Here is a 55,921-nt window from a genome sequence, read left to right as displayed (position 1 = left end):
ACTCCTTCAAGGCGAGGAACGCCTCGTTCTCCCAGGCCAGCAGCACGTCGCCGACGCCGCGCTCGACGAAGGTCACCGTGGCGCCGCGCGCTCCGGTATCGAGCACCGGCACCTGCTGATAGAGTTTGCCGATGAAGTCCTTGGCCTTGTCGGCGGAGCCGTATTTCTTTTGGGCAAAGCCCCAGGCGGCGAGATAATTCCAGCGCGCGCCGCCCGAGGTCTTCGGGTTCGGCGTGATCACGGCGACGCCGGACTTGAGCAGATCGTCCCAGTCCTTGATGCCCTTCGGATTGCCCTTGCGCACCAGGAACACGATGGTTGAGGTATAGGGCGATGAATTCTGCGGCAGCCGCTTCTGCCAGTCGGCTGCGGTGAGACCCTTGCCGGCGATGGCGTCGATGTCATAGGCGAGCGCGAGCGTCACCACATCAGCTTGCAATCCGTCGATGACCGCGCGCGCCTGCGAACCGCTGCCGCCATGCGACTGCTTGATCTCGACGCTCTTGCCGGCCTCCTTCCGATAGGCATTTGCGAACGCCTTGTTGAACTCAGCATAGAGCTCGCGCGTCGGATCGTACGACACGTTCAACAGGTTGATGTCAGCGGCGAGAGCCGAGCTCGGCAACACGCTTGCAAACAAGACACTTGCAAAGAGCACTCCTGCCGCGAGCGGAACGATACGACGCATCATGTCCATCTCCATTCACTTCGACGACTCCAGTGTCAGCGAAGGCGTGCAGGCATAAATCGGGGCGAAACACGTTCAAGTCAACGGAACCGGATTTCCTTGTTCGCAGCGTGGCAGATCAGCTGTGCTACGAAGTCTTCTTCGTGTGAATGCCGCATTCCGTCTTGGCTCGGCCGCGCCAACGGCCGGCGCGTGCATCCTCGCCTTCGGCCGATCTGCTCGTGCAAGGCATACACCCAACCGACAGGAAGCCGGACTCCACCAGTGGATGACGCGGCAATTTGGCGCGGACGAAAATCGCCTCGAGTTCCTCGCGTGAGACATTGGCGAAGGGGTTGAACTTCAACCGCGCGCCGTCGTCCTCGACCACCGGAATGTCGGCGCGCGAGCTGCCCTGAAAACGCTTGCGGCCGTTGAGCCAGGCATTGAACGGCTTCAACGCGCGCGTCAGCGGCTCGATCTTGCGGATACGGCAGCAGGCGTCGGGATCGGAGAACCAGAGGTCGCGTTCGGGATCGTCGCGCGACAGCGTCTCCTCTGCCGGCTTGATCGAGCGGACGTCCTTCAGGCCCAGCGTCGCGATCAGCGTATCGCGATAGGCCAGCGTCTCCTCGAACAGCCAGCCGGTGTCGAGGAAAATCACGGGGATCGCCGGATCGACGTCGGCCATCACCTTCAGCAGCGTCGCCGATTCCGTGCCGAACGACGACACCAGCGCGAGCTTCTCGCGCCCGACCGTCTTCAGTGCCGCGGCGATAATTTCGGCGGGCGAGGCAACGCGCAAGGCATGATCGAGCTTCTCCGCCGAGGGCAGCGCAGAGACGGATCTTGACGACACCTGGGGCGCGATTGCGTTCACGTGCCGACCCCTTCGGAGTGACGCAGCTGCATGCGCCGGTGCAGAGCCGTGATCCGGCCATCGCCGGTCGGCTGATAGAACACCGAATAGCGCTTCGCTGTCTGCATAAAGGCTTCCGCGTCGGCCTGCTTCTTGACCTCGAATGAATCGAAGCCGGCGCGCAACATGAACACGAACTGGTCACGCAGGATCTGACCCGTCGCACGCAATTCGCCGCGGTAATTGTAACGCTCGCGCAGCAGCCGCGCCTGGCTATAGGCGCGTCCGTCGCGGAAGGTCGGAAACACCAGTGCCACGGCGGCGACCTTGCCGAGATAGGGCACGAACTCGTCGATGTCGCGGTTGTTCGGCCAGATCACGCCGACCTTGCCGGCACGCTTGAGCAACGCTTCGGCCTCGCCGACGAAGCGCTCGGCCGGCACCAGGATGTCGCCGCTCGCCGGCAGCGGCGTGTCCACGGCCAGCTTGACGAAGCTGTCCTCGGCGATTTTTCCGCCGTTAACGAGTGGCATAGACGCGCTCCTTGAAGGGTTCGACGCCGAGGCGCTTCACCGTATCCATGAACAGCTCTTCGGGCCGCTCGCGCAGCGCCAGATAGGCTTCCACGATGTCCTCGACGACGTCCGCGACCTCATCGAACTTGACGCCGGGGCCGATCAGATTGCCAAGCGCGGCGTTCTCGTCGGCACGTCCGCCGATGGTGATCTGATACACCTCCTCGCCGTTCTTCTCGACGCCGAGAATGCCGATATGACCGACATGGTGATGGCCGCAGGCGTTGATGCAGCCGGAGATGTTGATGTGCAGCCGGCCGATCAGATTGGCGAGCTCGTGATTGGCGAAGCGCCGCGTCAATTCCTGCGCGATCGGGATCGAGCGTGCGTTCGCCAGCGAGCAATAGTCGAGCCCCGGGCAGGCGATGATGTCGGTGATCAGATTGACGTTTGGTGTCGCGAGGCCAAGCTTGTCGAGAGCCTTCCAAAGCGCTGGCAGATCGCGTTTGGCGACATGCGGCAGCGCCAGATTCTGCTCGTGGCCGACTCGGATCTCACCGAATGAATATTTGTCGGCGAGATCGGCCAGCGCATCCATCTGCTCGGCGGTGGCATCGCCCGGAGGGGCGCCGATCGGCTTCAGCGAGATCGTGACGATGGAGTAGCCCTGCACCTTGTGCGGGGCCACCGAGTTCTTGCGCCAGGCCTCGAAATCAGGATCGGCTGCGGCCTGGCGCAGCTCGTCCGGACTGTGCGGCAGCTTCTCGTAGGAAGGATAGGTGAAGCGCGAGCGGATGTCCTCGATCACCTCGTCGTCGATCTGAAGCGAGGAGTTTTGGATATGCTGCCATTCGTCCTCGACCTCGCGCGAGAACTTCTCGATGCCGAGCTCGTGCACGAGGATCTTGATCCGCGCCTTGTAGATGTTGTCGCGGCGGCCGTACTGGTTGTAGACGCGTAAGATCGCCTCGATATAGCTCAGGATATCGCGGCCGTGGACGAAATGCTTGATGGTCTTGGCGATGAACGGCGTACGGCCAAGGCCGCCGCCGACCAGCACTTCGAAGCCGGTTTCGCCCTTCTCGTTCTTGATCAGCCTGAGGCCAATATCGTGAATCTTGATCGCGGCGCGGTCATGATCCGACGCGGTGATCGCGATCTTGAACTTGCGCGGCAGGAACGAGAATTCCGGATGCAGCGTGGTGTGCTGGCGGATCAGCTCCGACCAGATGCGTGGGTCCTCGATCTCGCCGGGCGCGACGCCGGCCCACTGGTCCGAAGTGACGTTGCGCATGTTGTTGCCGGATGTCTGCATCGCATGAATGCCGACCTCGGCGAGATCGGCCAGCGCATCCGGCAGCTCCGCGAGCTTGATCCAGTTGAACTGGATGTTCTGCCGTGTGGTGAAATGGCCGTAGCCGCGGTCGTATTTGCGCGCGACATGGGCAAGCTGCCGCAACTGGTTCGACGCCAGCGTGCCGTAAGGGATCGCGACGCGGAACATGTAGGCGTGCAGTTGCAGATAGACGCCATTCTGGAGCCGCAGGATCTTGAACTCGTCCTCGGTGAGCTCGCCGGAAAGGCGACGCTTCACCTGGTCGCGGAACTCCAGGACGCGCTCGTTGACGAGCGTGCGGTCAATTTCGTCGTAAGCATACATCAGAGAGTGCCTTAAACCTGGACCGGCTGTCCGATGGTGACGCCGGTTCGGCGAATCTGTTCGCGCAGATTGCCGGGTTCGATCTTGCCGTCCGCGCCGACCTGTACCGGCGCGATATAAGGACCAATCGCGCCGACGTCATCAGCGACGGACTCCGCAAGCAACGCTTTCGCCTCATCGGAGTTGCGCACGATCGCGGCTTCCGCAAGGTCCGCGGACCAGCCCTTGGCGCCGGTGCGGTAGACCACGATGCCGTCCCAGGTGCGGTTGGCGGTCACGACCGAGGGGCCGGCGATTTTGATCTTTTTCTGTTCGAGTGGAGAGGTCATTCGGCTGCATCCAGGAGGTCAGAGATGATTTGCGTTGGGGTTTGCTGGGGTGTTTGGCGGTGAAGCGAACCGGCATGCCGGACCACGTCGCCGATGATGAGAATAGCGGGACCGCCATGGGTCCGCCGCACGAGCTCGGGCAAATCGCGCAGCATGCCGATGGCGCCTTGCGCATCGGGACGCGTGACGCGGGCGAACACGCCGACCGGCGTTTCCGGCGAGCGGCCGGCCGCGAGCAAGCCGGCCCGCACGGCGGGTGCGGCGGTCATGCCCATGTAGACGACGACGGTCATCCTGGTGTCGGTCAAGGTCGACCAGTCCACCGTGTCGGCGTCGCGCGCCTTGTGCGCGGTGAGGAAAGTGATGCGGGTCGCTTCATGACGAAAGGTGAGCGGCACCTCGAAATCGGCGGCCCCGCCGAGCCCTGCGGTGATGCCGGGAATGATGGAATAGGCGACACCGGCGGCGCGCAAGGCTTCGATCTCTTCGCCGCCGCGGCCGAACACGAAGGGATCGCCGCCCTTCAGCCGCACCACACGCTGGCCGGATTGCGCGGCCGCGATCATGCGTTTGTTGATGGCGTCCTGGCCGATACCGGGCTTGCCGACGCGGCGGCCGACGGCGACGCGCGTGGTGTCGCGGCGGATGCGGTCGAGAATTTCTGGCGAGACCAGCTCGTCATGGAAGACGATGTCGGCATCCTGCAACGCGCGCAGCGCCTTGATGGTGAGCAAATCTGGATCGCCGGGGCCGGCGCCGACCAGCGCGACCGAGCCTTCCGGCTTGTCGGCACGCGCGAACGCGGACGGATCGGAAATCGCCCTGATCGCGGCGTCCGCCTCGCCCTTGCGGCCTGCGAGCACGGAGGCACCGATCGGACCGTCGATGACGCGCTCCCAGAAGCGGCGGCGCAGCGGAAACTCGGCAATGCGCTCGTTGATGGATTTGCGGAAGCCGCCGATGAACTCGGCAAGATCGCCGATGCGCGCAGGCAGCAGCGCCTCGATCCTCTCGCGCACGCGCCGCGCGACCACGGGCGAGGTTCCGCCGGTGCCGACTGCAACGACGACGTCACCGCGATCGACGATCGCCGGGAAGATGAAGCTGGAATGCTCGAGATCGTCCATGACGTTGACGGGAAGGCCCAGCGCCTTGGCGCGGGCCGACATCGCAACCCCGATATCGCCCGCACCCGCGCAGACGATGGCGATGACGCCTGAGAGATCGGCGGTGAGCGGATCGCTATCGGCGAATTCGACACGGGCAGCATCGTCAGCGCCGAGGCCAGCGAGTTCCTGATTGCCATCGATCGCATGCACGCGGAGGCGCGCGCCGGCGGCCGCGAGCACGCGCAGCTTGGCGCGCAACAGCTCGCCCGCGCCGATGAGGACCACCGGACCGGCCTTGAGATCGAGAAACACCGGCAAGAACCGCATGCGATACTCGCTTCCCCCACATCCGGGGTTGACTGGAATTATTTTCTATATATGTGTCGTTTCGAGCGCGCAAAGAGAAAATTTTTTCTTCTCTCCCGCGCTGCAACTATAGAATTTTCGCCTCCAAACGCAAAGTGGCAGAGATGCATCTTCTCAAGGACGATTCGGCTGCTGATCGATCGAGCAGCCCGGCCCTCGCCGAGCGCACGCGCGCGCAAGAATTTTCTGCCGACCTTGCCCCCAGCATGGACCATCTCGACCAGCTCGAGGCACAGAGCATCTACATATTCCGCGAGGCCTTTGCCCGCCTGAAGAAGATCGCCCTGCTGTGGTCGCTCGGCAAGGACTCCAACGTCATGATCTGGCTGGCGCGCAAGGCCTTCTTCGGCCGCTTGCCGTTCCCGGCCCTCCATGTCGACACCGGCAAGAAATTTCCGGAGATGTATCGCTTCCGCGATCATTACGGGAAGGAGTGGGGCCTCGATTTGCGCGTCGAGCCTTGCCCGCCCATCGATGCCGTCGACCCAACGCTGCCGCCGGCCGCCCGTTCCGCCGCGCGCAAGACCGAGGGCCTCAAGATGGCGCTCGGCAAATACGGTTTTGACGGCCTGATCGCCGGCATCCGCCGCGACGAGGAGGCGACGCGTGCCAAGGAGCGCGTGTTCTCGCCGCGCGGCCTCGAAGGCAATTGGGACGTACGCGACCAGCCGCCGGAGTTCTGGGACCATTTCAACGCCTCGCCGCCGCAGGGCGCCCATTTGCGCATCCACCCGATCCTGCATTGGACCGAGGCCGACATCTGGGCCTACACCAAGCGCGAGAACATTCCGATCATCCCGCTGTATCTCGCCAAGGACGGCCAGCGCTATCGCTCGCTGGGTGATCAGGACATCACCAATCCGGTCGCTTCGACCGCATCGACCATCGACGAGATCCTGATCGAGCTCGAACAGACCAAGGTGCCGGAGCGTGCCGGCCGCGCGCTCGACCACGAGACCGAGGACGCCTTCGAGCGCCTGCGCGTCGCCGGCTATCTCTGACCTGCAAGGACGCCCGCGGTATGAACATGATCGTCACGCCCGCCTCGCCTGCCACGCCGAATAGCACCAATTCGATGCCAAATGGCACGACGCGGCCGCAAGTCCGCATCGTCATCGTCGGCCATGTCGACCACGGCAAGTCGACGCTGGTCGGCCGCCTTCTGCATGAGACCGGCAGCCTGCCCGACGGCAAGCTCGAAATGCTGAAAGCCGTCAGCGCCCGGCGCGGCATGCCGTTCGAATGGTCGTTCCTGCTCGATGCGCTCCAGACCGAGCGCGACCAGGGCATCACCATCGACACCACACAGATCCGTTTCCGCACCAATTCGCGCGACATCGTGCTGATCGATGCGCCCGGCCATGCCGAATTCCTGCGCAACATGATCACCGGCGCCTCGCAGGCCGACGGCGCGGTGCTGATCATCGACGCGCTCGAAGGCGTGCGCGACCAGACCCGGCGGCACGGCTATCTCCTGCATCTTCTCGGCGTGAAACAGGTCGCAATCGTCGTCAACAAGATGGACCGTGTTGATTTCTCGGCCGACCGTTTCAAGGCGATCAGCGACGAGATCTCGGCGCATTTGCAAGGCCTCGGCGTGAAGCCCACGGCAGTGATCCCGATTTCCGCCCGCGACGGCGACGGCGTCGCGGAGCGCACCGACCGCATCGGCTGGTACAGGGGCCCGACCGTGGTCGAGGCGCTTGATAGGCTCGAACCGGCGCGTCCGCTGGAAGCGCTGGCGCTGCGGTTGCCGGTGCAGGCGATCTACAAGTTCGACGACCGCCGCATCGTCGCAGGCCGCATCGAATCCGGCAGCCTCAACGCCGGCGACGAGATCGTGATCATGCCCGCCGGCAAGATCGCAAAGATCAAGTCGGTCGAGAGCTGGCCGGCAACACCGGTCGCTGGCCCGCAGGGCGCGGGCCGCTCGGTCGGCATCACGCTCGACCGCGAATTGTTCGTCGAGCGCGGCGACATCATCGCGCATGCCGGCTCCGCTCCACGCGAAACGCGCCGTCTGCGCGCGAGGATATTCTGGCTGCACGACAAGCCGCTCGCCAAGGGCGACCAGCTCCTGGTCCGCTGCGGCCCGAAGGAGAGCCGCGCCACCGTGGTCGCCATCGAGAAGGCGGTCGATCCCGGCGAATTGTCGAGCGTCGAGAACAAGGCGATCGGCCGCAACCATGTCGGCGAGATCGACATTTCTCTGTCCAATCCCATTGCGACCGATCCCTACACCGACAATCCGCGCACCGGACGTCTCGTGATCGAGGTGTCGGGGCGCATCGCCGGCGGTGGTCTCGTGCTGTCGGTCGATGCCGGCCAGCGCGCCGTGCCCGTGGACATCGTGCCGGTGGAATCGGCGCTGCGGCCCGACGAACGCTCCGCGCGCTACCAGCACAATGGCGCGGTGGTCTGGCTCACCGGCCTGCCGGCCTCCGGCAAGTCGACGCTGGCGAAGGCGCTGGAACGCCGGCTGTTCACCAATGACGGCTCGCCGATCCTGCTCGACGGCGACACGCTGCGCGCCGGGCTCAACAGCGATCTCGGATTCTCCGCCGCCGACCGCAGCGAGAACATCCGCCGCCTCGCCGAAGTCGCGACGCACCTCGCCCGCAACGGCCACATCGCGATCGTCGCCGCCGTGTCGCCGGCCCGCGAGGACCGTGCCGCGGCGCGCCGCATCGCCGATACAAATTTCCGCGAGATTCATGTCGCGACTCCTGCCGGCGTGTGCGAGGAGCGCGACCCCAAGGGCCATTACAAGAAGGCCCGCGCCGGCGCACTCGCGTCGTTCACCGGCATCGGCAACGACTACGAACGGCCCGAGGCCGCCGAGCTGGTAATCGACACCTCGACGCGGACGGTCGCCGAGGCGGCCGATGAGATCGAACAGATGCTGAAGACCACCGGCGTGCTGTTCGACGAGGTCGTGGATCTCGCCGCGAATATTTGAGCCTTTCGTATTTTCCCACTCATCGTCGTCCGGCTTGACCGCACGGCTATCGCATTTGGCAGCTGAGAGGTTGCCGGACGTGCTCGGCCTGCATGGTTCGAGACGCCCGCTTTGGCGGGCTCCTCACCACGAGGGTCTGATATCTCGCCGCGAACACGACCTCATCCTGAGGGCCCGCCGCAGGCGGGCGTCTCGAAGGATGGCCGCGGGTGAGTCTCCCTTGACATTTTGACAGACGTCGGGGGTCTTCTCATGGCCGCGATTTTGGGGCTAATAGAACCCGAAAGCCGCCCCTTGCGGGCGCATTTTGCTGCTGTCGGGTCAAAAGCAGCCAAAAACAGCCATTTCCAACAAGAAAGCCCATCATGAAACGCGTCGACGCCCACGGACTGAAGATCGCCCCCGTCCTGTTCGATTTCATCGCCAAGGAAGCGGCCCCGAAGACGGGAATCGCGCCGGATGCGTTCTGGGCCGGGCTTGCCGCCATCATCAAGGATCTGGGGCCGAAGAACCGCGCGCTGCTGGCGGTGCGCGACACGCTGCAAGCCAGGATCGACGACTGGCACCTTGCCAACAAGGGAAAGGCGTTCGATCTCAATGCCTATACCGCGTTCCTGAAGGAGATCGGCTATCTCGTCCCTGAGCCTGCGACGCAGAAGGTCGAGACCGCCAACGTGGACGAGGAGATCGGCACGATCTGCGGCCCGCAGCTCGTCGTGCCCCTCACCAATGCGCGCTACGCGCTGAACGCGGCGAACGCGCGCTGGGGCTCGCTGTACGACGCCTTCTACGGCACCGACGCGATCCCGCACGATCCTGCCGAGAGCGGCAAGGGTTACAACAAGGCGCGCGGCGACAAGGTGATCGCCAAGGCCAAGGCGTTCCTCGATGCCGCCGTGCCGCTCGCCACCGGCAGCCACACCGACGTCACCGCCTACAGCGTGGTCGCGGGCCAGCTCGCGGTGAAGCTGAAGAGCGGCAATGCCACGGCGCTCAAGAACGCTGCGCAATTTGCCGGCTTCCAGGGCGATGCAGCGGCGCCTTCCGCGGTTCTGCTCGCCAACAACGGCCTGCATGTCGAGGTGACGATCGATCGCAACAGCGCGATCGGCAAGGACGATCCGGCCGGCGTTGCCGACATGGTCATGGAGGCCGCGGTCTCGACCATCCTCGACATGGAGGACTCGGTCGCCGCGGTCGACGCCGAGGACAAGGTGCTGGTCTATCGCAACACGCTCGGCCTGATGAACGGCACGCTGTCGGCCGATTTCGAGAAGGGCGGCAAGACGCTGACGCGTTCGCTCAATTCCGACCGCAGCTACAAGACACCGGACGGCAAGGGCGAGGTCAAGCTCCACGGCCGCAGCCTGCTGCTGATGCGCAATTGCGGTCACCACATGTTCACCGACGCAGTGCTGGACGAGACGGGCGAGGAAATTCCGGAAGGCCTGCTCGACGCCGCCGTCTCGGGCCTGCTCGCCATTCACGACCTCAAGGGCAACTCCAAGGTCAAGAACAGCCGCACCGGCTCAGCCTATATCGTCAAGCCGAAGATGCATGGCCCCGACGAGGTGTCGCTGACCTGCGAGATTTTTGATCGCGTCGAGAAGTTGCTGTCGCTTCCTGAGAACACGCTCAAGGTCGGCATCATGGACGAGGAGCGTCGCACCACCGTCAACCTCAAGGCCTGCATCCAGCGCGCCTCCAAGCGCATCATGTTCATCAACACCGGCTTCCTCGACCGCACCGGCGACGAGATCCACACCTCGATGGAAGCCGGTCCGATGATCCGCAAGAACGAAATGAAGGCGCAGGCCTGGATCAAGGCCTATGAGGACTGGAACGTCGACATGGGCCTGACCTGTGGCCTGCCCGGCCATGCCCAGATCGGCAAGGGCATGTGGGCCGCGCCCGACAAGATGGCGGACATGCTGGCCCAGAAGCTCGCCCATCCGCAGGCCGGCGCCACCACCGCCTGGGTGCCGTCGCCGACGGCGGCGACGCTGCACGCGCTGCACTACCACCAGGTCAACGTGATCGCGCGCCAGCAGGAGCTCACCAAGGGCGGCCCACGCGCGAAGCTCTCGGACATCCTCACCATTCCGGTGTCGAAGTCGAACTGGGCGCCCGACGACGTCAAGCAGGAGATCGACAACAACTGCCAAGGCATCCTCGGCTATGTCGTGCGCTGGATCGACCAGGGCGTCGGCTGCTCCAAAGTGCCTGACATCCACGATGTCGGCCTGATGGAAGACCGCGCCACCTTGCGCATATCCAGCCAGCATCTCGCCAACTGGCTGCACCAGGGCGTCATTACCGAGGCGCAGGTGATGGAATCGCTGAAGCGCATGGCCGTCGTCGTCGACAAGCAGAACGTGGGCGACGCCATCTACAAGCCGATGGCGCCCGCCTTCGACGGCGTCGCCTTCAAGGCCGCCTGTGACCTCATCTTCAAAGGCCGCGAGCAGCCGAACGGCTACACCGAATACATCCTCACCGCGCGCCGCCGCGAGGCCAAAGCCCTTGGCTAACAAGGCCGCGGGTTGAACGCAATCATTCGGACACGAAAGCCCCGGCTCACGCCGGGGCTTTTTTGTATTCGTAGCCTGGAGGGAGCGCAGCGCAATCCGGGGCCGGCGTTGCTTGGGCTCCCGGATTACGCGGAGCGAAATCCGGGCTACACGCCAACCTGCCCACCTAAAACACCGTCAGATATTTCAGCAGCGATACGACGCCGATGATGATGACGACCACGCGCGCGATCTGCTTGGCGCGGCCATCCATCGGCAGCATGTTGATGAGGTAAAGCACGAGAATAACGACGAGAAAGGTGACGAGTACGCCGACCAGCATCGCGAGGCCCCCTTCAGGCAAATGACCGATGGTGTCCTAACGCCCGTCTCCCGCATCGGTTCCATTTCGGCAACCCCTTGCAACTTCTGGTATTTTCGTACTTCCACGACAGCCCGCCGGCCTAAAACTTTACCCCTTTTCGTTTCAGATGCAGACCGTTTGGCCGATGCGCCGCAAACGGCGTGCGATTGCGATCTGCGTGCCCTCCGTTTTCGATGTTGCCGGGCGTCTCGACGAACTTTGCGATGGGAATGGGGCTTCGATGCTTAATCGTCTGACGGTGCTGCTGAAGGCGGTGATCGCGATCATCTCGGTCTGCGTGGTAATTGCGCTCTCGCTCACTGCATACGCGTCTGGGATCGGCTGAAGACCGCCAACCGCATCTCGCAGATGGCGGACGCTTCTGCCGACCTGTTCAAGGCGATGCAAATCTGCGCACCGACCGCTCGACGACGTCACGGCTGCTGAACGCGACCGAGCCGATGGACTCCGAAATCGAGAAATCGAGAAATACCTGCTTGCCTTGCGCGATGCGCAGATGCCGGCGATGGTGCGCGCGCTCGAACTGTTGCCCAGCATCGACTTCCCGCAGTCCGGCGCGCTGGTGCCGGAGCTCGCGCGGCTCGACAAGCTGCTGACGGACGAGCAGAAGCAGTTCTGGGAGGACGTGGCGAAATCCAAGGATCAGCGCCGCGCAGGCCTGCCGAAGGAATACATGGAGACGACGCAGGGCGTGCTCGAGACGCTCGATAAGCTCTCGAACATCCTCGCCGCCACCGTCAACCACCAGGATGCCGTGATCGACCAGCTGCTGTCGATCAGGCAGAGCGCCGGGCTGCTGCGCAACACCATCCCCGGCCCCCGTAATGTTACGGCAGGAACACTGTCTAAGTTTTTACCCTTTTCGGGCCAGATGCGCTTCACGCGCCTGCCGGGGGCAGGCGCTTCTGCGTGCATCCCTTTGGTCGTTCGAAGTTCGTAGGGGGCTGCCGGTATCGGCCACGAACTTCGAAACGCGTACCGGAGTGTCCAATGCTCAATCGCCTGACCGTATCCACGCTGCTGAAGGCGGTGATCCTCTCCACCGCATTTGTCGTCGTCATCGGCTTCTCGATCAGCGCATGGAGCTCATGGGACCGGCTTCAGCAGGCCAACCGGATCGTCGCGGTTTCGGCAGCCTCGGCCGAGGTGTTCAAGGCGATGGCCAACATCCGGGCCGACCGCTCGACCAGCAACCGCCAGCTCACCTCCGATGTCGCGATGGACAAGGACATCGAGAAATACACCCGCGAAATTCGCGAGGCGCTGATGCCGGCGCTGGCACGCACGCTCGAGATCCTGCCCACGACCGACGTCGTGCAGCGCGAGGCTTTCCTCGCCGACCTCGGCACGCTGAACAAGACGCTGCTGGCGGCACAGGCCGAGTTCTGGATCGAGGTCGTCAAGCCCAAGGCCGAGCGCCGCGCGGGCCTCGCCAAGGACTATGTCGCGACCGAGGATGCGCTGATGGCGCAGCTCGAAAGGCTCTCGGGCGCGCTCGCCGCCAGCGTCAACCACCAGGACGCGACCATCGACCAGCTCCTGACCATCAAGCAGATGGCCTGGCTGCTCCGCAACACCGCCGGCGAGTCCTCACAGATCGTCGGCAACGCGCTCAACGCCGGCAAAATCGCGCCCGAAGTGCAGCTGGCCTACACGAAATTGGTTGGCGGCACCGACACCGCCTGGACCGCCATCGAGCTTGCCGCATCGGGCATGCAATTGCCGCCGGCGCTGGCGGCTGCGATCACCATAACCAAATCGACCTATTTCGACCCGCAATATGCCTCGACGCGCGACGGGGTCATTGCGACGATCGCCAAGGGCGAGAAGCCCTCGATGACCGCCAACCAATGGAGCCCCTATTCGGTCCCCCGCATGATGACCGCAGTGAGGCTCGCCGATGCGGCCCTGCAAGCCGCCAAGGACCACTCCGCCGCGCAGCGCGCGGCCGCGGTGCAGCTGCTGCTGATCAATACCGCGCTGCTCATCGCTGCGATCGTCCTGACCGGCGCCGCCATGCTGGCGGTCAGCCGCCGCGTGATCACGCCGCTGCATAGAATTCGCGATGCGATGCTCAAGGTCGCCGGCGGCGATCTCGGTGTCGACAGCGGCTATCTCGACCGCCAGGACGAGATCGGCGCGCTTGCCGGTGCGCTCGAAATCTTCAAGCAGCAGGCCATCGACAAGCTCAAGATCGAGGAGCAGGAGCGCGAGCACAATGCCGGCGCCGCCGCGCGCCAGCGCGCGATGGAGGCCTATGTCGGCGAGTTCGAAGGCGTGGTGCGCAAATCGGTGGGCGAGCTGAGTGAGGCGTCCGGCGAGATGCGCAAGACCTCGGGCGATCTCTCCACAGTGTCGCGCCAGACCAATGAACGCGTCGAGATCGCGGGCAAGGCTTCGAGCGACGCCTCCACCAGCGTCGAGAGCGTTGCGGCAGCCGCCGAGGAGCTATCTGCCTCGATCAACGACATCAGCCAGCAGGCCGCCCACGCCGCGGGCATCGCCAGCCGCGCCGTCAACCAGGCGCGCGAGACCGACGGCACCGTTCAGGGGCTGGCGCAATCCGCGGGACGCATCGGCGAGGTCGTCGGGCTGATCAACACCATCGCGGCGCAGACCAATTTGCTCGCGCTCAACGCCACGATCGAAGCTGCCCGCGCCGGCGAAGCCGGACGCGGTTTCGCGGTCGTCGCCTCCGAGGTGAAATCATTGGCGAGCCAGACCGCGCAGGCGACCGAAGATATTTCCGAGCAGATCGCCGATATCCAGCGGGTTGCGGGCGATGCCATCAACGCGATCCAGGCGATCGGCGGCATCATCGGCGAGGTCAACGAGGTTGCGAACACGATTGCCGCCGCCGTGCAGGAGCAGGGCGCCGCGACGCAGGAGATCACCCGCAGCACGCAGTACGCGGCGCAGGGCACCAAGAACGTCTCGGACAACATCATCGGCGTGAAGGCCGATGCCGACACCGCAGCAGGTGCGGCGGACGACGTCAAGCAAGCCGCGGAAACCCTGGAAACGCAGAGCCGCCAGCTCGGCCAGCAGGTCAGCGACTTCCTGGGAAAGATACGCGCGGCTTAGGACTTGCGGGTTGGATAGAAAGCTACTGCCACACTCTCGCTGTCGTCCTGCGAAAGGAGGGACCCATAACCACAGGGAGCAGTTGCGGCGCGAGCCGGTAAGTCCGAGTCGTCGCCAAACCGCTCCCTGTGGTTATGGGTCCCGGATCTGCGCGCGCTTTGGGCGCGCTTGTCCGGGACGACAATCTTTACGACAATCTTTATTGTCAGCTCGGCAACTCAGCCCCCCTACTCCTTCGCCACCACCGGCAGCTGACGAAACCTGGCGCGCACCGACTCCGGCAGCGGCGAAAAATTCATCGCGATGCCGTGGCGGTCGTTGGCGTTGCGATTGGCGACCACCAGCCCATCGCGGCCCGCAACGATGTCACCCTTGCGCAAGGTGGGATCGTCCTCGACCTTGATCTGGGCGAGTCCGACCGGATCCTTGCCGTTGCAGGTGCAGCCCGCGACGATCTCGTTGCGGTAGCGGAACGCATTGGGCAATTCGGAATAGGATTTTCCCTTGTCCGTCACGGCGTCGTCGATATTGCTGCCATAGACCAGCGAGGTTTCGGACGTCGGGCAGAAGCTCTTGCAGGATTGCGCCTTGCTCTCGGCGTCGTTTCCTTGCGCCGGGAAGTAGCGGCCATCGCAACCGCGCACGCAATAGGCGCTGCCATAGGAGGCCCGCTGGCGCGGCGTGTCGTAGCGCGGCATGTCATCGGTCGGGAACGGCATGCGGATCTCCGGCGCGGAGCGCGCGCGGAAGCCGCCGAAGAGCGCCGAGAAGAAGTCTTCCGCATGCGCCGACGGCGTCAACGCGAGGCCAAACGAGGCGACGGCAAAGCACGCCGCCGCGCCACCGGCCAGTTTGCCGATCGAACGTCTCTTCATATGACCTCGCTCAACTCTCAGTTCACTGCCGACGTCGTGACGTTCAGCGCCTGCCGCCCCGAAGGCAGCGTCGCCACCGGCGGGCGCTTGCGTACCGCGTCGCCACCCTTCGCCATCAGCGGAGCCTTCTTCGGCAGCACCACGACCTTGGCGCCGACATTGACGCGGCTGAACAGATCCTTGACGTCTTCGTTGGTCATGCGAATACAGCCGGAGGACACGAACTTGCCGATCGTGGCGGGATCGTTGGTGCCGTGGATACGGTATTCGCTCGAGCCGAGATACATCGCGCGCGCGCCGAGCGGATTGCCGGGACCGCCGGCGACGAAGCGCGGCAGGTAAGGCTGACGCGCGACCATCTCGGCCGGCGGATGCCAGTCCGGCCATTCGGCCTTGCGGCTGACGCTCTGCACGCCGGCCCAGGTGAAACCTTCGCGGCCGACGCCGACGCCGTAACGGATCGCGCGGCCATTGCCGAGCACGTAATAGAGATAGGTGTTGCCGGTATCGATGACGATGGTCCCGGCCGGCTCGCTCCTGTCGAAGCTGACGATCTGTCTGCGCAGCCGGTCGGGCAGCGCGGCATCCTCGTCGGCGGCCTGCGGCTCCGCATTGATATAACCGTGCGAATAGCTCGGGTCCTGCGGATATCCTTGCGGCTGCATCGGCGCATAACCGAGCGTTTGCGCGTTTGCGGCGCCGAAGGGCACCGCAAGGAGAGCTGTCGCGAAGGCAAAGGCGGCGATGCGCGGCGAGAAGCGGCGACGGATTGGAGAGAGCCTTGTCATGTGCTGCCCCGTTGGATGTGTGCATCAGGGTGATGCGGCTTCCAACAAACGCAGCCGGACCGATTCGGGTTCCGTCGTTCGCTGCGGCGGCGACGTCACAGTCAAGCGAGCAAAACTTCACGAAACCGCGATGGAACCGGTGCGTCCTCCCGGACGTTTTAAGGTTAACAATGGGCGCGCGGAGCATTCCGTGCGGGAGAGATATTGTGCGCGTCCTTCCCACTGAACGTCTGATTTCCGGCAACAACGAAGGCGACCCGCTTCCCGACAGCCATGCCGAATCGCCGCCGGTGATCCGCCGCACGGAGTTCGTCGCCTTTGCGCTCGCGGGTCTGTTCCTGATTGCCGTGGTCGCGGTGCTCTATGTCGCCAGGGCGTTCTTCCTCCCGGTCGTGATGGCCATCGTCGCCGGCACCATGCTGTCGCCGGCCGCATCCTTTCTGGAGCGGCGGCGCGTGCCGCGTGCGGTCGGTGCCGTCCTGATCGTGGCCGCGGTGAGCATGGTCGTCACCTTCGTCGTCGCGCTGATTGCCGCGCCCGCGATGGAGTGGAGCTCGCGCCTGCCCGAGCTCGGCGCGCAATTAAAGGACAAGCTGCACGTGTTCGACCGGCCGCTGGCACTGTGGAAGGAGCTGCAAACCATGGTCGGCGGCTCCGAGGAGCTGCCAAGCTTCCAGTTGCCGAAATTCGAGTGGGTGCAGCCAACGCTGGAATTCCTGTCGCCGACTTTCGCCGAATTCCTGCTGTTCTTCGTCACGCTGATCCTGTTCATCGCAAGCTGGCGCGACCTGCGGCGGGCGCTGATCATGACGTTCGGCGACCGCGAAGCGCGGCTGCGCACCCTGCGGATCCTCAACGAGATCGAGGTCCATCTCGGCAACTACCTTTTGACGGTGACTGTCATCAATATCGGCGTGGGCGTCGCGACCGGCATCGTCTGCGCTTTCACCGGCATGCCCAATCCGGCCGGGCTCGGTGCGCTCGCGGCGGCGCTCAACTTCATCCCGATTATCGGACCGGTCGCGATGTTCGTCGTCCTGGTCGTGGTGGGGCTCGTCGCCTTCCCGACCGTCGGAGGCGGACTGATGGCGGGACTAGCCTTCGGCGGCATCACCTTCATGGAAGGGCACTTCGTCACGCCGACCATCATCGGCCGGCGGCTGGCGCTGAACGCGCTCGCCGTTTTCATCGCGCTGGCGTTCTGGACCTGGATGTGGGGACCGATGGGCGCGTTCCTCTCGTCGCCGCTGCTGATCGTCGGGCTGATCCTGAAGGAGCACCTGCTGCCGGAGAATTCGCCGCAGCTCCCGCAGGAATGATCGGTTTCCCCGACCGGAACTTACCCGAGGACGAAACGTTTTCCGGCTATCTCAGCCGCCGACCGTTTTGGAGCTCCTGATGTCAACGACCAATGGCGAAACCGGGTTGAGAGACTGGCCCGACAATGCCACCAGAGAACGCCTCGAGAAGGATGTAGCAACCGTGAAAAGCGATATCGCCGCCCTCACCGATCAGATCACCGACGCGCTCAACACCTTTGCCAATTCCACCGGCAAGCAGGCCCGCCGCGGCTATCGCCAGGCCCGCGAGAACGTGGATTCCGCGATCGACGACATGTCGGACCGCAGCAGCGCCATGATGGGTGCTGCGCAAGACGCCTACGGCTCGATCGAGGAAACGCTGGAAGACGCCATCACGCAGCGGCCGCTCGCGACCGTCGGGCTCGCGCTCGGCATCGGCTTCCTGATCGGTGCCGCCTGGCGCCGGTAGCGCGGACGCAAGACCTTGACGTTACGGCGGTGCCGTTACGCCGCCGCTGCCCGCTTGTGGGCATCTGAGGAGCAAGGCCATGTTACAGCGCATCATCGACGGCATCAGCGCATCGACGGGCACAACCGTCCGCCTGACGTCGCTCGCCGCGGGCGCAGCATTCGCGCTCTTCATCACCACATGCTTTCTCTGCGCGGCGGCCTTCATCCTGGTCCTCGAGAAATATGGTCCCGTGCAGGCCTGCCTCGCGGGCGCCGGCATCTTCTTCCTGCTGACGCTCACTGCGGCGGGGAGCTATTGGGGCTACAAGCGGGAGATTCGGAAGCGCGCCCAGATCGCCGCGGAGCGTGCCGCAAAATCGACCGCGCAGAGCATGCTCTCCGACCCCATGCTGCTGGCGACAGGCGTCCAGATCGTTCGTGCCATCGGCGTCAAACGGCTGTTGCCTATCCTGGCGATCGGCGGCGTCGCGCTTGGAATCCTGGCGAGCCGCGCCGGCGCATCCGACGAAGCATCGGCTGAACCGGCCGAATAACGGCGAGAGCCCTAACAAGGTTGCGTCCTCGGCGCGACGAGCGGATTTACCGGAATTTGACGGCGTGCTCCGCGAAGTTTTTCGCCCTCCAGAATGAATCGGGGCCTCCTCACGCAAACGCTACTCGGATAGGCAGGCGGTTGCCGCTAAAAGCAGCGCCCCTGATTCCAAAAGTCATTTCTGCGATGAAACCGTCCGTCAAGGCGAACCTTGCCGCATTCCAACCCGACGCCAGGCTCTATTTGACGCTCGGCATTGCCAATTGGTCGGTGTTCGTCGACCACATTCCGAACAACGTCGTCAACCTGCTGACGCTGCGAAATTTCGGCTTCAGCGGCGCCGCGGACCTGTTCGTGTTCGTGGTGGGCTATGGCGTCGCCATCATCCACGGCAGGATGGCGCTGGAGCGCGGCTACGTCGTCGCGGCGACGCGCATCTTTCGCCGCGTCTGGCGGCTCTATGCCGCCTATGTCGTGCTGTTCGTGATCTATATCGACGCCATCGCCTATGTCGCTTCGCAATCGATGGCGCCGGAGATCATCCACGAATACAATATCTCGGGCATTCTCGAGCATCCGCTGCGCATCCTGGTTCGTGGCCTCGTGCTCCAGGAAGAACCGCTGAATCTCGATCTCCTGCAACTGATGATCCCGCTGATGGCGTTCTTTCCGTTTGCGCTGTGGGGTTTGTTGCGGCGGCCGAACCTGACGCTGGCGGCATCGGTCGCGCTGTACGTTGCGGCGCGCTGGTTCGACTGGAATTTCCGGGTCTATCCGGACCAGGAGTGGACCTTCAATCCGCTGTGCTGGCAGATGCTGATGGTCCTGGGCGGCTGGTTCGCCGTAACAGGCGCCTCCGGACGCGCGTTGCACGGAATGCCCTGGCTGCGGATCCTCGCGGGTGCCTATCTCATCTTCGCGATGGCCGTCACCTTGATGCGGCATTCGCCCGCGCTATCCGTGCATTTGCCGGACTTCCTCCTCAACGGCATCGCGCCGACCGACAAGGAAAACCTCGCGCCCTATCGCGTGGTCCATTTCCTCGCGCTCGCCTTCCTCGCAACCCATCTCATTCCGGCCGGTCATCCCGGCCTGCAATTGAAGCCGCTTCAGGCGGTGATCACATGCGGCGAGGAATGGCTCGCCGTGTTCTGCGTCGGCGTGTTCCTGTCCTTCGCCGGCCATCTCATCCTGATCACCGGCGCCAATCTGGTGGTGATGCAGATCGCGGTAAGTCTCGTTGGCTTCGCGGCAATGACGGCGGTGGCCTATTACATCTCCTGGTCGAAGCGGCAGGACCTGCCGGCCGCCTTGCGGCAGCAGGGCTAGCCGCCCGGACGTTTCGATTCCGCTAGGCCGAAAGCTGCGGCTGCGCTATGCCGAGCGAAGGCGGCTTCTGCGCGAGGAGACCGGGCGTGACGATGACAAAGAGCGGAAGTGAGGAGGCTGACCGCGCGCCCCGACGGGGTCGGCCCCGGTCGATCGAGACCACCAACGCCATTCTCGAAAGCGCCTACGCGCTCATGGCCGCCACCGGCCTTGCCGCCACCACCATCGATGCCATCGCGCGCCACTCCAGCGTCTCCAAGATGACGATCTACAAATGGTGGCCGTCACGCGAAGCGCTGCTGATCGACGCCTTCCTTCACCGGGCCGCGCAAATGCTGCCGCTGCCGCCTGCGAGCTCGGGCAGCCCTGCGGCGCGCGCACGCCGCCATGCCGCGGCCTATGCCGAGGCGCTCCAGGGCGAGTTCGGCAAGGTGCAGCTCGCCGTCGTCTCCGAATGCATTTCCAAGACCGGCTCGGCGGAGCTGTTCTACACCCGTTACCTGCAATTCCGCCGCGGCGCGCTGGTCGAGATGATCGCCGCCGGCCAGACGGATGGCAGCATCCTGGCAGAGGGAGCGCCCGAGGATCTCTACGACGCCATCTATGGCAGCCTGTTCTACCGCTACGTCTTCGGGATCGCGCCGATCACGCCGGCTTACGCGCGCCATCTGGTCGATTTGGTGTTGCGGCCGAAGGGTTAGAACCGCGACCTCTATCGCACAGGCCTGACGGGCGCTGAGATTTTATCCGTGCGGTCGCGCTCGGTCATATCGACCACCGTTTCCATCGGCGCTGTCAGTTCATAGACGTAGGAGACGTCGGTGAAGTAGCGCTTGGCGATGCCGCCCAGCGCTTCGGGCGCGACACGGTCGAGCAGGATCAGACCGAAATCGGAATCCGGGCGGCGCGTTGCCTCGCTGGTGTTGAACTCCTCCCAACGGAAATAGAAGATCTCGTCGGTCCCCTCGCCCGTCACGGTCCAATTCGCGGTGATGTGCGGATGCTTTCCGACCAGCGACAGGCCTTCGTCGGAGTGCGAGGCGAGCTCGAAGAACAGCAGTGAGAGGCTTTGCGCAGCGCGCGCGCTGACCGCGATGTCGGGGCCGGTGACGGCGATGCGGTCGGCATGCGGGATGGCGCGCGCCTCGAACAGGCCCTTCAGCTTGACGCCTTGCCACTGGCTCTCGCTGAGCAGTGAGACCACGTTGGACATGGCGTGGATGCGGCCGATCAGCAGTTCGCGCGCAACATCGATGTCCGAGCCGTGGCGGAGCGTGCGCGTCACGATCGACTGAATCACCGCCAGGATGTTCTTGACCCGGTGGTTGAGCTCGTCGATGACAGCGGTCAGCCGGCGCTCGAATCCGATTCTAACCTGGATTTCCCGGCTGAGCCGCAGATTGTTGTAGGCGACATAGCCGAACAGGCCGCACACCATCGCGGTGATGGCAAAACCGATCGCCGCCACGATGATCGCGGTCTGCTCGGCGCGCCGAGCCGAACTGGTCTTTGCGTAATAGCCGAGCTGCCAGTCGCGGCCGCCGAAGCTCATTGTGCGCGTTGCCGACGGCACCGGCCCGTCCGCTGCCGTCATGCGTGACGAGACCACGCCCTGGTCGTTGGCAACGAGCTCACCACCTTCCCTGCGCGGATCCTTCAGTGCGACCGCGAACAACGACATGTCGTCATTGGTCAGCATCAGCGAAGCGAGCTCGTAGGAAAATGTGACGAAGCCCGCCGGCTCCGTCGCGCCCTCGGGAATGACGGGAGCAGCCACGATGATGCCGACCGGCCCGCCGCCGCGCAGGAGCTGAATCGGGTCCGAGGCGACCGATCTCTTCTCGACCCTGGCACGTGTCAGCATGGCGCTACGCACCGGATCCTGGTCGTAGCTGCGGCCGGGCAGCGACTTGGTCTCGTTGCTGCGCGGCTCGAGGTCCATCAGCACGTCGATCGGCTGGGTGACACCAGCCGGGTCGATCGGCTTGTCGTCATACGACCGGATCTGCGGATTGGGAAAGCCGGCGCCCGCGATCGCAGCCTGCGCCGCCACAAGCTCGTTCGGCTTCAGCCGGGCGACCCATCCGGCCACCACGAAATCGGTCTTGAACGCGTAGATGGCCGAGCGCAGCGGCTCCAGCATGTTCGGCTTGATCACCGACGGCGCACGGAACAGGCCGGAGGCGACACGCGCGAGCAGCTCGCGCTCGGTCAGGCGGTCCTGGACCAGGCTCGCATGAACATCGATCGCACGCGCCAGCGCGATCCGGTCCAGTGCCAGCTCCTGGTCGTGGACGCGATAAGCCGCGAGCCCGGAAAGCAGGGCTCCGAGCAGAGCGATGAAGCCGATGATGAAACCCAGCCGAACCACGCGATTACTCAGGCGAAAGCAGGGGGGCGGCAATAAGCACGGAGCATGTGAACGCCGCTCGAACGGCCATGTGCCGAAACGGAGTGGACCCCAGTAATGGAGATAATGAAGGAGGAGGCATCCGTACGCAACTTGGGTCGCCTGATAAGCTTAATCCGCCTAGCCAGTCATCTGGTCGGGACGGCCTTGCTGCGGGCACCGAAAGTAGTCAATTGCGCTGCCGGGAATTTGTTCCAGGGTTGCAGCTTTGCCCCAGACGTTAACGGCGGAACAGGCTGCGCCAAGTCGTCGCGCTGGTCAGCTCGCCCGCTTCAATCCGCCTTTGGCCTCGATGAAGCCAACGATATGGTCGAGCCCCTCGCTCTTTTTCAGGTTGGTCATGACGAAGGGGCGCGCGCCGCGCATGCGCCTGGCATCCGTCTCCATCTTCTCCAGTGAGGCGCCGACATGGGGCGCGAGGTCAATCTTGTTGATGACCAGGAGGTCGGAGCGGGTGATGCCGGGGCCGCCCTTGGACGGGATCTTGTCGCCGGCCGCGACGTCGATGACGTAGATGGTGAGGTCGGCAAGCTCCGGGGAAAAAGTGGCAGCCAGATTGTCGCCACCGGACTCGATCAGCACGAGGTCGAGCCCGGGGAATTTTGCGCGCATGTCCGCGACCGCAGCCAGGTTCATCGAAGCGTCCTCGCGGATCGCGGTGTGCGGGCAACCGCCGGTCTCAACACCTGCGATGCGGTCGGCCGTCAGCGAGCCCGAGCGCACCAGGAATTCCGCATCCCATTTGGTGTAGATGTCGTTGGTGATCGCCGCGATGTCATAGCGCTCGCGCATGGTCTTGCAGAGCAGGTCCATCAGCGCGGTCTTGCCCGATCCGACGGGGCCGCCTACTCCGACACGCAAGGGGCCGTGAGATTTCGACATGTCACTTGCTCTCTCTTGATTGGTGAAAGGCCGCACCGCTCACGAGCGAAACAGCCGCGTATATTGCGTCTCGTGCCGCAGACTGGCGAGATCGGCGCGAAACGTCGCGCTGCCGAGGTCGTCCAATGTCGCATTCAGCGCACGATTCGCGGTCGCGGCAACCGCGGCTTCCAGCCTCACGAGCACACGCTGGCTGTCGGTCTGGCCGAGCGGAATGAGCCGGCCCGCCGCGGAAATCCAGTTCGAAACCAGCGCATGCAGGAAGGCGTGCAGCGTCGACGCCAGCGGCACGTCGTGGACCGCTGCAACAACACCGACGGCGACGGGATAGACCAGTAGTGTGCGGCATGCCGCAACCATGGCATCCAAACCTTTCGCATCCCACGCGGCCCGGGCGATGTCGATGAAGGCACGTCCCTGCGAAATCGTCTCGAGCTGCCGCTCGCGCGACGGCACGAAGGCAGCGGCGAACTCAGCAATATCGTTCAAGGTAGTGTCCTCGCCCAACTCAGTGGCGCGATAGGCGTGGACCAGGAACGTCGCGTCGCAAAAGCCGGAACCATCGCCCAGCATCGCGCCGAGCCAGTCGGCCAGCGTCGCGGTGTCGGTGATATCGCCCGCCTCGACCGCCCATTCAATGCCGCTGGAATAGGAGAAGCCGCCGACCGGAAAGGCCGGCGACAGCCAGGTCATCAGCCGGTACAGCGCCGCCGCCTCGCGCTCGGCGAGATCACCGGCGCCGACCGGCTCATTTGTGGTCATGAGCATGCTTGTGGCCGTGGTGATGGTCGGGATGGTCGCAATGCTCGTCATGGTGATGATCGTGCCCGTGGTGATCATGCGCGGCGTGATCATGATGGTCGTGATCGTGGCCGTGATGATCATGGTGATCGTGACCATGATCGTGATGCCCATGATCATGGGCATGGTCGTCATGTCCGTGGGCATGACCCGCATCGGCGTAAGCGCCGCCTTCGGGATCGAACGGTGCCTCGATCTCGATCACGCGGGCGCCGAGGCCTTTCACCATTGCCTCGATGACATGATCGCGGCGGATGCGCAGGCTCTTGGCCATGATCTGTGTCGGCAGATGGCGATTGCCCAGATGCCAGCCGACACGGACGAGGTGGTGTGGATCGCGGCCGCGGATCTCCAGCAGCGGCTCGGGCGCCGCCACCACCTCGACCAGTCGGCCGTCCTCCAGTACCAGCGCATCTCCGCCGCGCAACGCGACGGCATTCTCCAGGTCGAGCAGGAATTCGAGGCCCCGCGTCCCCGTCATTGCCATGCGGCGACGGTGCCGATCGTCGAAATCGAGCACGACCGTATCGGCCGCCGCTTTCGTGAAGCGGTGCTGTCCCCTGACCTGCGTTGCCCGGATCATGCGCTCTTACCCCGTTTACCGTGTCTCGACCTTCTCGGGCGTGATCACTTCGATCTTCGGCGGCGCCGTAAAACACTTCACCGCCACGCGGCCGAACGTCTTCATGTGCTCCTGGCCGCGATGCGGCACCAGCGCCTCGGCATTCTCCCACTGCTCGACGAACACCATCTTGGCGGGATCGGTGACGCTCTCATGCAAATCATAGGCGATATTGCCGGGCTCCTTCCGCGTCTCCTTGATGCAGGCGGTGGCGGCTGCAATGAATTCGGCGCGCGTCTCGGGCTTGATGGTCAAGGTGGCAACGACGTAGATCACGAGAAATCCTCCCGGCTTTTCTTGGAGTTAAGATCGGGCGGGACATTAGACCAGGCGGGATCGAACGCAAAACCGTAAATCCGTCCCCGGACCCATGCCGGGCAGGTGCGTTTATACGCTATTTCAGTACATGAAATATCGCTGCGCCATCGGCAGCACCTCAGCCGGCGCGCAGGTGAGCAGCTCGCCGTCGGCGCGCACCTCGTAAGTCTCCGGATCGACCTCGATGTCAGGCGTGGCGTCGTTGTGGATCATGCTCTTCTTCGAGATCTTGCTGCGGGTGTTCTGGACAGCATAGAGCTTCTTCTCGATGCCGAGCCTGCGCGCCAGACCGCCGGCGATCGCGGCCTTCGAGGTGAACACCACCGAGGATGCGGTGCGCGCCTTGCCGAAAGCGCCGAACATCGGCTGGTAATGCACCGGCTGCGGCGTCGGAATCGAGGCGTTGGGATCGCCCATCGGAGCGGCGACGATCATGCCGCCCTTGACGATGCAATCCGGCTTGACGCCAAAAAAGGCCGGCGACCACAGCACGAGATCGGCCAGCTTGCCCTTCTCGACCGATCCGATCAGCTTCGACACGCCATGGGCGATCGCCGGATTGATCGTGTATTTGGCGATGTAGCGCTTGACGCGGAAGTTGTCGTTGTCCTTGCCCTTGTCCTGCGGCAGCGATCCGCGCTGCTTCTTCATCTTGTCGGCGGTCTGCCAGGTCCGGATGATGACCTCGCCGAGGCGGCCCATGGCCTGGGAATCCGAGGACATCATCGAGAGCGCGCCAAGGTCGTGCAGGATGTCTTCAGCCGCGATAGTTTCTTTCCGGATGCGGCTTTCCGCGAACGCCAGGTCTTCCGCAATCGAGGGATCGAGGTGGTGACACACCATCAGCATGTCCAAATGCTCGTCGATGGTGTTGCGGGTGAACGGCCGCGTCGGATTGGTCGAGGACGGCAGCACGTTCTTCAGGCCTGCGACTTTGATAATGTCGGGCGCGTGACCGCCGCCAGCGCCTTCGGTGTGGAAGGCGTGGATGGTGCGGCCTTTGAAGGCCTTGATCGTATCCTCGACGAAGCCGGATTCGTTCAGCGTGTCGGAGTGGATCATCACCTGGATGTCATGATCGTCCGCGACCGACAGGCAATTGTCGATTGCCGCCGGCGTCGTGCCCCAATCCTCGTGCAGCTTCAGCGCACAGGCGCCACCCTTGATCATCTCGACCAGGGCAGCGGGCCGCGACGCATTGCCTTTGCCGGAAATGCCGAGATTGACCGGGAAGGCGTCGAACGACTGGATCATCCGCCCCATGTGCCACGGGCCCGGCGTGCAGGTGGTGGCAAAGGTACCGTGCGACGGGCCGGTGCCGCCCCCTAGCATCGAGGTGACGCCAGACATCAGCGCATGCTCGATCTGCTGCGGGCAAATGAAATGGATGTGGCTGTCGAAGCCGCCGGCGGTGAGGATCTTGCCTTCGCCCGCGATCACGTCGGTGCCGGGGCCGATGATGATGGTGACGCCCGGCTGGATGTCGGGATTACCGGCCTTGCCGATGCCGGCGATCATACCCTCCTTGATCGCGACGTCGGCCTTCACGATGCCCCAGTGATCGACGATCAGCGCGTTGGTGATCACGGTGTCGGCCGCGCCCTGCCGATTGGTGACCTGCGACTGCCCCATGCCGTCACGGATCACCTTGCCGCCGCCGAACTTCACCTCCTCGCCGTAGGTGGTGAAATCCTTCTCCACCTCGATGATCAGGTCGGTGTCGGCGAGCCGCACCTTGTCGCCGGTGGTCGGGCCGAACATGTCGGCATAGACGGAACGCTTTATTTTGACGGACATCACAAGCCCCGTTTGCGTTTGAATGTTGTCTCAATGCTCACAGCGAGGTCCTCGCTGTGAGCACCGTGTCGTCGAATGTCGTATCGAGCCAAGAGTTCTCGCCGCGGCAACCGGCGACCACCTGCTCGGCCCAGCCGGTGTAGTCCATGAGGTCGTCGCACTCTTCGGCGGTCGGATCAGAATGAATGCGTGCACCGATATTGCTGATCTTGTCGGCGATCTTGATCAGCCTGGCGCCGGCCGACTTCTTCGGTGCATCAATCACCTGCCTGCGCCGGCGCTCCGGCTTCGGCAGGCTCATATCGTCCGTGCACTCGGTGACGAGCGAGGCGACGCGCTCGGAGAATTTGTGCGCGAGCTCTTCGCGCGTGGTGTCGGTGTCTTCGATCGCATCGTGCAGCCAGCCGGCCGCGACCAGCTCGGCATCGGCACCTTCGGTTGCGGCAGCAAGCAGGTTCGCGACCTCGGCCAGATGGTTGATGTAGGGCTCGTTGCCGCGGCTCTTGCGCGCCATGCCGTTGTGGCGGCGCGCGGCGAGCTCGGCAGCTTCGGAGACGAGGCGGACGGGTGACAGCATGGCAAAGACCTCCGTTTTCGCCTCAACCGTGCCGCGCCGCGCTCGTTCCTGTGGAGATCACAGCTTCCCCATGACGTCGCCGCGAAAGCCGTAGATCGTCTTCTTGCCGGCGACCGCGACAAGCTGGACGTCGCGGGTCTGGCCGGGCTCGAAGCGGACGGCGGTGCCGGCGGCGATGTCGAGGCGCATGCCGCGGGCCTTCTTGCGGTCGAACTTCAGCGCCGGGTTGGTCTCGAAGAAATGATAGTGCGAGCCGACCTGGATCGGGCGATCGCCGGTGTTGGCGACCGTCAGCGTCACGGTCTTGCGGCCGGCATTGAGCTCGATCTCGCCGTCCTGGATGAAGAGTTCACCGGGGATCATGTTGCGCTCCTACCTGATCGGCTCGTGCACGGTGACGAGCTTGGTCCCGTCCGGAAAGGTCGCCTCGACCTGGATGTCGTGGATCATCTCGGGGATACCCGGCATCACCTGGTCGCGGGTGATGACCTGTGCGCCGGACTGCATCAGCTCGGCGACGGTGCGGCCATCGCGCGCGCCTTCGAGGATAAAATCGGAGATGATCGCGATCGCCTCGGGATGGTTGAGCTTGACGCCGCGATCGAGCCTGCGACGCGCGACGATCGCCGCCATCGAGATCAGTAGCTTGTCCTTTTCGCGAGGAGACAGATTCATGCGAAATCTCTTCCGTTCACATCGTTAATTCAGCCAGCCGTCAATTCAGCCAGAGCCGCGGCAGGACCGCACCGGTGCGCGCCAGCACGCCCATTATGTCGGCGCGCAAGCGGGCCGCATCTTGGGCACAGAACCGCGCCATAGCAAAGCCATTCCAGGCGGATATCCCGACCTCGCCGGCGAAGGATTCCGAGGCCTCGCGGATGCGCTCGATCAGCGCCTCGTCGCCGGGCACGATCAGGGCCGTGCCGATTGCGGCGCCGCCCTTGGCCACTGCAGACCGCGCAAGTTTTGCGCCGATATTGCCGTCGAGCCTGACGGTCTCGGCGAACACCAGCTTGCCGCCGCGGCGCAGCCGCCAACGGTCGACGAACTCGCCCTGCTCCATCCGCTCGCCCATAGCGGTGCGGCCGAACACGACGATCTCGCAGAGCAGGAGCGAAGCGCCCTCATCGAGCTCAATATCGAAGCGGCGCCGCACGCGCGCCCGGTCGAACAGGATCGTCTCCTGCGGCAGCCAGCCGATATGCGCACCCGCGGCAACCTTTAACGCGATATTGAGCTCTGCCGCCTGTCCCGGTGCGCGGTAGACCTTTTCTGCGGCCGCCGTGGTCAGCGTCAGCCGCGCGGCATCGGTGGCCGTGATCTCGATGTCGAAGCGATCGCCGCCGGCGACGCCGCCGGCCGTGTTGACGAACACGCCGGAGAGCCCCTCGCCTTCCGGCGAAGGAAAGCGCACGCGCAGGGAGCCGGATTCATGCAAGACCCCGCGACGTGTCACGCCGTCGCGGGCATGAACGTCGAAGCGCACCGCGCCGCGGGCCCGGTTGGCCTCGAACACCGTTGATGTGACTGAAACGTCGCTGCGCATCCGCCTCCCCAGCCGGTCGCGGCAGAATGGCTTACAGCGCCATCTGGCGGCTGATTTCGGCCGGATCAAGATTGGTGCGGTCGCAGGTGAATTTCACCGCGCCGCGATCCATCACCGCAAAACTGTCGCCGAGTTCGCAGGCAAAGTCGAGATATTGTTCGACCAGCACGATGGCGATGTTGCCGAGGTTGCGCAAATACGAGATGGCGCGGCCGATGTCCTTGATGATCGAGGGCTGGATGCCCTCGGTGGGTTCGTCCAGCAGCAACAGCTTTGGCCGCATCACCAGCGCGCGCCCGATCGCGAGCTGCTGCTGCTGGCCGCCGGAGAGGTCGCCGCCGCGCCGGCCGAGCATCGATTGCAGCACCGGAAACAGCGAGAACACGTCGTCCGGAATGTGCCTGTCCTCGCGCTTGAGCGGACCGAAGCCGGTCTTGAGGTTCTCCTCGACCGTCAGCAGCGGAAAAATCTCGCGGCCTTGCGGCACGAATCCGACGCCCTTCCGCGCGCGCTCGTAAGGCTTGAGCGAAGTGATGTCGCTGCCGTCGAACACGATCGCGCCCGACGAGATCGGATACTGCCCGACCATCGCGCGCAAGAGCGAGGTCTTGCCGACGCCGTTGCGCCCGAGCACGCAGGTCACCTTGCCCGGCTCGGCCGAGATCGAGACGCCACGCAGCGCCTGCGCGGCGCCGTAGAACAGGTTGATGTCCTTGACCTCAAGCATGGCTCAGCGTCCCAAATAGACTTCGATGACCCGCTCGTTGGACGAGACCTGGTCGATGGTTCCTTCGGCGAGTACGGTGCCTTCGTGCAGGCAGGTGACCTTGACGCCGAGCTCGCGCACGAACGTCATGTCGTGCTCGACCACCATCACGGTGTGAGTCTTGTTGATCTCTTTCAGCAGCTCGGCGGTCAGATGCGTCTCGACGTCGGTCATGCCGGCGACGGGCTCGTCGACCAGGAGCAGCTTCGGATCCTGCGCGAGCAGCATGCCGATCTCGAGCCACTGCTTCTGGCCGTGGCTGAGACTGCCGGCGAGGCGGTTGCGTGCCTCGGTGAGACGGATCGTCTCCAGCACCTTGTCGATACGCTCGGACTCCGCCCTGCTGCCGCTCCAGAACAGCGTGCCCTTGACGCTGTGATCGACGTTGAGCGCGAGCAGGAGGTTGTCCTGCACGGACTGGCTCTCGAACACCGTCGGCTTCTGGAATTTGCGGCCAATGCCGAGCTCGGCAATACGGGTCTCGTCCAGCCGCGTCAGATCCGTGACGCCGTCGAACAGCACCGTGCCCTCGTCGGGCTTGGTCTTGCCGGTGATGATGTCCATCATCGTGGTCTTGCCGGCACCGTTCGGGCCGATGATGGCCCGCATCTCGCCGGGCTCGAGCGTCAGCGACAGGTTGTTGATGGCGTGGAAGCCGTCGAAAGAGACGTGCACGCCGTCGAGATAGAGCATCGCGGAGGTCGCGCGGGTGTCCATGACGTTCATTGCACCTACTCCGCCATCTTGGGTTCGGTGACGCCGTCTTCGGCTGCGGCGCTCGCCCTGGTCGCGGCGTTGCGTTTTTCCTTCGACGAGTCCCACCAGGCGTTGAAGGTGCCGACGATGCCCTTGGGCAGCAGCAGCGTCACCAGGATGAACATGGCGCCCAGCATGAACAGCCAATACGGCGCGAGCATGCCGGAGGTGAAGAACGTCTTGGCGTAGTTGACCACGACGGCGCCGAGTGCTGCGCCGACAAGCGTACCGCGACCGCCGACCGCGACCCAGATCACCGCCTCGATCGAATTGCCCGGCGCGAATTCGGATGGATTGATGATGCCGACCTGCGGCACATAGAGCGCGCCGGCGACGCCGGCCATGCAGGCCGACACCGTGAACACGAACAGCTTGTAGGATTCGACGCGGTAGCCGAGAAAGCGCGTGCGCGATTCCGCGTCGCGGACCGCGATCAGAACCTTGCCGAGTTTGGACGAGACGATGGCGCGGCAGATCAGGAAGCCGACGATCAGCGCCAGGCAGCTCAGCGTAAACAGCGCGGCGCGGGTGCCCTCCGCCTGCACGTTGAAGCCCAAAATGTCCTTGAAGTCGGTCAGGCCGTTGTTGCCGCCGAAGCCGAAATCGTTGCGGAAGAAGGCAAGCAGCAGCGCATAGGTCATCGCCTGCGTGATGATCGACAGATAGACGCCGGTGACGCGGGAGCGGAAGGCGAGCCAGCCGAAGCAGAAGGCGAGCAGGCCCGGCACGACCAGCACCATCAGCGCGGCAAACCAGAACATGTCGAAGCCGTACCAGTACCATGGCAGCTTCGAATAGTTCAGGAACACCATGAAATCGGGCAGGACCGGATTGCCGTAGACGCCGCGGGTGCCGATCTGCCGCATCAGGTACATGCCCATGGCGTAGCCGCCGAGCGCGAAGAACGCGCCGTGGCCGAGCGAGAGGATGCCGCAATAGCCCCAGATCAGGTCGATCGAGAGCGCGAGGAGCGCGTAGCAGACATATTTGCCCCAGAGCGCGACGAGGTAGGTCGGCACCTGCAGGAACGAGCCCGCGGGCAGCAGCAGGTTGGAGAGCGGGATCAAGATGCCGCAGGCCGCGACGACGGCGAGAAAGATCGTCGCGCCGCGGTCCAGCGATCGCGTCAGCATGTGAGGGGTCATGCTTCCACCGCACGGCCCTTGAGCGCGAACAGTCCGCGCGGCCGCTTTTGAATGAACAGGATGATGAGCACCAGGATGGCGATCTTGCCGAGCACGGCGCCGGCGACCGGCTCCAGGAACTTGTTGGCGATGCCGAGCGTGAAGGCGCCGACCAGCGTACCCCAGAGATTGCCGACGCCGCCGAACACCACGACCATGAAACTGTCGATGATGTAGCTCTGGCCGAGATTGGGGCTGACATTGTCGATCTGTGACAGCGCCACGCCGGCGATGCCCGCAATGCCCGAGCCGAGGCCGAAGGTCAGGGCGTCGACGCGCGAGGTTGCGATGCCCATCGAGGCCGCCATGCGGCGGTTCTGCGTCACCGCGCGCATCTCCAGCCCCAGCGCGGTGTAGCGCAGCATCGCGAGCAGGATCGCGAAGACTGCGAGCGTGAAGCAGAGGATCCAGAGCCGGTTATAAGTGATGGTGATCTGGCCGAGCTCGAAGGCGCCGCTCATCCAGGAGGGATTGCCGACCTCGCGGTTGGTCGGGCCGAACATGGTGCGAACCGCCTGTTGCAGCACCAGCGACAGGCCCCAGGTCGCGAGCAGCGTCTCGAGCGGACGGCCATAGAGAAACCGGATGATGCTGCGCTCGATAACGACGCCGAGCGCGCCGGCGACCAGGAAGGCGAGCGGCACGGCGATCAGCAGCGAATAGTCGAACAGGACCGGGTAACGGGTGCGGATCACCTCCTGCACCACGAAGGTGGTGTAGGCCCCGATCATAACCATCTCGCCATGAGCCATGTTGATGACGCCCATGACGCCGAAGGTGATGGCGAGCCCGATCGCGGCGAGCAGCAGCACGGAGCCGAGCGAGAGGCCGTACCAGGCATTCTGCACCATGGACCAGACCGCGAGCGAACTCTGAATCGAGCCGATTGCGCTGGCGGCGGCTTTCGTCACCGAGGCGGGCTGATCGCTGCCGATACCGGTGAGGAGAGCGAGCGCTTCCTGGTCGCCGCGCGCCTTGATGGTGGCAACGGCTTCGAGCTTCTGCACTTCGGTCGCGTCGGACTTGTACAGCAGAATTGCGGCACGAGCGTCGCCCAAGGTGGCCTTGACCGCCCTGTTGGTTTCCTTCGCGAGCGCGCCCTCGACGGCCTCGAGCGCCGCCTCCTCGTGCGACTTGAAGACGGATTGTGCGGCTTGAAGGCGCATTCCGAGGTCCGGCGACATCAGCGTCAGACTGCCGACTGCGGCATCGACGCTGCGGCGCAGGCGGTTGTTGAGGCGGACCGCGCTCGCGCTGTCGGGAACGCGGGCCACCGGCTGGCCGGTCGCGGCATCGATCGATTTGCCGTCGGCGCCGGTGACGTAAACCTTCTTGCTATCAAGGTCGGCCATCAGTCGGCCGTCCTGGAGCGCGCTGATGATGGGGAAAGCCAGCGTATTGCCGCTGCTCGCGACCACGCCGATCGCCTCTTCGGTATCGGAATAATCATCGTTGGCGAATTTGGCGACCGCATCCTCGAACGGGCCGGCGAAGGCCGGCAGCGCGAACGCGATCAGGAACAACGAGAGCGCAAACGAACAGAGACGGGCGGACAAATTGGCTGGCACTGTGAAGACCCCGGCAGAAAAGATTGGAGAAGGCAGCGGGATCGCCGCCTTCTCCGGTCGTGCAATGAGCCGTCAGACTTCGACCGGAAGTCCTAGGATCAGGAGAGCCCTAGGATCAGGAGCCCGAGCCGAGGCACTTGTTGGTCTTGGTGTTAAAATTGCCGCACTTCTTGCCGACCCAATCGCCGACCAGGTCCTTGGAGCCGTCGAGCTCCTTCGACCAGGCGTCGCCGGCAACGAGACCGGGCGTCTTCCAGACCACGTCGAACTGGCCGTTCGCCTTGATCTCGCCGATGAACACCGGCTTGGTGATGTGGTGGTTCGGAAGCATCTTGGAGGTACCGCCGGTCAGATTCTTGGCTTCGATACCCGGGAGAGCGTCGATGACCTTGTCGGGATCGGTCGACTTGACCTTCTCGACCGCCTTGACCCACATGTCGAAGCCGATCACGTGCGCTTCCATCGGATCGTTGGTCACGCGCTTCGGATTCTTGGTGTAGGTCTGCCACGCCTTGATGAACTTCTCGTTCTCCGGCGACTTGATCGACTGGAAGTAGTTCCAGGCGGCGAGGTGGCCGAGCAGCGGCTTGGTGTCGATGCCAGCGAGCTCTTCCTCACCCACCGAGAACGCGACGACCGGGATATCCTTCGCCTTGATGCCCTGGTTGCCGAGTTCCTTGTAGAAGGGAACGTTGGCGTCGCCGTTGATGGTCGAAACCACCGCGGTCTTCTTGCCGGCAGAGCCGAATTTCTTGATGTCGGCTACGATCGTCTGCCAGTCGGAATGACCGAACGGCGTGTAATTGATCATGATGTCTTCCTGGGCGACACCCTTCGACTTCAGGTAGGCTTCCAGGATCTTGTTGGTGGTGCGCGGATAGACGTAGTCGGTGCCCGCGAGCACCCAGCGCTTCACTTTCTCGTCCTTCATCAAATAGTCGACGGCGGGGATCGCCTGCTGGTTCGGCGCAGCACCCGTGTAGAACACGTTGCGCTCGCTTTCCTCGCCCTCGTACTGCACGGGGTAGAACAGGATGCTGTTCAGCTCCTTGAAAACCGGGAGCACCGATTTGCGCGATACCGAGGTCCAGCAGCCGAACACGACCGAGACCTTGTCCTTGGTGATGAGTTCGCGCGCCTTCTCGGCGAACAGCGGCCAGTTGGAGGCGGGGTCGACGACGACGGCTTCGAGCTTCTTGCCGTTCACGCCGCCTTTCTTGTTCTGCTCGTCGATCAGGAAGAGGATGGTGTCCTTCAGCGTGGTTTCGCTGATGGCCATGGTGCCGGAAAGGGAGTGCAGCACACCGACCTTGATGGTGTCGTCGGCGGCCTTCGCGCCGGTCAATGAGGCCAGACCGAGCATCAGTCCGGCGGTCGCGGCGATCACGCCGCGGCGGCTAAATGACGCCGCTATATCGTGAGTGGATTTGGTAAGCATGATGGTATCATCTCCCTGACGCAGACGTGAAATAAGACGCTGCGAAACGGCCCCACGGCCGCCTGCGATTAACGGAATCGCAAGAACCATGCCATGGGCTGAGCACATGCCAACCTATTGGTCAGACTAGACAATTTTACCGCAATCCAACTTTCGCCGCAGCGAGGTTGCTCAAGATTTGGGCGAATAAAATGTATGCTAATGCGGCAGGCTGGTTATTTTTTGAGCAAAGTTACAGCTATGTCTAAATTTCCGGCATAACTATTTCTGTACCGCAATCGCCGTTTCAGGCTGCCGTGCCTTGAAAGCGCCCCGTGGATGTTCCATATGAGGGTCCGAGACCTCTTGCGAATCAAGCGGTCGTAGCGAGCCGCGTGTTCTTAAGCCCTTTCGGGCGTCTGGCTTGCCCCATCCCACAAGCCATCCGACACCCCAAACACGCAGGTGTCTATTCGACACCCTTATTGCGCGTGCCCCGCTGATTGCCGGGCGCCCGCTTTCGACATGGAAAGAACCCATCTTTTGACTTCCTTTCAGGACTTCGGCCTTGCCGAACCCATCGCGCGTGCTCTCGCCGAAGAGAATTACGTCACCCCCACCCCCATCCAGGCCCAGACGATTCCCACGGCGCTGACCGGCCGCGACGTTGTCGGTATCGCCCAGACCGGAACCGGCAAGACCGCGTCCTTCGCGCTGCCGATCCTGCACCGCCTGCTGGAGAACCGGATCAAGCCGCAGCCCAAGACCTGCCGCGTGCTGGTGCTCTCGCCCACCCGCGAGCTCTCTGGCCAGATCCTCGACAGCTTCAATGCCTATGGGCGCCACGTCCGGCTAGCCTCGACGCTTGCCATCGGCGGTGTGCCGATGGGCCGTCAGGTCCGCTCGCTGATGCCGGGCGTCGATGTTCTGGTGGCCACCCCCGGCCGTCTGCTCGACCTCGTGCAGAGCAATGGGCTGAAGCTTGGAAGCGTCGAATTCCTCGTGCTCGACGAGGCCGACCGCATGCTCGACATGGGCTTCATCAACGACATCCGCAAAATCGTCGCCAAGCTGCCGATCAAGCGGCAGACGCTGTTCTTCTCGGCCACCATGCCGAAGGACATCGCCGAGCTCGCCGACGCGATGCTGCGGGACCCGGCCCGCGTTGCGGTCACCCCGGTCTCCTCGACCGTGGAACGCATCCAGCAGCGCATCATCCAGGTCGACTTCTCTTCCAAGCCCGCCTTACTGGCCAAGCTGCTGAAGGACGAGCCGGTCAACCGCGCACTGGTTTTCACCCGCACCAAGCACGGCGCGGACAAGGTGGTGAAGACGCTTGAGAAGGCCGGCATCCCCGCCAGCGCCATCCACGGCAACAAGTCGCAGAACCATCGCGAACGGACGCTCGCCCAGTTCCGGACCGGTGAAATCCGCACGCTGGTCGCCACAGATATCGCCGCTCGCGGCATCGATGTCGACGGCATCACCCACGTCATCAATTTCGACCTGCCTAACGTGCCGGAGACCTATGTGCATCGCATCGGCCGCACCGCGCGCGCCGGCGCCGAGGGCACCGCGATCTCGCTGGTCGCAGGCGGCGAGGAGCTCAGCTATCTCCGCGATATCGAGCGGCTGATCAAGGTGGCGCTGCCCCGGGAAGACCGCCGCACGGATGCGGGCCGCGCCGACGCGGGCCCGCCCCCGTCGCAGCAACGCCCGGGCCGGTCGAGCCGCCCGGGCCAGCGCCCGCAGGGCGCAAGGCATGGTGACGTGCGGCGTGCTGACGGACGGCATGGTGCCGGCAAGCAGAGCGACGGAAGGCCTGGCGAAGGTCGCCCCGGTGACGGACGGCATGCCGACGGCAGGCCGGGCAATGCCGCGAAGGGCCCGAACGGCTCTCGCCGGACCCGGTCCGGCGGCAAGAAGCACGCATCGCCAAACGAACGACCGGAACAGCGTTCGGCGCATAGCGCCGGCAAGCCTGATGGGATACAAGGCGTGGCCTTTTTGCGCCGGGACAGTCGGCCGATGGGCCAACCGACCCGCAAACCCTATTCGCACTAGCCGTCCACGACCTGGAGAAATTCATGGCTAAGGAAGAGCTGATCCAGTTCGAAGGACTGGTCACCGAAATCCTCCCCGACGCGCGCTACCGCGTGCAACTCGACGCCGGACACGAGATCGTCGCCTATACCGCCGGCAAGATGAAGAAGAACCGCATCAAGACGCTGGCGGGAGACCGCGTGACGGTGGAGATGTCGCCCTATGACCTCGAGAAGGGCCGGCTGATTTTCCGCCACAAGGACGAACGTCCCAGCGGGGCGGGCGGACCTCCGCGTCCCGGACAGCGCGGCGGCCAGTTCCGTCGCCGCTGATCCGCTTCAAATACCTCATGCGGAAGTAGAATTCTGACCTGTATTCCGATCCGCCGTGTCCATCGCGGCGGATCAAAAAATCGTGCGCGTCAGGATTGTTTTGAGGCCTTAATTCCAATAAAATCGGCTCATCGATTTTCGGCCGGACGACATTAGCATCCACCGGTACAGCCGGTTCAGACACGCTGACGACCCTTCCAGAAACTCGATCTAACCCGCCTGCGAAAGTAGGCTTCGACACTGTATATCTGAGAAGGAACTACCCCGTGAGCATGGGAACCGTGAAGTGGTTTAACGCGACAAAGGGCTTCGGCTTCATCCAGCCCGACGATGGCGGCCAGGACGTCTTCGTACATATCAGCGCCGTCGAGCGCGCCGGCCTCGGCACGCTGCGTGAAGGTCAGAAGGTCTCCTACGAGATCGTGGCCGACCGCCGTTCCGGCAAGTCGGCAGCGGACAACCTCCGCGACGCCGGTTGAGCCCACGGGCCTTTGGCCCGGATCGGCTCAAGCGAGCAAGCCAAAGGAAAAGGCCGCGCGATGCGCGGCCTTTTTTTCTCATTGTAGGGTCTGCTCGCAGATTTCAGCACGACGACGGTACGCCGTTGTAAGGAACGCAGCTGACTTGGCGCGGCCGCGTGTAGGAGACATCGCTCAGCGGTATGCTCGACTTCAAGACGTAGCCTACGGTAGGTGTGTAAGTGTAGCTCACCTCGCTGAGTACGAGGTAGGTCTTTGGCATCAGGAGCGACGCGGGAATTGTCGAGGTTACCTTGTCGCCGGCCTTCCGAGCCGAGGTCGCCAGCGTCGCTTGTGTCGCGCCGCTCGCAATGGTGCCGGACTTGCTCCATTGGACCGTGGCAATACTGTTGGCATCGATATAGATCTGGGAGATCGTGCCCCTCACGAGAGTAGCGTCGTAAGGCATGATGATCGAGATGCTTGCCGTAAACGAATTCTGCATGTCGGAATCGACGAGCGTCGTCGACTGCGATGTCAAATCGGACAGAGTCCGTGCGATCAACGTCACTTTGCGATCGATCGCCACTGCTGACGAAAACTCCACGGTGCCGAAGAACATCACCAGCATCACCGGCACGATCACCGCGAATTCGGTTGCCGCAAGCGCGCGCCTGTCGGCGGCGAAATCGCGCACGGAGCGACGGCCATTCCTCCAGATATCCGCAATCGCCAACATCGTTTCGCCCAGATCCATGTGACTCAGAAGGGTTCATTCTTGAAGGCGGTGGTCGCAACCAGCAGCCGCTTGTTGCTGCACCCGATGTTGTAGCCAAGGCCAGTGACGATGAGCGGCCATTGATAGAAGAGCCGCACCACGACGACTTGGCCGGTGCTGCCGGCACTGTACTGCATGCCGGCTGGGTTGAAGTTGCAGGAATCGCCATAGCTGGGAAGGCTGAGCGCCCCGAAGGAGTTGTTACTCACGACGTCGACGAAGAGCTTACTGCAATCAAACAGCGCCGGGATCTGAGTGCAGACATAGGCCTTGAACGTTGTCTGATCGCACGCCATGGCCACGCCGGGCGTGGTCTGACAGGCTGCCACCGAGCCGCCCTGCGCTTGCGCCTGCCCGGTCAGCACCACGCGCGCGGCATTCTGCGTGATGGTCTCGAGCACCTGGCTCGCGAAGAACATCAGCGCCGTCTCGATGATGGCGAACAGCAGCGCGAAGAAGAGCGGAGCGACCAGCGCGAACTCGACGGCTGCGGAGCCGCGGCGGTTGCTGCGAAACCGACGCAGCGCTTTCCGGAGCGTAAATTTCGTAGATGCAGGCGATGGCATCGCGTCAAACTCTCCAGCGGCGGCGATCATCTGCCCCGTTCAATAACGGAAACTGATTGTTGAAGTGTTTCGCGGAGCCGGAACGTCGGGGTCCGTTCCGTTAATCAGCCGTTAGCCATCATCGGCTTTCGCGCCACCGTTCGCTGAACGGTCCCCTTCACCACGCCGGGTGAAGGACGGCTATCGCCGGTCGCACATGGGATCGCAACTGAGCACTTCCGAACCGCCGGAGGATCCCCGGTACACGGTAATGAACTTGCCGTCACCGGCACTCGCGACATTCGCTTTCTCGGCGTCGGCGATGCTGCGAAGCGCGAGCGACAAGGTCCCGCCGAGACGGGCTCGCGCCAGAATCTGCACCTCGTTGGGCGACAATTCCAGCGTGGCCGTTTTTCCCAGCACCGCGTTCTGGCCGTCTTTTTCCTTCGGCGCCTGGTCAATGGCAAGAACACGTATGCTGGGGAGAATGACCTGCGACGTGATGATATCCGCCGCCGGAGGAGCATCGGGATTCGACGCGGTCTTCTCGCGCTTGGTCAAGACCACGTCGACGCGGTCGTTCGGCAGGATGAAGCCGCCTGCGCCTGTTTCTGCCGATATTTCCGTTGAAACGGCCCGTTTGCCTGACGGCAGGATGGCGGCCATGAAACCCGATCCATTGGCCTTGACCAGCTTCTGGTCGCGAATGGGCTCGCCAGCGATGAACGGTTGACGCGCAATCGAGCCGGTGAGTTCTGTAACCGCTTCGGGCCGCTCGTCGCGACGAATGAAACTGCCGCTTGCCGACGATTTCACCCAAGTCTGCCATGCAACGAGGTCGGGATTCACCGTCTGACCAAGTCCGATATCCGACTTGGCGACAAGAACATCGACGGTCGGCAACTGCGCGACGGGTGGAGCCGCAGGCACGTTGCTGGTGTCGGATCTGCTGGCCAGATAGGCGGCGGCGGCGCCAGCCACCAGAGCGATCGCCAGAACGATGAGACGGGCGGACTTCATAACGCTTTACTCTCACAAGACGCCCAGCAGAGCGGCCTCCGCTGCGCTTCAACTTGAACACTTGCCAGTCAAGGTTGGGTTAACACGGGCTTCACTTACTGCCGGAACGGAAACGCCAATTGGCCCCCGATCTCCTTCGGCATGGTCGCTTCGTCCTTGCCGTAATCCTGCGGCAGTTTCCCCTGCGGCATGCGGAAGGTGCCGAACAGCACGTCCCAGATCGGGAACGTCCCGGCAAAATTGGTGTCACCGCCCTCTTCAAGCGCAGTGTGGTGCCAGCGGTGGAACACCGGCGTCGCCAGCACATATTTGAACGGCCCGAAGGTCCAGTTCAGGTTGGCGTGCACGAAGGCCGAATGGAAGGTGGTGAACGGACCGACCCAGATCATGACATTCGGGGAGATGCCGGCCATCAGCAGCACGACGTCGACGCCGATCGTCCCGAGCATGAGATTGACGGGATGGAAGCGGGCCGCGGAAATCCACCCGATCTCCTCCGACGAATGATGGATGGCGTGGTACTTCCAGAACCCGCCGTCGTGAAACAGCCGGTGCAGCCAGTACAGCATGAAATCGGACAGCACCAGGAACAGCAAGGCCTGCACCCACAGCGGCAACTGCGCCAGCGGGCCATGGCCGTTGTCGTAGAAGGCAATGAGCCCGTCGGCGTCGTGGATGTTGAAGACGGCACCGGCACCGACGATCAGGAGTCCGATCCGCATGGTGCGGGCGAACACCGGAACGAAGAACCAGTAGCAGATGTCGGTGAGGATCTCGCGCTTGCGCCACCACGGGGCGCCGGGATTGCAGGCCCAGAAATGCTCAAGTACGGTGAATACCGCCGCGAGCACGAAGGTGACGGGGACCACCTTCTCGATGGTCTCGCCGAGCATCAGGGCGACTTGCATGGGCAGGCTCGACATCATCGCCTCTCTTCCGAATTTCTGATCCCGCTTACGCCTACTCCGTGAAATTTAAGGGACGGTGAAGTCGGCGGCGCGCGCGATGCGCATCTGGAACTGGAAGAAATGCAACTGCGCCCTTAAGGCCAAATTCACTCTGGGCAGAAGCATCGGGCGGGAAGCGGGTTTGTCCGATCGAATTAACTCTACCGAAACAGCTCGCTCTCATGGTTGTCGCGTCAAGAACAGCGCCGAACGAGGCGATCACACCCCAGATGGAGTTTAGTTCATGAAGAACCTGATTGCGCGTTTCGCGAAGGATGAATCCGGCGCCACCGCCATCGAGTATGGCCTGATCGCCGCCGGCATCGCGCTGGCCATCATCACCGTCGTCAACAATCTCGGCAGCACGCTGAACACCAAGTTCGGCTCGATCAGCACCTCGCTGAAGTAAGCGACCGACGAACGACGGCAAAAGCCCCGGAGCTCCGGGGCCTTTGTTTTTCTGAATGCGGCGAGTTCCAGTGGCGTTGCGCGAGTACAGAACCGATGCCGCGATTGCGGCGAGCGAGGCGGGGGAGGCCGAGGCCTTTTCGCCGGCCTACTGGGTTTGCCTTGCGCTGCTGCTCGCGATGGCCGTCCTCGCCGCGCGCATCGTCAGCATCTGGTGAGCGCGTCTCCGGCGGGTTCCGGCTCTTGGGGGCCGCTGCCGCCGTTGTCGGTTTGTTTAGCAACTGCCGGCTAGCATGCGACGACGCCCCGCCCCCGCGACGAACCCAGGCTCAAGACGCAGCCCATGATCCTCGACCTTGCGCGCCTTCTGCTCTTCCCGGCCCTGATGGCGTTCGCCGCCGCGAGCGATCTCTTCACGATGACCATCTCGAACCGCGTGTCGCTGGCGCTGGTCGCAGGCTTCTTCGTGCTCGCTTTTGCGGGTGGCATGGCACCTTACGAGATGCTGACCCATGTCGGCGCCGGCGCGCTGCTCCTCGTCGTGGCCTTCACCTGCTTCGCGATGGGCTGGATGGGCGGCGGCGACGCCAAGGTCGCGGCTTCGGTCGCGCTCTGGTTCGGCTTCGCCCAATTGATGGATTTCATGCTGTACGCCTCGCTGTTCGGCGGAGCGCTGACGCTGCTCCTGCTCCAGTTCCGGCAATGGCCATTGCCTTACGTGCTGGCGGGCCAGGCCTGGCTGGCCCGGCTGCACGACAAGGAGAGCGGCATTCCTTACGGCATTGCGCTCACGCTTGGCGCGCTGATGGTCTATCCGGAGACCGAATGGGTGAAGGCGATCGATCTCGCTCACCTCGCCCTGCGCTGAACACACCGGGTAAACCCGGCGTTAAGCCGATTTAGATACGCCTCATTAACCATGCTTTGACGAATAGCTGGTCAACTGCCGATCAAGGCGGCGGCTGCGTCGCGGCGTTTTGTGGAAAGTGAAGCGTATGAATAGGGCACGCATAGTCGTCCTGACGGTCGCCATCTGCGCCGGCGGAGTCGCCGCGTACCTGGCGAGCGGCTCGGACAACTCTGCGCCGCCATCGGCTCCGGTCGCGCAGCTTCCAACCGTCGACGTCCTGGTGGCCAAGAACGACATCGGCCTCGGCCAGACCGTGAAACCGGAAGACGTGCAATGGCAGACCTGGCCGGCTGCGACCGCCAGCGCCACCTTCATTCGCCGCAACGAGCGTCCGGAAGGCGCGACCCAGGTGACCGGCTCGATCGCGCGTGCTCCCTTCATCCAGGGTGAGCCGATCCGCGACCAGAAGCTGGTCAAGGCCGAGGGTTCCGGCTTCATGGCGGCGATCCTGCCGACCGGCATGCGCGCGATCTCGACCGAAATCTCGCCGGAGACCGGCGCGGGTGGCTTCATCCTGCCCAACGACCGCGTCGACGTGCTTCTGACGCGCCGCCTCAAGAACCCCGACCAGAGCAACGGTGCTCAGGACATCGTGACGTCCGAGATCATCCTGGCCAATGTTCGCGTGCTGGCAATCGACCAGGCGCCGAAGGAGAAGGATGGCCAGAACGCGGTGGTCGGCAAGACCGTCACCCTCGAGCTCAATCCCACGCAGACGGCGACGCTCTCCGCAGCCCGGCAGAGCGGCACGCTGTCGCTGGCGCTGCGCAGCATCGTCGACGTCAAGTTGAGCGAGATCACGCTCGATGATTCCGCGCAGAAGCGCGATGGGGTGTCGATCATTCGCTACGGCATCCCAAGCTCGACGGCGAAGGCACGATGAGGACTGTCGATATGAAATGCAGGGCAGATTTGACGACGATGCGAACCTCCGCGGTCCGCGCCCTGTCGTTTTCGGCCGCCTTCGCGCTGACGCTCAACCCGGTGCTCACCCCCGTGATCGCCGCCGACTACCGCCCAGTGGCGCAGGCCGCGGCTGACGGTCAGATGAACGCGCGCTTCGTCTCGCTCGGCGTCGGCAAGTCGATCGTGATCGACCTGCCGCGCGACATCAAGGACGTTCTGGTCGCCGATCCCAAGATCGCGAACGCGGTAGTCCGCTCGGCTCAGCGCGCCTACATCATCGGCGCCGCGGTCGGACAAACCAACATCGTGTTCTTCGATTCCGCCGGTCAGCAGATCGCGGCCTATGACATCGCGGTCAAGCGCGACCTCAACGGCGTGCGGGCCGCGCTGAAGCAGATCCTGCCCAATTCCGACATCCAGATCGACGGGCTCGGCGACGGCGTCGTCCTGACCGGCACGGCAGTGAATCCGCTGGAAGCGCAGCAGGCCAATGATCTCGCGGCGCGCCTTGCCGGCGGCGCCGACAAGGTGGTGAACTCGATCGTGGTCCGCGGCCGCGACCAGGTTATGCTGAAGGTGACCGTCGCCGAAGTCGCGCGCACCATCGTCAAGCAGCTCGGAATCGACCTCACCGCGAACCTGAACTATGGCACGTCGGTGGTGAGCTTCACCAACTCCAACCCCTTCACGGCTCTTGGCAAGAACCTGGTGGATGGCAACGCGCTGACCACAAAGTTCGGCGCGACGCCGTCGGTGCAGGCCACCCTGCGCGCGATGGAGACCGCGGGCGTGATCCGGACGCTGGCCGAGCCAAACCTCACCGCGATTTCGGGTGAGTCGGCGACGTTTGTCGCCGGCGGCGAATTCCCGGTGCCGGCAGGCTATGCGTGCGACCCCGTCACGCATGTCTGTACCACCCAGATCAGTTTCAAGAAGTTCGGCATCTCGCTCAACTTCACCCCCGTGGTGCTGAGCGAGGGCAAGATCAGCTTGCGTGTGATGACCGAGGTCTCGGAACTGTCGAACGAAAATGCGATCACGCTGTCGCAGGCTGTAAGCTCGACGTCGGTCAACTCGCTGACGGTGCCCTCGATCAAGACCCGCCGTGCGGAGACCTCGCTGGAAATTCCCTCGGGCGGCGCGATGGCGATGGCCGGCCTGATTCAGCAGCAGACCAAGCAGGCGGTCAGCGGACTGCCGGGGCTGATGCAGCTCCCGATCCTCGGCACGCTGTTCCGCAGCCGCGACTTCGTCAACAACGCGACCGAGCTGGTCGTGATCGTGACACCTTACGTCGTTCGTGCGGCGGCGCCAAAGGACCTGTCGCGGCCGGATGACGGTTTCGCCGCGCCCGCCGATCCGCAGGCCGAGTTGATCGGCAATATCAATCGCATCTACGGCGTGCCCGGCCGGACCGAACCGGCCAAGAACTACCGCGGCACCTACGGCTTCATTACCGACTGAGGCGGAACGGGGACTTCACGATGATCACAGCACCACCCCAGATTCGCAAACGCGCCATCCGCCTCAGTGGCGCGCTCGTCGGCATCGCATTCGCCCTCGGCGGCTGCCAGCACGACGAAGCGGTCACGGCCTCTATTCCCGACGACTACAAGCAGCGCCATCCGATCGCGATCGAGGAGCAGAACCGCTCGATCGTCGTGTTCGTCGGCCACGCCCGCGGCGGATTGACCGCCGCCCAGCGCGCCGACGTGATGGGCGTCGCCTCGGCCTGGCTGCACGAAGGCACCGGCGCCATTCGTATCGACGTGCCGTCCGGCACGCCCAACGCGCGTCCGGTCGCGGACACGATGCGTGAGATCCAGGCGATGCTGGCCGGCGCGGGCGTTCCGCCGCGCGGCGTCAACATTCGCCCCTACCAGCCGGACGACAAGCGCTTCCTGCCGCCGATCCGGCTCACCTATTCCAAGATCGCCGCGGTCGCGGGTCCCTGTGGCCTGTGGCCTGAGGACATCGGCCCTTCGATGAAAAACAAGAGCTGGTTCGAGAACAAGGACTATTACAATTACGGCTGCGCCTATCAGCGCAACATGGCCGCGATGATCGACAATCCGTCGGACCTCGAGCAGCCGCGGCCTGAAACGCCGTCCTACACGGCGCGTCGCACCACGGCCCTCGAGAAGTATCGCAAGGGAACTTCGACGGCGACCACCTATCCTGAAGCCGACAAGGCCAAACTCAGCGACACCGGCAAATGATCAGCTACGCTCGCCAGACTCAACAAGAGCAGCCGGACGCGCCGACGCCGGTCGAGGAGCATATTGCCCCTGCGCCGCGCGTGTCGGTCCAGGCTTTCTGCGAGACCGTCGAGACCGCTGCCGCGGTGCAGTCGGCCGGCGAGGACCGTCGTCTCGGCAAGGCCCATCTGAAGATCCAGATGGGCGGCATGGCGGCCGCGATCGAAGCCTACCGCTCGGCGCCGACGCCGAACGTCATCGTGCTCGAGAGCGACGGCCGCAACGATCTTTTGTCCGGGCTCGACCATCTCGCCACGGTCTGCGACGCCGGGACCCGCGTGGTCGTGATCGGCCGCATCAACGACGTCATGCTCTACCGCGAGCTGGTGCGCCGCGGCGTCAGCGACTACGTGCTCGCGCCGGTCGGCGCGATCGACGTCGTGCGCTCGATCTGCAACCTGTTCTCGGCGCCGGAAGCCAAGGCGGTCGGCCGCATCATCGCCGTGGTCGGCGCCAAGGGCGGCGTCGGCGCGTCCACCATCTCCCACAACGTCGCCTGGGCGATCGCGCGCGACCTCGCAATGGACGCGGTCGTCGCCGATCTCGACCTCGCCTTCGGCACCGCCGGGCTCGACTACAACCAGGACCCGCCGCAAGGTATTGCGGATGCCGTGTTCTCGCCGGATCGCGTCGACACGGCCTTCATCGACCGCCTGCTGTCGAAATGCACCGACCATCTCAGCCTGCTGGCGGCGCCGGCGACGCTCGACCGGGTCTATGATTTCGGCACCGACGCCTTTGATGCCGTGTTCGACACGCTGCGCTCCACCATGCCCTGCATCGTGCTCGACGTTCCGCATCAATGGTCGGGCTGGACCAAGCGCGCCCTGATCGGGGCGGACGACATCCTGATCGTGGCGGCGCCTGATCTGGCGAATTTGCGCAACGCCAAGAACCTGTTCGATCTGCTGAAGGCTGCACGGCCCAACGACCGGCCTCCGCTCTACTGCCTGAACCAGGTCGGCATCCCGAAACGGCCCGAAATTGCCGCCGCCGAATTCGCCAAGGCGATCGAGAGCCAGCCGGTCGTCTCGATCCCGTTCGAGCCGCAAATCTTCGGCTCGGCGGCCAACAACGGCCAGATGATCGCGGAAATATCCGCCAACCACAAGTCGATCGAGATGTTCCTTCAGATCGCCCAGCGCCTGACCGGCCGCAGCGAGACGAAGAAGCAAAAGTCGTCTTTGCTTTCACCCCTGATTGAGAAGTTGCGCGGAAGATAAGTCCCCGCATGGAGTTGTTAAGTGTTCGGTAAGCGTAGCGGAACAGACACCGATACTCGGGCTCCCAAGCCCGGCGCCGTGTCGCCAGAGCCTGCCCAGGCTCCGGCGCCCGCGGTGTCGCGCGCGCCGCCCCCACCGGCCGTCGCCTCGCCGCCGCTTGCCCCCGCCCGGTCAGCGCCGGCCATGGAATCCCGCCGCTCGGACAATTATTACGAGGTCAAGGCGACGATCTTCGGCGCGCTGATCGAGGCCATCGACCTCGCCCAGCTCGCCAAGCTCGACTCCGAATCCGCGCGCGAGGAAATCCGCGACATCGTCAACGAGATCATCGCGATCAAGAACATCGTGATGTCGATCGCCGAGCAGGAAGAGCTGCTCGACGACATCTGCAACGACGTTCTCGGCTACGGCCCGCTGGAGCCTCTGTTGTCGCGCGACGATATCGCCGACATCATGGTCAACGGCGCCGATACCGTTTACATCGAAGTCGACGGCAAGATCCAGCGCACCGGCATCCGCTTCCGCGACAACCAGCAGCTCCTCAACATCTGCCAACGCATCGTCAGTCAGGTCGGCCGGCGCGTCGACGAATCCTCGCCGATCTGCGACGCGCGCCTCGCCGACGGCTCCCGCGTCAACGCCATCGTGCCGCCGCTGTCGATCGACGGGCCCACGCTCACCATCCGCAAATTCAAAAAGGACAAGCTGACGCTGGATCAGCTCGTCAAGTTCGGCGCGATTTCGCCGGAGGGCGCCGAAATCCTCCAGATCATCGGCCGGGTCCGCTGCAACGTGCTGATCTCCGGCGGCACCGGCTCGGGCAAGACCACGCTGCTCAACTGCCTGACCAACTACATCGAGCACGACGAGCGCGTCATCACCTGCGAGGACGCGGCCGAGCTCCAGCTCCAGCAGCCGCACGTGGTACGACTCGAAACCCGTCCGCCCAACATCGAGGGCGAAGGCCAGGTCACCATGCGCGAATTGGTGCGCAACTGCCTGCGTATGCGCCCCGAACGCATCATCGTCGGCGAGGTCCGCGGACCCGAGGCGTTCGACCTGCTCCAGGCCATGAACACCGGCCACGACGGCTCGATGGGCACGCTGCACGCCAACAATCCGCGCGAAGCGCTGTCGCGCTGCGAATCCATGATCACGATGGGCGGCTTCTCACTGCCCTCACGCACCATCCGCGAGATGATCTGCGCCTCGATCGACGTCATCGTCCAGGCCGCGCGCTTGCGCGACGGCTCGCGCCGCATCACGCACATTACCGAGGTGATGGGCATGGAAGGCGACACCATCATAACCCAGGACATCTTCCTCTACGACATGGTCGGCGAGGACGCCAACGGCAAGATCATCGGCCGGCACCGCTCGACCGGCATCGGTCGCCCGAAGTTCTGGGAGCGTGCGCGCTATTACGGCGACGAGAAGCGCCTTGCCGCCGCGCTCGATGCGGCGGAAGTCGCGCCGAATACATGAGCAGATCGGCGCAGCCATGAACATGCAGGTCCTCGCCCTCGCCTTCCTCGCCACTGCCGCCGTCGGCGGCATCGCCTGGGTGTTCCTTTATCCGCTCCTGTCCGGAGAGCGGAAGGCGGAAGGCCGCCGCGCCTCGATCGCGCGCGCCGAAGCGCCCGCGGCCAAGCAGACCGAGAAGAGCCAGCGGTCGCGCCGCGAGCAGGTCGAGACGTCGCTCAAGGATCTCGAGGCGAGGCGCCAGCAGGAGAAGAGCGTTCCGCTCGGTGTTCGCCTGTCGCAGGCCGGCCTCGACTGGACGACACAGAAGTTCTGGATCGTGTCCGCCGTCGTGGCGGGAGTGCTGTTCGCGGCCGCTCTGTTCGTCGGCGGCGGCCTGCTTGGTGCCGCCGGTCTTGCCTTTGCCGGCGGCTTCGGCCTGCCGCGCTGGGCGCTGGGCTTCCTGAAGAAGCGTCGCGAAAGCAAATTCCTGGCGGCGCTGCCCGATGCGGTCGACGTGATCGTCCGCGGCATCAAGGCGGGCCTGCCGCTGTTCGAATCGATCAAAGTCGTCGCCGCCGACGCGCCTGAGCCGCTGCGCAGCGAGTTTCTGACCATCATCGAGACGCAGGCGATCGGCATGCCGCTCGGCGAGGCCTGCTCGCGTCTCTACGAGCGCATGCCGCTGCCGGAAGCCAACTTCTTCGGCATCGTCATCTCGATCCAGCAAAAATCCGGCGGCAACCTCTCCGAAGCGCTCGGCAATCTCTCCAAGGTGCTGCGCGACCGCAAGAAGATGAAGGAAAAGATCCAGGCGATGTCGATGGAAGCCAAGGCCTCGGCCGGCATCATCGGTTCGCTGCCGCCGATCGTGATGTTCCTCGTCTATCTCACGACGCCGCACTACATCTCGATTCTGTGGACCCATCCCACCGGCCAGCTTATGCTGGTCGGCTGCGTCGTCTGGATGTCGATGGGCATCATGGTGATGAAGAAGATGATCAATTTCGATTTCTGACGGTGCCGTATGGTCGAATTTCTGGTTTCGAAACTGCATGACGTCCACTTCATGACCATGCTGCTGGCGGCCATCGCCGCCAGCGCCACGGTCTATACGCTGGTGATGCCGCTTTTCGCCGGCGAAGGCCTCTCCAAGCGCATGAAGGCTGTGGCGAGCGAGCGCGAGCGTATCCGCCAGCGCGAGCGCGAACGCCTCAACAAGAGCGAGAAGGTCTCGCTACGACAAGCGCCGAAGCAGGTCGTCTCCCGGGTCGTCGAGGACTTCAACCTCGCCAAATGGCTCGCGCAGGAAGCCGCGCGCGACAAGCTCATCATGGCGGGCTATCGCGGCCAGGCACCCTACATCACATTCCTCTTCGCCCGCATGGTGGCTCCGCTCGTGCTGTTCGTCGGCTCGATCGTCTACGTGTTCCTGATCGCGCATATGGAGCAGTCGATGCCGATCAAGATCGGCATCTGCGTCGGCGCCGCCTATCTCGGCCTTCAGGCGCCAATGCTGTTCCTCAAGAATGCGATCTCCAAGCGCCAGCTCTCGATCAAGCGCGCCTTTCCCGATGCGCTCGACCTGCTCCTGATCTGCATCGAATCCGGCATGTCGGTCGAAATGGCCTTCCGGAAAGTCGCCACCGAAATCGTGGGCCAGTCGATCGCGCTGTCGGAAGAATTCACCCTGACCACGGCCGAGCTGTCCTATTTGCAGGATCGCAAGGTCGCCTATGAGAACCTGGCGCGGCGCACCGGGCTCGAGGGCGTCAAGTCGGTGTGTCTCGCGCTTCAGCAGGCGGAGCGCTACGGCACCCCGCTCGGGCATTCCTTGCGCGTCATGGCGCAGGAAAACCGCGACATGCGCATGAACGAGGCCGAGAAGAAGGCCGCCGCGCTGCCGCCGAAGCTGACGGTGCCGATGATCCTGTTCTTCCTGCCGGTGCTGTTCGTGGTCATTCTCGGACCGACCGGCATCAAGATCACCGAGATGCACTGACCTCAAGAGGCGGACCGCGCGCAGTCCGCCGGCAGCTTCAGGATTGCAAGATCAGGATCTGATCAGTCGGGCTGGCTGAGCGAGGCGACCGGCGTCCGCTTCGATGCGCCGCGTGGAGCGTCGCTGCGGCTCAGCATTTCCTTCAGGTAAGCGACATTGGCCGCGGCCTGGTCCGGCGGCAGGTCGGCCTTCACGATCGTCTCGGCTTCGGCGAAGCGGCCCTGGAGACCGACGACGAGGCCAAGATTCTGCCGCACCCGGCTACTGCCACGCGGCGAGGCGTAGGCCTGCCGCAACGCCTCTTCGGCCTTCGGCAGATCCTTCGACAACATGTAGGACAGGCCGAGATTGGAGAGCACGCCGGGATCACCCGGCGCGATCCTCAGCGCGCTCGCATAATAGGAACGCGCCTCGTCGTGGCGGCCCATCTGATCGAGCGCTGTGCCCTGCACCGAGAGCAGGCGCCAGTCCGGATTGTCGGGCGAATGCGCCTTCGACAGCACGTCGAAGGCTTGCTGAAAATTGCCGTTGTCGGCGAGCGCACGGCCATACTGCGCGAGCAGCGCCTTGTTGCCGGGATTGGCGATGGTCGCCTGCTCGAGCACCGCGGCGGCCTGGGCGCGCTGACCGTTGGCGCGCAAGGCCTGGCCGTAGCCGAGCGCCGCGTCGGCGTCCTTGGGATTGGCACGGTAGCGCTCGCCATAGACCTCGACGGCGCGCGGGGGATCGGCGGGAGCGGCTTCCGCCCGCGACCCGACAGAGCCCGTGACTTCGGAGAGCTTCGACATGGCCGTGCAGCCGCCGAGGCCCATGGCCACCGCCGCGACCAGCGAAGTGGACGCGAGAAGCCGGGCAAGACTGAACCGTTGACGCATGACGCTTTGACTCTCGAGCCGATTGATCGAGCCGAACGCGCCAGCAATAGACTGTTAACCCTAACACTCGGTTAACGTCAGCCTGCCTGTCCCTCACTGCGGTGCCTGCGGCAGCACCGCGCCGTCCGCGACGTGGTTTCGCTCGCCCGATCAATATTCGATGGCAAGCCGCTTGCGGATTTCATCGATGCGCTTGTCGAGCGCATTGAACCGCGCGTGTACGGAGCGGTCATGGAGATAGAAGACGTAGCCGCCTGCAAGGAAAGCGAATATCCAATGATGATGCTCGACATAGCTGAAAACCGCCTCGACCGCCTGGCCGATGAATGTGACGATGCTCCACACGACATCCATTGCATTTCCTCCCGGCAGGCTTTGTCTTCGGTCGCCGTCGGTCTCCGCAGCTGACGACGTTGTCTGGAACCTAGCATGGCCCCTCTGCTGCGAGTAGCGGCTCACCGAGCGGTGACAGCAAGCCGATTGCAGCGGCGGCGAAACTCTGCGAAGTCTGCTTCATACCCTTGACCCGTTTGATCTGACGTTCCGGACCCGCCAATGCCTTCTGTCTTCGAGACGTCGCCCACCGCCATCCCGATCACCTTCGTCACCAGGTCGAGCTGGGATGCGGTGCGCGAGATGTTGCCGCCGGCGCAACGCCAATTCGCCACCGCGAGCGCCTTTGCCGCCAAGCCGGGCGGCTATCTGGCGCTGCCCGCGCCCGATGGCGCGATCGCGCAAGTGCTGTTCGGCCTCGATGACGATGGCGCGAGATCGCGCGACCTGTTCCGCCCGGGCGCCCTGCCCGGCCTGCTGCCGCCGGGCACCTATCGCTTTGCCAATGCACCGCACGATGCGCGGCTGGCGTCGCTCGCCTTTGCACTCGGCAGCTATCGCTTCGCCCGCTACCGCAAGGCTGACCGCCCGGACGTCCGCCTGGTGCCGCCCGACGGCATCGACGCGGCCGAGATCAACCGCATCGCGGATGCCGCGATGCTGGCTCGCGATCTCATCAACACGCCGTCCAACGACATGGGGCCGGAGGAGCTGGCCGCAGCTGCGCAAGACCTTGCCGCCGAGTTCGGTGCAAGCTTTGCCTGCACCATCGGCGAGGATCTGAAGACGAATTTTCCACTGATCCACGCCGTCGGCATGGCCTCCGACCGCGCGCCGCGGCTGATCGATATCAGCTGGGGCGATCCGGCTGATCCCAAGGTCACCCTGGTCGGCAAGGGCGTCTGCTTCGACACCGGCGGGCTCGACCTCAAGCCGTCGAGCGGCATGCTGATCATGAAGAAGGACATGGGCGGCGCCGCCAACGTGCTGGCGCTCGCGCGTATGGTGATGGATGCGAAGCTCAAGGTCCGCCTGCGCGTGCTGATTCCGGCCGTGGAGAACGCGGTCGCCGGCAATGCCTTCCGCCCGCTCGACATCTTCACCTCGCGCAAGGGCATCACGGTCGAGATCGGCAACACCGATGCCGAAGGCCGGCTGGTGCTCGCCGACGCGCTGGCGCTGGCCGACGAGGAGAAGCCGGACCTGCTGATCGACCTGGGCACGCTGACCGGCGCGGCACGCGTCGCGCTGGGACCGGATTTACCGCCCTTTTACACCAATGATGAGACGCTTGCCGCCGATGTCGCGCGTTGCGCAATCAAGGAGAACGATCCATTGTGGCGCATGCCGCTGTGGCCGCCCTACGATGCGTGGCTGGACTCCAAGACGGCCACCATCACCAACGCGCCGTCGGGCGGCTTTGCCGGCTCGATCATTTGCGCGCTGTTCCTGCAACGCTTCGTCGAACACGCCAGGAGCTGGCTGCATGTCGACATCTACGGCTGGACGCCGTCGGCAAAGCCGGCCCGGCCCGAGGGCGGCGAATGCCAGGCCGCGCGCGCGATCTACACATTGCTGAGCGAGCGCTATGCATGATCCAAGACACGATCCAAGGCTGACACCGGCGCGCGGCGACCTCGCCGCGAAATATCTCGAAGGCGAGCTGCAAGCGGATCGCTTCGTCACGGGCGAGGAATTCGAGGTGTTCGAGGCGGTCGCGCCCGTGCGCGAGCAGCCGTCGTCGAACGCGATGCTGATGACACAAGCGCTGCGCGGCGAGCGCGTCACGGTCTACGATCGCAACGGCGAAGGCTGGGCCTGGGGCCAGCTTGCCGGCGATGGTTATGTCGGCTGGCTGCCTGATGCAGCGCTCATGAAGCCGTCGGCCATCCCGACCCACGTGATCAGCGCGCTCCGAACGTTCGCTTTCCCTGGTCCCTCGATCAAGCTGCCGCCGGCCGATACGCTCGTGATGGGATCGAAGATCGCGGTCGCACGCGAGGATGGCGGCTTCGCCCTGACGCGCGACGGACAATATCTGCCGAAGGCTCATCTCGCGCCGCTCGATCGTCGCGAGCCGGATTTCGTCGCAGTCGCCGAGCGTTTCGTCGGCACGCCCTATCTCTGGGGCGGCAAGAGCAGTCTTGGCATCGATTGCTCAGGCCTCGTGCAGGTCTCGCTGACATCAGCGGGCATCGGCTGCCCGCGCGACAGCGACATGCAGCAAGCCGGTCTCGGCCGCGCACTGGAGCCGCGTGAGCGTGGCAAGCTGCAGCGCGGCGATCTCATTTTTTGGAAGGGCCACGTCGCTATCGTCCGCGATGGCAGCACCATGGTTCACGCCAACGCGCATCACATCGCGACGGTGATCGAGGCGACCGAGCCGGCGATCGCGCGGATCAAGGCGGCCGGCAGCGATGTCATCGCGATCACGCGGCTCTGACGGGAGTTACGTCGCCGCCAACCCGTTTCCGGCCGTCTCGAGCCGGAACGCGGCCGCAAACAGCGCGCGTGTATAATCCGTCTTCGGGCTCTTGAAGAGTTCGGCGGCCTGGCCTTCCTCGACCACCTTGCCGCCGCGCATCACGATGAGATGGCTCGCGAGCGAGGCGACGACGCGCAGATCGTGCGAGATGAACATGTAGGTGAGGTCGCGCTTGCGCTGGAGTTCCCGCAAGAGGTCGACCATCTGCGCCTGGATCAGCATGTCGAGCGCACTGGTCGGCTCGTCCAGCACGACGAAATCCGGCTCCAGCACCACCGCGCGCGCGATGCTGATGCGCTGGCGCTGGCCGCCGGAGAATTCATGCGGATAACGATAACGGGTGTCCGGCTTCAGCCCGACATCCTCGATCGCCTTGACGACGCGCGCCTCGCGCTCCTCGCGCGACAGCTTTGGCTGATGCACGGAGAGACCCTCGGCGATGATGTCGGCGACCGACATGCGCGGACTGAGCGAGCCGAACGGATCCTGGAACACGATCTGCATGTCGCGCCGGAACGGCCGCATCTCCTTGAAGCGCAGGCCCTGGATGTCTTTCCCCAGGAACACGATGCGCCCGCTCGAGGAAATCAAGCGCAGCAGCGCCAGCCCGAGCGTGGTCTTGCCCGAGCCGGATTCGCCGACGACCCCGAGCGTCTCGCCCTTGCGCACGGCGACGCTCACACCGTCGACCGCCTTGATGTGGCCGACCGTCTTGCGCATCAAGCCGCGTTTGATGGGAAACCACACTTTCAGATCGTTGGCCGACATCACCACCGGCGCATCCGGCTGCGGCGGCGCCGGATCGGGCTTCGGCTCCGCCGCGAGCAGGTCGCGCGTGTAGGGATGCTTCGGACTGGTAAAGACCTGCTCGACCGGTCCCTGCTCGACGATCTCGCCACCCTTCATGACACAGACAGTGTCGGCGATGCGGCGTACGATGCCGAGATCGTGGGTGATGAAAAGAAGGCTCATGCCGAGCCGGGCGCGGATCTCGGCGAGCAACGTCAGGATCTGCGCCTGCACGGTGACGTCGAGCGCCGTGGTCGGCTCGTCCGCGATCAAGAGGTCCGGCTCGTTGGCGAGCGCCATCGCGATCATCACGCGCTGGCGCTGGCCGCCAGAGAGCTGGTGCGGATAGCTCTTCAGCCGCGTTTCCGGGTCGGGAATGCCGACCTGTGTCAGCAATTCCAGCGTCCGCCTGCGCGCCTCGGCATTGCTGGTCGGATTGTGCAGCTGGATGATCTCGCCGATCTGCGCCTCGAGCGTGTGCAGCGGATTGAGCGAGGTCATCGGCTCCTGGAAGATGATGGAGATGTCGCTGCCGCGAATCCCGCGCATCTGCGGCTCGGACTGGTCGATCAGCTCGCGCCCCTTGAAGCGAATGCTTCCGGAAGGGTGCGAGGCGTTCGGATAGGGCAGCAGCTTGAGGATCGAGAGCGCGCTGACCGACTTGCCGGAACCGGACTCGCCGACCAGCGCCACGCATTCGCCGCGCTTGATCTGGAACGAGACCTTGTCGACTGCGAGCGTCGTCGCGCCGCCCTGGTGGAAAGCCACCGAGAGATCGCGAACGGCAAGCAGGGGCTGGTTGATCGCGTCCATTTTGCTACCTGAACGTCTTGCGCGGGTCGAAGGCATCGCGCACGGCTTCGCCAATGAAGATCAAAAGCGACAGCATGATCGCGACAGAGAAGAAGCCGGAGAAGCCGAGCCAAGGTGCCTGCACGTTGGACTTCGCCTGCGACAGCAGCTCGCCCAGCGACGGGGAGCCGGGCGGCAGGCCAAACCCCAGGAAGTCAAGAGCCGTGAGCGTCATGACCGACGAGGAGACGATGAACGGCAGGAACGTCATCGTCGCGACCATCGCGTTCGGCAACAAGTGCCTGAACATGATCACGCCGTTCGACACGCCGAGCGCCCGCGCCGCCTGGATATATTCGAAATTGCGTCCGCGCAAAAATTCCGCGCGCACGAGGCCGACCAGCGACACCCAGGAAAACAACAGCAGAATGCCGAGAAGCACGAAGAAGCCCGGCACGAGCACTGACGACAGGATCAGCAGCAGATAGAGCGAAGGGATCGCGGTCCATATCTCGATGAAACGCTGGAACAACAGGTCGATCCAGCCGCCGAAATAGCCCTGCACCGCGCCGGCCGCGATGCCGATGACGGAGGAGACGATGGTCAAGCAGAGGCCGAACAGCACTGAGATGCGGAAACCGTAGATCAGCCGCGCCACCACGTCGCGGCCCTGGTCGTCGGTGCCGAGCCAGTTGTATTCGAGGTCGCGGCAGCTCTTCAGGCCTTTCTTCTCCACGACGGGTTTGCACTGCGCTTCCGTCAGCATCCAGGTCGGCGGAGATGGCGCCGGTGTCGGCAGATCGAGATTGTGGGTGTCGTAGGAGTAGCGGATCAACGGCCAGACGATGCTGCCGCCCTTGTCCTTGATCAGCTTCTGCAAATAGGGATCGCGGTAGTCGGCCGCGGTTTCGAAATCGCCGCCGAAGGTCGTCTCCGAATAGGTGACGAAGGCCGGCCAGTAGAGATGACCGTC

General features: G+C 64.1%; 58 protein-coding genes (2 of these 58 cut by a window edge). 26 read left to right on the top strand and 32 right to left on the bottom strand.

Features of this window, described 5'->3' with window-relative positions; all coding sequences use genetic code 11:
* From IVA80_RS37630 to cysG, 6 genes are all read right to left on the bottom strand, one after another.
* On the bottom strand, nt 1-691 hold the 5' portion of the coding sequence (locus IVA80_RS37630) for a sulfate ABC transporter substrate-binding protein (protein WP_247440159.1). 326 nt of this gene lie to the left of the window's left edge; only the first 691 of its 1,017 coding nucleotides appear in the window; the start codon lies at nt 689-691; the stop codon falls past the left edge of the window.
* A gap of 124 nt (nt 692-815) precedes the next feature.
* Nucleotides 816-1,547, bottom strand: a complete 732-nt coding sequence (locus IVA80_RS37625) for a phosphoadenylyl-sulfate reductase (protein WP_247440158.1) — start codon at nt 1,545-1,547, stop codon at nt 816-818.
* Nucleotides 1,544-2,059, bottom strand: coding sequence for a DUF934 domain-containing protein (locus tag IVA80_RS37620; protein ID WP_247440157.1), 516 nt, complete (start codon nt 2,057-2,059; stop codon nt 1,544-1,546). The genes IVA80_RS37625 and IVA80_RS37620 overlap by 4 nt, the downstream gene beginning before the upstream one ends.
* Nucleotides 2,046-3,701 (bottom strand): nitrite/sulfite reductase, encoded by a 1,656-nt coding sequence (locus tag IVA80_RS37615; protein ID WP_247440156.1) that lies wholly within the window; start codon nt 3,699-3,701, stop codon nt 2,046-2,048. The genes IVA80_RS37620 and IVA80_RS37615 overlap by 14 nt, the downstream gene beginning before the upstream one ends.
* Before the next feature lie 11 nt (nt 3,702-3,712).
* A complete protein-coding gene (locus IVA80_RS37610) occupies nt 3,713-4,030 on the bottom strand; it encodes a DUF2849 domain-containing protein (RefSeq protein ID WP_247440155.1) in 318 nt (105 codons plus the stop codon).
* A complete protein-coding gene (cysG, locus tag IVA80_RS37605) occupies nt 4,027-5,466 on the bottom strand; it encodes a siroheme synthase CysG (protein ID WP_247440154.1) in 1,440 nt (479 codons plus the stop codon). The genes IVA80_RS37610 and cysG overlap by 4 nt, the downstream gene beginning before the upstream one ends.
* A gap of 245 nt (nt 5,467-5,711) precedes the next feature.
* Between cysG and cysD the strand changes: the two genes are divergently transcribed.
* The 3 genes from cysD to IVA80_RS37590 all read left to right on the top strand — a co-directional run bounded on the left by cysD (nt 5,712) and on the right by IVA80_RS37590 (nt 10,995).
* A complete protein-coding gene (cysD, locus tag IVA80_RS37600) occupies nt 5,712-6,506 on the top strand; it encodes a sulfate adenylyltransferase subunit CysD (RefSeq protein ID WP_247440172.1) in 795 nt (264 codons plus the stop codon).
* Between the two features lie 20 nt (nt 6,507-6,526).
* Nucleotides 6,527-8,464: an adenylyl-sulfate kinase gene (cysC, locus tag IVA80_RS37595; protein ID WP_247440153.1), complete on the top strand. Its 1,938-nt coding sequence runs from the start codon at nt 6,527-6,529 to the stop codon at nt 8,462-8,464.
* Nucleotides 8,465-8,829: 365 nt separating this feature from the next.
* The gene (locus IVA80_RS37590) at nt 8,830-10,995 is read left to right on the top strand and encodes a malate synthase G (RefSeq protein ID WP_247440152.1); all 2,166 of its coding nucleotides are present in this window, start codon (nt 8,830-8,832) and stop codon (nt 10,993-10,995) included.
* Nucleotides 10,996-11,161: 166 nt separating this feature from the next.
* On the opposite strand, the gene IVA80_RS37585 is transcribed toward IVA80_RS37590, so the two are convergent.
* Nucleotides 11,162-11,317, bottom strand: coding sequence for a Thivi_2564 family membrane protein (locus IVA80_RS37585; RefSeq protein ID WP_011084288.1), 156 nt, complete (start codon nt 11,315-11,317; stop codon nt 11,162-11,164).
* 166 nt (nt 11,318-11,483) lie between these two features.
* On the opposite strand from IVA80_RS37585, the gene IVA80_RS37580 reads away from it, so the two are divergent.
* From IVA80_RS37580 to IVA80_RS37570, 3 genes are all read left to right on the top strand, one after another.
* Nucleotides 11,484-11,684, top strand: a complete 201-nt coding sequence (locus IVA80_RS37580) for a hypothetical protein (RefSeq protein ID WP_247440151.1) — start codon at nt 11,484-11,486, stop codon at nt 11,682-11,684.
* A gap of 180 nt (nt 11,685-11,864) precedes the next feature.
* Nucleotides 11,865-12,299 carry a hypothetical protein gene (locus IVA80_RS37575; protein ID WP_247440150.1) on the top strand — a complete coding sequence of 145 codons (435 nt, stop codon included), beginning with the start codon at nt 11,865-11,867 and terminating at the stop codon, nt 12,297-12,299.
* Nucleotides 12,300-12,349: 50 nt separating this feature from the next.
* Nucleotides 12,350-14,443, top strand: coding sequence for a HAMP domain-containing methyl-accepting chemotaxis protein (locus tag IVA80_RS37570; protein ID WP_247440149.1), 2,094 nt, complete (start codon nt 12,350-12,352; stop codon nt 14,441-14,443).
* Nucleotides 14,444-14,670: 227 nt separating this feature from the next.
* On the opposite strand, the gene IVA80_RS37565 is transcribed toward IVA80_RS37570, so the two are convergent.
* Together IVA80_RS37565 and IVA80_RS37560 are read right to left on the bottom strand one after the other, a co-directional pair.
* Nucleotides 14,671-15,318 (bottom strand): DUF2865 domain-containing protein, encoded by a 648-nt coding sequence (locus IVA80_RS37565; protein WP_247440148.1) that lies wholly within the window; start codon nt 15,316-15,318, stop codon nt 14,671-14,673.
* A gap of 17 nt (nt 15,319-15,335) precedes the next feature.
* Nucleotides 15,336-16,106, bottom strand: coding sequence for a L,D-transpeptidase (locus tag IVA80_RS37560; RefSeq protein ID WP_247440147.1), 771 nt, complete (start codon nt 16,104-16,106; stop codon nt 15,336-15,338).
* Nucleotides 16,107-16,312: 206 nt separating this feature from the next.
* Here IVA80_RS37560 and IVA80_RS37555 point away from each other — a divergent pair, with 206 nt between their 5' ends.
* From IVA80_RS37555 to IVA80_RS37535, 5 genes are all read left to right on the top strand, one after another.
* Nucleotides 16,313-17,425 (top strand): AI-2E family transporter, encoded by a 1,113-nt coding sequence (locus tag IVA80_RS37555; protein WP_247440146.1) that lies wholly within the window; start codon nt 16,313-16,315, stop codon nt 17,423-17,425.
* 79 nt (nt 17,426-17,504) lie between these two features.
* Nucleotides 17,505-17,876 carry a DUF883 family protein gene (locus IVA80_RS37550; RefSeq protein WP_247440145.1) on the top strand — a complete coding sequence of 124 codons (372 nt, stop codon included), beginning with the start codon at nt 17,505-17,507 and terminating at the stop codon, nt 17,874-17,876.
* 79 nt (nt 17,877-17,955) lie between these two features.
* The gene (locus IVA80_RS37545; protein ID WP_247440144.1) at nt 17,956-18,411 is read left to right on the top strand and encodes a hypothetical protein; all 456 of its coding nucleotides are present in this window, start codon (nt 17,956-17,958) and stop codon (nt 18,409-18,411) included.
* A 185-nt stretch (nt 18,412-18,596) separates the two neighbouring features.
* Nucleotides 18,597-19,739 (top strand): OpgC domain-containing protein, encoded by a 1,143-nt coding sequence (locus IVA80_RS37540; protein WP_247440143.1) that lies wholly within the window; start codon nt 18,597-18,599, stop codon nt 19,737-19,739.
* Between the two features lie 92 nt (nt 19,740-19,831).
* Complete coding sequence (locus IVA80_RS37535) at nt 19,832-20,440, top strand: TetR/AcrR family transcriptional regulator (RefSeq protein WP_247440171.1); 609 nt, start codon at nt 19,832-19,834, stop codon at nt 20,438-20,440.
* Nucleotides 20,441-20,451: 11 nt separating this feature from the next.
* Here IVA80_RS37535 and IVA80_RS37530 read toward each other — a convergent pair whose 3' ends face one another.
* From IVA80_RS37530 to urtA, 15 genes are all read right to left on the bottom strand, one after another.
* Nucleotides 20,452-22,110, bottom strand: a complete 1,659-nt coding sequence (locus IVA80_RS37530) for an HWE histidine kinase domain-containing protein (RefSeq protein WP_247440142.1) — start codon at nt 22,108-22,110, stop codon at nt 20,452-20,454.
* Between the two features lie 297 nt (nt 22,111-22,407).
* Nucleotides 22,408-23,031 (bottom strand): urease accessory protein UreG, encoded by a 624-nt coding sequence (gene ureG / locus IVA80_RS37525; protein WP_247440141.1) that lies wholly within the window; start codon nt 23,029-23,031, stop codon nt 22,408-22,410.
* A 39-nt stretch (nt 23,032-23,070) separates the two neighbouring features.
* Nucleotides 23,071-23,799 carry an urease accessory UreF family protein gene (locus IVA80_RS37520; protein ID WP_247440170.1) on the bottom strand — a complete coding sequence of 243 codons (729 nt, stop codon included), beginning with the start codon at nt 23,797-23,799 and terminating at the stop codon, nt 23,071-23,073.
* Entirely contained in the window at nt 23,780-24,415 is a 636-nt protein-coding gene (locus IVA80_RS37515; protein ID WP_247440140.1) for an urease accessory protein UreE, read from the bottom strand. Before IVA80_RS37515 ends, IVA80_RS37520 begins: the two co-directional genes overlap by 20 nt.
* 15 nt (nt 24,416-24,430) lie before the next feature.
* Entirely contained in the window at nt 24,431-24,730 is a 300-nt protein-coding gene (locus tag IVA80_RS37510) for a putative quinol monooxygenase (RefSeq protein ID WP_247440139.1), read from the bottom strand.
* 123 nt (nt 24,731-24,853) lie between these two features.
* On the bottom strand, nt 24,854-26,569 hold the full coding sequence (gene ureC / locus IVA80_RS37505; protein WP_247440138.1) for an urease subunit alpha: 1,716 nt from the start codon (nt 26,567-26,569) through the stop codon (nt 24,854-24,856).
* A gap of 37 nt (nt 26,570-26,606) precedes the next feature.
* The gene (locus tag IVA80_RS37500; RefSeq protein WP_247440137.1) at nt 26,607-27,146 is read right to left on the bottom strand and encodes an HD domain-containing protein; all 540 of its coding nucleotides are present in this window, start codon (nt 27,144-27,146) and stop codon (nt 26,607-26,609) included.
* A gap of 57 nt (nt 27,147-27,203) precedes the next feature.
* On the bottom strand, nt 27,204-27,509 hold the full coding sequence (locus tag IVA80_RS37495; protein WP_007599812.1) for an urease subunit beta: 306 nt from the start codon (nt 27,507-27,509) through the stop codon (nt 27,204-27,206).
* Between the two features lie 9 nt (nt 27,510-27,518).
* Nucleotides 27,519-27,821, bottom strand: a complete 303-nt coding sequence (locus IVA80_RS37490; RefSeq protein ID WP_247440136.1) for an urease subunit gamma — start codon at nt 27,819-27,821, stop codon at nt 27,519-27,521.
* 40 nt (nt 27,822-27,861) lie between these two features.
* The gene (locus IVA80_RS37485) at nt 27,862-28,692 is read right to left on the bottom strand and encodes an urease accessory protein UreD (protein WP_247440135.1); all 831 of its coding nucleotides are present in this window, start codon (nt 28,690-28,692) and stop codon (nt 27,862-27,864) included.
* 31 nt (nt 28,693-28,723) lie between these two features.
* The gene (gene urtE, locus IVA80_RS37480; protein ID WP_247440134.1) at nt 28,724-29,419 is read right to left on the bottom strand and encodes an urea ABC transporter ATP-binding subunit UrtE; all 696 of its coding nucleotides are present in this window, start codon (nt 29,417-29,419) and stop codon (nt 28,724-28,726) included.
* 3 nt (nt 29,420-29,422) lie between these two features.
* Nucleotides 29,423-30,184, bottom strand: coding sequence for an urea ABC transporter ATP-binding protein UrtD (gene urtD / locus IVA80_RS37475; RefSeq protein ID WP_247440133.1), 762 nt, complete (start codon nt 30,182-30,184; stop codon nt 29,423-29,425).
* Nucleotides 30,185-30,189: 5 nt separating this feature from the next.
* On the bottom strand, nt 30,190-31,359 hold the full coding sequence (gene urtC, locus IVA80_RS37470) for an urea ABC transporter permease subunit UrtC (protein ID WP_247440132.1): 1,170 nt from the start codon (nt 31,357-31,359) through the stop codon (nt 30,190-30,192).
* Nucleotides 31,356-32,966, bottom strand: a complete 1,611-nt coding sequence (urtB, locus tag IVA80_RS37465; RefSeq protein ID WP_247440131.1) for an urea ABC transporter permease subunit UrtB — start codon at nt 32,964-32,966, stop codon at nt 31,356-31,358. The genes urtC and urtB overlap by 4 nt, the downstream gene beginning before the upstream one ends.
* Before the next feature lie 115 nt (nt 32,967-33,081).
* A complete protein-coding gene (gene urtA / locus IVA80_RS37460; RefSeq protein ID WP_247440130.1) occupies nt 33,082-34,404 on the bottom strand; it encodes an urea ABC transporter substrate-binding protein in 1,323 nt (440 codons plus the stop codon).
* Nucleotides 34,405-34,908: 504 nt separating this feature from the next.
* Here urtA and IVA80_RS37455 point away from each other — a divergent pair.
* The 3 genes from IVA80_RS37455 (at nt 34,909) to IVA80_RS37445 (ending at nt 37,237) form a co-directional block, all read left to right on the top strand.
* Nucleotides 34,909-36,447, top strand: a complete 1,539-nt coding sequence (locus IVA80_RS37455) for a DEAD/DEAH box helicase (protein WP_247440129.1) — start codon at nt 34,909-34,911, stop codon at nt 36,445-36,447.
* 23 nt (nt 36,448-36,470) lie between these two features.
* A complete protein-coding gene (gene infA / locus IVA80_RS37450; protein WP_148755275.1) occupies nt 36,471-36,758 on the top strand; it encodes a translation initiation factor IF-1 in 288 nt (95 codons plus the stop codon).
* Between the two features lie 266 nt (nt 36,759-37,024).
* Nucleotides 37,025-37,237 (top strand): cold-shock protein, encoded by a 213-nt coding sequence (locus IVA80_RS37445; protein ID WP_247440128.1) that lies wholly within the window; start codon nt 37,025-37,027, stop codon nt 37,235-37,237.
* Between the two features lie 103 nt (nt 37,238-37,340).
* On the opposite strand, the gene IVA80_RS37440 is transcribed toward IVA80_RS37445, so the two are convergent.
* The 4 genes from IVA80_RS37440 to IVA80_RS37425 form a co-directional block, all read right to left on the bottom strand.
* Nucleotides 37,341-37,955 (bottom strand): TadE/TadG family type IV pilus assembly protein, encoded by a 615-nt coding sequence (locus IVA80_RS37440; protein WP_247440127.1) that lies wholly within the window; start codon nt 37,953-37,955, stop codon nt 37,341-37,343.
* Nucleotides 37,956-37,978: 23 nt separating this feature from the next.
* Entirely contained in the window at nt 37,979-38,560 is a 582-nt protein-coding gene (locus IVA80_RS37435) for a TadE/TadG family type IV pilus assembly protein (RefSeq protein ID WP_247440169.1), read from the bottom strand.
* 180 nt (nt 38,561-38,740) lie between these two features.
* Nucleotides 38,741-39,559 carry a Flp pilus assembly protein CpaB gene (cpaB, locus tag IVA80_RS37430; RefSeq protein WP_247440126.1) on the bottom strand — a complete coding sequence of 273 codons (819 nt, stop codon included), beginning with the start codon at nt 39,557-39,559 and terminating at the stop codon, nt 38,741-38,743.
* Between the two features lie 95 nt (nt 39,560-39,654).
* Complete coding sequence (locus IVA80_RS37425) at nt 39,655-40,482, bottom strand: sterol desaturase family protein (protein ID WP_247440125.1); 828 nt, start codon at nt 40,480-40,482, stop codon at nt 39,655-39,657.
* Between the two features lie 268 nt (nt 40,483-40,750).
* Between IVA80_RS37425 and IVA80_RS37420 the strand changes: the two genes are divergently transcribed.
* From IVA80_RS37420 to IVA80_RS37375, 10 genes are all read left to right on the top strand, one after another.
* On the top strand, nt 40,751-40,915 hold the full coding sequence (locus IVA80_RS37420; RefSeq protein WP_129274995.1) for a Flp family type IVb pilin: 165 nt from the start codon (nt 40,751-40,753) through the stop codon (nt 40,913-40,915).
* 70 nt (nt 40,916-40,985) lie between these two features.
* The gene (locus IVA80_RS37415; protein ID WP_247440124.1) at nt 40,986-41,132 is read left to right on the top strand and encodes a hypothetical protein; all 147 of its coding nucleotides are present in this window, start codon (nt 40,986-40,988) and stop codon (nt 41,130-41,132) included.
* A gap of 125 nt (nt 41,133-41,257) precedes the next feature.
* Nucleotides 41,258-41,782, top strand: a complete 525-nt coding sequence (locus IVA80_RS37410) for a prepilin peptidase (RefSeq protein WP_247440123.1) — start codon at nt 41,258-41,260, stop codon at nt 41,780-41,782.
* A 127-nt stretch (nt 41,783-41,909) separates the two neighbouring features.
* A complete protein-coding gene (gene cpaB / locus IVA80_RS37405; RefSeq protein WP_247440122.1) occupies nt 41,910-42,707 on the top strand; it encodes a Flp pilus assembly protein CpaB in 798 nt (265 codons plus the stop codon).
* Nucleotides 42,708-42,718: 11 nt separating this feature from the next.
* Nucleotides 42,719-44,194 carry a type II and III secretion system protein family protein gene (locus tag IVA80_RS37400; protein ID WP_247440121.1) on the top strand — a complete coding sequence of 492 codons (1,476 nt, stop codon included), beginning with the start codon at nt 42,719-42,721 and terminating at the stop codon, nt 44,192-44,194.
* Between the two features lie 20 nt (nt 44,195-44,214).
* Nucleotides 44,215-44,949, top strand: a complete 735-nt coding sequence (locus IVA80_RS37395) for a CpaD family pilus assembly protein (RefSeq protein WP_247440120.1) — start codon at nt 44,215-44,217, stop codon at nt 44,947-44,949.
* Nucleotides 44,946-46,211, top strand: coding sequence for an AAA family ATPase (locus tag IVA80_RS37390; protein ID WP_247440119.1), 1,266 nt, complete (start codon nt 44,946-44,948; stop codon nt 46,209-46,211). The genes IVA80_RS37395 and IVA80_RS37390 overlap by 4 nt, the downstream gene beginning before the upstream one ends.
* A 21-nt stretch (nt 46,212-46,232) precedes the next feature.
* Nucleotides 46,233-47,696, top strand: coding sequence for a CpaF family protein (locus tag IVA80_RS37385; protein ID WP_247440118.1), 1,464 nt, complete (start codon nt 46,233-46,235; stop codon nt 47,694-47,696).
* Nucleotides 47,697-47,712: 16 nt separating this feature from the next.
* A complete protein-coding gene (locus IVA80_RS37380) occupies nt 47,713-48,690 on the top strand; it encodes a type II secretion system F family protein (RefSeq protein WP_247440117.1) in 978 nt (325 codons plus the stop codon).
* Between the two features lie 9 nt (nt 48,691-48,699).
* Nucleotides 48,700-49,674 (top strand): type II secretion system F family protein, encoded by a 975-nt coding sequence (locus tag IVA80_RS37375; protein WP_247440116.1) that lies wholly within the window; start codon nt 48,700-48,702, stop codon nt 49,672-49,674.
* 62 nt (nt 49,675-49,736) lie between these two features.
* Here the strand turns inward: IVA80_RS37375 and IVA80_RS37370 are convergent, their stop codons facing one another.
* Nucleotides 49,737-50,549, bottom strand: a complete 813-nt coding sequence (locus IVA80_RS37370; protein ID WP_247440115.1) for a tetratricopeptide repeat protein — start codon at nt 50,547-50,549, stop codon at nt 49,737-49,739.
* A gap of 150 nt (nt 50,550-50,699) precedes the next feature.
* Complete coding sequence (locus tag IVA80_RS37365) at nt 50,700-50,903, bottom strand: hypothetical protein (protein WP_247440114.1); 204 nt, start codon at nt 50,901-50,903, stop codon at nt 50,700-50,702.
* A gap of 201 nt (nt 50,904-51,104) precedes the next feature.
* Between IVA80_RS37365 and IVA80_RS37360 the strand changes: the two genes are divergently transcribed.
* Entirely contained in the window at nt 51,105-52,478 is a 1,374-nt protein-coding gene (locus IVA80_RS37360) for a leucyl aminopeptidase family protein (RefSeq protein ID WP_247440113.1), read from the top strand.
* Nucleotides 52,471-53,325, top strand: a complete 855-nt coding sequence (locus tag IVA80_RS37355) for a C40 family peptidase (protein WP_247440112.1) — start codon at nt 52,471-52,473, stop codon at nt 53,323-53,325. The genes IVA80_RS37360 and IVA80_RS37355 overlap by 8 nt, the downstream gene beginning before the upstream one ends.
* A gap of 6 nt (nt 53,326-53,331) precedes the next feature.
* On the opposite strand, the gene IVA80_RS37350 is transcribed toward IVA80_RS37355, so the two are convergent.
* Together IVA80_RS37350 and IVA80_RS37345 are read right to left on the bottom strand one after the other, a co-directional pair.
* Nucleotides 53,332-54,969 (bottom strand): ABC transporter ATP-binding protein, encoded by a 1,638-nt coding sequence (locus tag IVA80_RS37350; protein WP_247440111.1) that lies wholly within the window; start codon nt 54,967-54,969, stop codon nt 53,332-53,334.
* A gap of 4 nt (nt 54,970-54,973) precedes the next feature.
* Nucleotides 54,974-55,921, bottom strand: the 3' portion of a protein-coding gene (locus tag IVA80_RS37345) for an ABC transporter permease (protein ID WP_247440110.1). The gene runs 234 nt beyond the window's last position; only the last 948 of its 1,182 coding nucleotides appear in the window; the start codon falls outside the window, past its right edge — the gene reads right to left on this strand; its stop codon occupies nt 54,974-54,976.

This window comes from Bradyrhizobium sp. 139, from assembly GCF_023074175.1.
In the GTDB taxonomy this organism is placed as follows: domain Bacteria; phylum Pseudomonadota; class Alphaproteobacteria; order Rhizobiales; family Xanthobacteraceae; genus Bradyrhizobium.
This window is presented reverse-complemented; position numbering and strand designations above follow the sequence as displayed.

Excerpts from the sequence above, each read along its gene's own strand:
- IVA80_RS37620 (WP_247440157.1), bottom strand. The coding sequence starts at position 2,059 with ATGCCACTCGTTAACGGCGGAAAAATCGCCGAGGACAGCTTCGTCAAG.
- IVA80_RS37615 (WP_247440156.1), bottom strand. The coding sequence starts at position 3,701 with ATGTATGCTTACGACGAAATTGACCGCACGCTCGTCAACGAGCGCGTC.
- IVA80_RS37610 (WP_247440155.1), bottom strand. The coding sequence starts at position 4,030 with ATGACCTCTCCACTCGAACAGAAAAAGATCAAAATCGCCGGCCCCTCG.
- cysG (WP_247440154.1), bottom strand. The coding sequence starts at position 5,466 with ATGCGGTTCTTGCCGGTGTTTCTCGATCTCAAGGCCGGTCCGGTGGTC.
- cysD (WP_247440172.1), top strand. The coding sequence starts at position 5,712 with ATGGACCATCTCGACCAGCTCGAGGCACAGAGCATCTACATATTCCGC.
- cysC (WP_247440153.1), top strand. The coding sequence starts at position 6,527 with ATGAACATGATCGTCACGCCCGCCTCGCCTGCCACGCCGAATAGCACC.
- IVA80_RS37590 (WP_247440152.1), top strand. The coding sequence starts at position 8,830 with ATGAAACGCGTCGACGCCCACGGACTGAAGATCGCCCCCGTCCTGTTC.
- IVA80_RS37585 (WP_011084288.1), bottom strand. The coding sequence starts at position 11,317 with ATGCTGGTCGGCGTACTCGTCACCTTTCTCGTCGTTATTCTCGTGCTT.
- IVA80_RS37580 (WP_247440151.1), top strand. The coding sequence starts at position 11,484 with ATGCGCCGCAAACGGCGTGCGATTGCGATCTGCGTGCCCTCCGTTTTC.
- IVA80_RS37575 (WP_247440150.1), top strand. The coding sequence starts at position 11,865 with ATGGTGCGCGCGCTCGAACTGTTGCCCAGCATCGACTTCCCGCAGTCC.
- IVA80_RS37570 (WP_247440149.1), top strand. The coding sequence starts at position 12,350 with ATGCTCAATCGCCTGACCGTATCCACGCTGCTGAAGGCGGTGATCCTC.
- IVA80_RS37565 (WP_247440148.1), bottom strand. The coding sequence starts at position 15,318 with ATGAAGAGACGTTCGATCGGCAAACTGGCCGGTGGCGCGGCGGCGTGC.
- IVA80_RS37560 (WP_247440147.1), bottom strand. The coding sequence starts at position 16,106 with ATGACAAGGCTCTCTCCAATCCGTCGCCGCTTCTCGCCGCGCATCGCC.
- IVA80_RS37550 (WP_247440145.1), top strand. The coding sequence starts at position 17,505 with ATGTCAACGACCAATGGCGAAACCGGGTTGAGAGACTGGCCCGACAAT.
- IVA80_RS37545 (WP_247440144.1), top strand. The coding sequence starts at position 17,956 with ATGTTACAGCGCATCATCGACGGCATCAGCGCATCGACGGGCACAACC.
- IVA80_RS37540 (WP_247440143.1), top strand. The coding sequence starts at position 18,597 with ATGAAACCGTCCGTCAAGGCGAACCTTGCCGCATTCCAACCCGACGCC.
- IVA80_RS37535 (WP_247440171.1), top strand. The coding sequence starts at position 19,832 with ATGACAAAGAGCGGAAGTGAGGAGGCTGACCGCGCGCCCCGACGGGGT.
- ureG (WP_247440141.1), bottom strand. The coding sequence starts at position 23,031 with ATGTCGAAATCTCACGGCCCCTTGCGTGTCGGAGTAGGCGGCCCCGTC.
- IVA80_RS37520 (WP_247440170.1), bottom strand. The coding sequence starts at position 23,799 with ATGCTCATGACCACAAATGAGCCGGTCGGCGCCGGTGATCTCGCCGAG.
- IVA80_RS37515 (WP_247440140.1), bottom strand. The coding sequence starts at position 24,415 with ATGATCCGGGCAACGCAGGTCAGGGGACAGCACCGCTTCACGAAAGCG.
- ureC (WP_247440138.1), bottom strand. The coding sequence starts at position 26,569 with ATGTCCGTCAAAATAAAGCGTTCCGTCTATGCCGACATGTTCGGCCCG.
- IVA80_RS37500 (WP_247440137.1), bottom strand. The coding sequence starts at position 27,146 with ATGCTGTCACCCGTCCGCCTCGTCTCCGAAGCTGCCGAGCTCGCCGCG.
- IVA80_RS37495 (WP_007599812.1), bottom strand. The coding sequence starts at position 27,509 with ATGATCCCCGGTGAACTCTTCATCCAGGACGGCGAGATCGAGCTCAAT.
- IVA80_RS37490 (WP_247440136.1), bottom strand. The coding sequence starts at position 27,821 with ATGAATCTGTCTCCTCGCGAAAAGGACAAGCTACTGATCTCGATGGCG.
- IVA80_RS37485 (WP_247440135.1), bottom strand. The coding sequence starts at position 28,692 with ATGCGCAGCGACGTTTCAGTCACATCAACGGTGTTCGAGGCCAACCGG.
- urtE (WP_247440134.1), bottom strand. The coding sequence starts at position 29,419 with ATGCTTGAGGTCAAGGACATCAACCTGTTCTACGGCGCCGCGCAGGCG.
- urtD (WP_247440133.1), bottom strand. The coding sequence starts at position 30,184 with ATGAACGTCATGGACACCCGCGCGACCTCCGCGATGCTCTATCTCGAC.
- urtC (WP_247440132.1), bottom strand. The coding sequence starts at position 31,359 with ATGACCCCTCACATGCTGACGCGATCGCTGGACCGCGGCGCGACGATC.
- urtA (WP_247440130.1), bottom strand. The coding sequence starts at position 34,404 with ATGCTTACCAAATCCACTCACGATATAGCGGCGTCATTTAGCCGCCGC.
- IVA80_RS37455 (WP_247440129.1), top strand. The coding sequence starts at position 34,909 with ATGGAAAGAACCCATCTTTTGACTTCCTTTCAGGACTTCGGCCTTGCC.
- infA (WP_148755275.1), top strand. The coding sequence starts at position 36,471 with ATGGCTAAGGAAGAGCTGATCCAGTTCGAAGGACTGGTCACCGAAATC.
- IVA80_RS37440 (WP_247440127.1), bottom strand. The coding sequence starts at position 37,955 with ATGTTGGCGATTGCGGATATCTGGAGGAATGGCCGTCGCTCCGTGCGC.
- IVA80_RS37435 (WP_247440169.1), bottom strand. The coding sequence starts at position 38,560 with ATGCCATCGCCTGCATCTACGAAATTTACGCTCCGGAAAGCGCTGCGT.
- cpaB (WP_247440126.1), bottom strand. The coding sequence starts at position 39,559 with ATGAAGTCCGCCCGTCTCATCGTTCTGGCGATCGCTCTGGTGGCTGGC.
- IVA80_RS37425 (WP_247440125.1), bottom strand. The coding sequence starts at position 40,482 with ATGTCGAGCCTGCCCATGCAAGTCGCCCTGATGCTCGGCGAGACCATC.
- IVA80_RS37420 (WP_129274995.1), top strand. The coding sequence starts at position 40,751 with ATGAAGAACCTGATTGCGCGTTTCGCGAAGGATGAATCCGGCGCCACC.
- IVA80_RS37410 (WP_247440123.1), top strand. The coding sequence starts at position 41,258 with ATGATCCTCGACCTTGCGCGCCTTCTGCTCTTCCCGGCCCTGATGGCG.
- cpaB (WP_247440122.1), top strand. The coding sequence starts at position 41,910 with ATGAATAGGGCACGCATAGTCGTCCTGACGGTCGCCATCTGCGCCGGC.
- IVA80_RS37400 (WP_247440121.1), top strand. The coding sequence starts at position 42,719 with ATGAAATGCAGGGCAGATTTGACGACGATGCGAACCTCCGCGGTCCGC.
- IVA80_RS37395 (WP_247440120.1), top strand. The coding sequence starts at position 44,215 with ATGATCACAGCACCACCCCAGATTCGCAAACGCGCCATCCGCCTCAGT.
- IVA80_RS37390 (WP_247440119.1), top strand. The coding sequence starts at position 44,946 with ATGATCAGCTACGCTCGCCAGACTCAACAAGAGCAGCCGGACGCGCCG.
- IVA80_RS37380 (WP_247440117.1), top strand. The coding sequence starts at position 47,713 with ATGAACATGCAGGTCCTCGCCCTCGCCTTCCTCGCCACTGCCGCCGTC.
- IVA80_RS37375 (WP_247440116.1), top strand. The coding sequence starts at position 48,700 with ATGGTCGAATTTCTGGTTTCGAAACTGCATGACGTCCACTTCATGACC.
- IVA80_RS37370 (WP_247440115.1), bottom strand. The coding sequence starts at position 50,549 with ATGCGTCAACGGTTCAGTCTTGCCCGGCTTCTCGCGTCCACTTCGCTG.
- IVA80_RS37365 (WP_247440114.1), bottom strand. The coding sequence starts at position 50,903 with ATGGATGTCGTGTGGAGCATCGTCACATTCATCGGCCAGGCGGTCGAG.
- IVA80_RS37360 (WP_247440113.1), top strand. The coding sequence starts at position 51,105 with ATGCCTTCTGTCTTCGAGACGTCGCCCACCGCCATCCCGATCACCTTC.
- IVA80_RS37355 (WP_247440112.1), top strand. The coding sequence starts at position 52,471 with ATGCATGATCCAAGACACGATCCAAGGCTGACACCGGCGCGCGGCGAC.
- IVA80_RS37350 (WP_247440111.1), bottom strand. The coding sequence starts at position 54,969 with ATGGACGCGATCAACCAGCCCCTGCTTGCCGTTCGCGATCTCTCGGTG.